The 57,277-nt window shown below is 43.9% G+C and carries 32 protein-coding genes and 1 pseudogene; 24 read left to right on the top strand and 9 right to left on the bottom strand.

What is annotated here, in order from left to right; translation table 11 throughout:
- Positions 1 to 198: 198 nt before the first annotated feature.
- Positions 199 to 687, top strand: coding sequence for a hypothetical protein (locus tag FHW89_RS26940; protein WP_172338146.1), 489 nt, complete (start codon positions 199 to 201; stop codon positions 685 to 687).
- Here FHW89_RS26940 and FHW89_RS26945 read toward each other — a convergent pair.
- From FHW89_RS26945 to FHW89_RS26955, 3 genes are all read right to left on the bottom strand, one after another.
- Positions 678 to 989 (bottom strand): hypothetical protein, encoded by a 312-nt coding sequence (locus tag FHW89_RS26945; protein ID WP_172338147.1) that lies wholly within the window; start codon positions 987 to 989, stop codon positions 678 to 680. The genes FHW89_RS26940 and FHW89_RS26945 overlap by 10 nt on opposite strands.
- A gap of 117 nt (positions 990 to 1,106) precedes the next feature.
- On the bottom strand, positions 1,107 to 1,823 hold the full coding sequence (locus FHW89_RS26950) for a pirin family protein (protein ID WP_172338148.1): 717 nt from the start codon (positions 1,821 to 1,823) through the stop codon (positions 1,107 to 1,109).
- Positions 1,824 to 1,990: 167 nt separating this feature from the next.
- Positions 1,991 to 2,566 carry a Crp/Fnr family transcriptional regulator gene (locus FHW89_RS26955; protein WP_172338149.1) on the bottom strand — a complete coding sequence of 192 codons (576 nt, stop codon included), beginning with the start codon at positions 2,564 to 2,566 and terminating at the stop codon, positions 1,991 to 1,993.
- Positions 2,567 to 2,805: 239 nt separating this feature from the next.
- Between FHW89_RS26955 and FHW89_RS26960 the strand changes: the two genes are divergently transcribed.
- From FHW89_RS26960 to FHW89_RS26980, 5 genes are read left to right on the top strand one after another with little or no spacing between them, the layout of a single operon-like run.
- Positions 2,806 to 3,978, top strand: coding sequence for a glycoside hydrolase family 172 protein (locus FHW89_RS26960; protein WP_253952333.1), 1,173 nt, complete (start codon positions 2,806 to 2,808; stop codon positions 3,976 to 3,978).
- Between the two features lie 21 nt (positions 3,979 to 3,999).
- The gene (locus tag FHW89_RS26965; protein ID WP_172338150.1) at positions 4,000 to 4,857 is read left to right on the top strand and encodes a fumarylacetoacetate hydrolase family protein; all 858 of its coding nucleotides are present in this window, start codon (positions 4,000 to 4,002) and stop codon (positions 4,855 to 4,857) included.
- Positions 4,858 to 4,864: 7 nt separating this feature from the next.
- A complete protein-coding gene (locus FHW89_RS26970; protein ID WP_172338151.1) occupies positions 4,865 to 6,079 on the top strand; it encodes a DUF6786 family protein in 1,215 nt (404 codons plus the stop codon).
- Between the two features lie 46 nt (positions 6,080 to 6,125).
- Positions 6,126 to 7,403, top strand: coding sequence for an L-fucose:H+ symporter permease (gene fucP / locus FHW89_RS26975; RefSeq protein WP_172338152.1), 1,278 nt, complete (start codon positions 6,126 to 6,128; stop codon positions 7,401 to 7,403).
- Between the two features lie 28 nt (positions 7,404 to 7,431).
- Complete coding sequence (locus FHW89_RS26980) at positions 7,432 to 8,223, top strand: SDR family oxidoreductase (RefSeq protein ID WP_172338153.1); 792 nt, start codon at positions 7,432 to 7,434, stop codon at positions 8,221 to 8,223.
- A gap of 126 nt (positions 8,224 to 8,349) precedes the next feature.
- On the opposite strand, the gene FHW89_RS26985 is transcribed toward FHW89_RS26980, so the two are convergent.
- Together FHW89_RS26985 and FHW89_RS26990 are read right to left on the bottom strand one after the other, a co-directional pair.
- Entirely contained in the window at positions 8,350 to 9,126 is a 777-nt protein-coding gene (locus FHW89_RS26985) for a GLPGLI family protein (protein ID WP_172338154.1), read from the bottom strand.
- A 5-nt stretch (positions 9,127 to 9,131) separates the two neighbouring features.
- Complete coding sequence (locus tag FHW89_RS26990) at positions 9,132 to 11,951, bottom strand: outer membrane beta-barrel family protein (RefSeq protein ID WP_172338155.1); 2,820 nt, start codon at positions 11,949 to 11,951, stop codon at positions 9,132 to 9,134.
- 780 nt (positions 11,952 to 12,731) lie between these two features.
- On the opposite strand from FHW89_RS26990, the gene FHW89_RS26995 reads away from it, so the two are divergent.
- From FHW89_RS26995 to FHW89_RS27025, 7 genes are all read left to right on the top strand, one after another.
- Positions 12,732 to 15,233 carry a kelch repeat-containing protein gene (locus FHW89_RS26995; RefSeq protein WP_172338156.1) on the top strand — a complete coding sequence of 834 codons (2,502 nt, stop codon included), beginning with the start codon at positions 12,732 to 12,734 and terminating at the stop codon, positions 15,231 to 15,233.
- A 1,043-nt stretch (positions 15,234 to 16,276) separates the two neighbouring features.
- On the top strand, positions 16,277 to 19,447 hold the full coding sequence (locus FHW89_RS27000) for a TonB-dependent receptor (protein WP_172338157.1): 3,171 nt from the start codon (positions 16,277 to 16,279) through the stop codon (positions 19,445 to 19,447).
- 12 nt (positions 19,448 to 19,459) lie between these two features.
- On the top strand, positions 19,460 to 21,367 hold the full coding sequence (locus FHW89_RS27005; protein ID WP_172338158.1) for a RagB/SusD family nutrient uptake outer membrane protein: 1,908 nt from the start codon (positions 19,460 to 19,462) through the stop codon (positions 21,365 to 21,367).
- An 11-nt stretch (positions 21,368 to 21,378) separates the two neighbouring features.
- A complete protein-coding gene (locus FHW89_RS27010; RefSeq protein WP_172338159.1) occupies positions 21,379 to 22,128 on the top strand; it encodes a DUF3823 domain-containing protein in 750 nt (249 codons plus the stop codon).
- Between the two features lie 73 nt (positions 22,129 to 22,201).
- Positions 22,202 to 24,382 carry a hypothetical protein gene (locus FHW89_RS27015; protein ID WP_216650700.1) on the top strand — a complete coding sequence of 727 codons (2,181 nt, stop codon included), beginning with the start codon at positions 22,202 to 22,204 and terminating at the stop codon, positions 24,380 to 24,382.
- 42 nt (positions 24,383 to 24,424) lie between these two features.
- Complete coding sequence (locus FHW89_RS27020; RefSeq protein ID WP_216650701.1) at positions 24,425 to 25,444, top strand: hypothetical protein; 1,020 nt, start codon at positions 24,425 to 24,427, stop codon at positions 25,442 to 25,444.
- Between the two features lie 230 nt (positions 25,445 to 25,674).
- Positions 25,675 to 27,954 (top strand): GH92 family glycosyl hydrolase, encoded by a 2,280-nt coding sequence (locus FHW89_RS27025; protein ID WP_172338160.1) that lies wholly within the window; start codon positions 25,675 to 25,677, stop codon positions 27,952 to 27,954.
- A gap of 428 nt (positions 27,955 to 28,382) precedes the next feature.
- Here the strand turns inward: FHW89_RS27025 and FHW89_RS27030 are convergent, their stop codons facing one another.
- A complete protein-coding gene (locus tag FHW89_RS27030) occupies positions 28,383 to 29,699 on the bottom strand; it encodes an amino acid permease (protein ID WP_172338161.1) in 1,317 nt (438 codons plus the stop codon).
- Positions 29,700 to 30,035: 336 nt separating this feature from the next.
- Between FHW89_RS27030 and FHW89_RS27035 the strand changes: the two genes are divergently transcribed.
- Both FHW89_RS27035 and FHW89_RS27040 read left to right on the top strand, forming a co-directional pair.
- Positions 30,036 to 30,761 carry a hypothetical protein gene (locus FHW89_RS27035; protein WP_172338162.1) on the top strand — a complete coding sequence of 242 codons (726 nt, stop codon included), beginning with the start codon at positions 30,036 to 30,038 and terminating at the stop codon, positions 30,759 to 30,761.
- Between the two features lie 106 nt (positions 30,762 to 30,867).
- On the top strand, positions 30,868 to 32,616 hold the full coding sequence (locus FHW89_RS27040; RefSeq protein ID WP_172338163.1) for a c-type cytochrome: 1,749 nt from the start codon (positions 30,868 to 30,870) through the stop codon (positions 32,614 to 32,616).
- A gap of 19 nt (positions 32,617 to 32,635) precedes the next feature.
- Here FHW89_RS27040 and FHW89_RS27045 read toward each other — a convergent pair whose 3' ends face one another.
- Positions 32,636 to 35,203 carry a hypothetical protein gene (locus tag FHW89_RS27045; protein WP_172338164.1) on the bottom strand — a complete coding sequence of 856 codons (2,568 nt, stop codon included), beginning with the start codon at positions 35,201 to 35,203 and terminating at the stop codon, positions 32,636 to 32,638.
- A gap of 357 nt (positions 35,204 to 35,560) precedes the next feature.
- Here FHW89_RS27045 and FHW89_RS27050 point away from each other — a divergent pair, with 357 nt between their 5' ends.
- The 4 genes from FHW89_RS27050 (at position 35,561) to FHW89_RS27065 (ending at position 51,049) form a co-directional block, all read left to right on the top strand.
- Complete coding sequence (locus FHW89_RS27050) at positions 35,561 to 47,548, top strand: gliding motility-associated C-terminal domain-containing protein (protein ID WP_172338165.1); 11,988 nt, start codon at positions 35,561 to 35,563, stop codon at positions 47,546 to 47,548.
- Positions 47,549 to 47,625: 77 nt separating this feature from the next.
- Positions 47,626 to 48,627, top strand: a complete 1,002-nt coding sequence (locus tag FHW89_RS27055) for a PorP/SprF family type IX secretion system membrane protein (RefSeq protein WP_172338166.1) — start codon at positions 47,626 to 47,628, stop codon at positions 48,625 to 48,627.
- A gap of 11 nt (positions 48,628 to 48,638) precedes the next feature.
- Positions 48,639 to 50,639 carry an OmpA family protein gene (locus FHW89_RS27060; RefSeq protein WP_172338167.1) on the top strand — a complete coding sequence of 667 codons (2,001 nt, stop codon included), beginning with the start codon at positions 48,639 to 48,641 and terminating at the stop codon, positions 50,637 to 50,639.
- Between the two features lie 71 nt (positions 50,640 to 50,710).
- Complete coding sequence (locus FHW89_RS27065) at positions 50,711 to 51,049, top strand: hypothetical protein (protein ID WP_172338168.1); 339 nt, start codon at positions 50,711 to 50,713, stop codon at positions 51,047 to 51,049.
- Between the two features lie 76 nt (positions 51,050 to 51,125).
- Here the strand turns inward: FHW89_RS27065 and FHW89_RS27070 are convergent, their stop codons facing one another.
- Positions 51,126 to 51,989: an NAD(P)H-binding protein gene (locus tag FHW89_RS27070; RefSeq protein ID WP_216650702.1), complete on the bottom strand. Its 864-nt coding sequence runs from the start codon at positions 51,987 to 51,989 to the stop codon at positions 51,126 to 51,128.
- Between the two features lie 159 nt (positions 51,990 to 52,148).
- On the opposite strand from FHW89_RS27070, the gene FHW89_RS27075 reads away from it, so the two are divergent.
- Positions 52,149 to 53,252, top strand: a complete 1,104-nt coding sequence (locus FHW89_RS27075) for a DNA alkylation repair protein (RefSeq protein WP_172338169.1) — start codon at positions 52,149 to 52,151, stop codon at positions 53,250 to 53,252.
- 19 nt (positions 53,253 to 53,271) lie between these two features.
- On the top strand, positions 53,272 to 53,844 hold the full coding sequence (locus FHW89_RS27080; RefSeq protein WP_172338170.1) for a Crp/Fnr family transcriptional regulator: 573 nt from the start codon (positions 53,272 to 53,274) through the stop codon (positions 53,842 to 53,844).
- 191 nt (positions 53,845 to 54,035) lie between these two features.
- On the opposite strand, the gene FHW89_RS27085 is transcribed toward FHW89_RS27080, so the two are convergent.
- On the bottom strand, positions 54,036 to 54,776 hold the full coding sequence (locus FHW89_RS27085) for an SDR family oxidoreductase (RefSeq protein ID WP_172338171.1): 741 nt from the start codon (positions 54,774 to 54,776) through the stop codon (positions 54,036 to 54,038).
- A gap of 165 nt (positions 54,777 to 54,941) precedes the next feature.
- On the opposite strand from FHW89_RS27085, the gene fabF reads away from it, so the two are divergent.
- The 3 genes and pseudogenes from fabF to FHW89_RS29235 all read left to right on the top strand — a co-directional run bounded on the left by fabF (position 54,942) and on the right by FHW89_RS29235 (position 57,042).
- Positions 54,942 to 56,186: a beta-ketoacyl-ACP synthase II gene (fabF, locus tag FHW89_RS27090; protein ID WP_172338172.1), complete on the top strand. Its 1,245-nt coding sequence runs from the start codon at positions 54,942 to 54,944 to the stop codon at positions 56,184 to 56,186.
- 447 nt (positions 56,187 to 56,633) lie between these two features.
- Positions 56,634 to 56,786 (top strand): annotated as a pseudogene (locus tag FHW89_RS29230) (hypothetical protein); the annotation flags it as partial.
- 88 nt (positions 56,787 to 56,874) lie between these two features.
- Complete coding sequence (locus FHW89_RS29235; RefSeq protein WP_371742495.1) at positions 56,875 to 57,042, top strand: hypothetical protein; 168 nt, start codon at positions 56,875 to 56,877, stop codon at positions 57,040 to 57,042.
- The last annotated feature ends 235 nt before the right edge of the window (positions 57,043 to 57,277 follow it).

Raw genomic sequence — 57,277 nt, forward strand, 5'->3', positions numbered from 1 at the left:
GCGGTAAAACGTGGGAGAGTAGGTCGGTGCCAAATCTTATCATCCAGCAAGGATGTAAAACTTAAAGCCTCAGCATATCGCTGAGGCTTTTTTTGTGCCTTTACTTTTTTCTTGGATACAGGTCCTCGATCTCTTTCAAAAACAGCTTTAAATAAGCGAATAGAATTTATTATTTTCGTTGTGATTAGATAAGCTTATATGGTAAAAAATCAGATCTACACAATTGATGAAAATCAACTTGATAATTTAAAACGTAGATTTTTATTTAGGGGAGTAAGGGTAATTGTTTTGCTTACGTTATTTATTAGTGTATTTCAGTTTCTTCAAGCTAAGAAGGGAGAAACTCTAATTATCATTGGCGTAATGATTTTTTGTATATTGATTTTAAGCATATCAGTTTTTAGGGCCACTAATAAATTGGTAAAATCATATAAAACACTTCAAATTATATTGAATGATAACGGTATTGAGGCTAAGGCCGAAATGATGCCTTATAAGAGTATTCGCTGGGAAAACCTAATGGTTAAAATTAAATCGAAGGGTTCGATTAATTTGTATGACAAAAGTATTTCGCCATTTATGAGAAGTATGTATGGAAAGGGGGTGATTATTATTCAACCGGAAACCCTAAATAAAGAAATGCTGGTAAATGAGTTAGTAAAATACCAGCAACCGCACTATAATTGATTTGATTTTAGCGCCTCGTAAATCTCCGCGCTCAGTAACCCGCTACCGCCACCATAATGCTGCACAATTTTTATATCGGGTTTGCGGGCCTTGAAGTGAGCACATAGGCTGTCCTCCGAAGATTCGTCGATCCCGGCGCCTAATAAAACAAGGTCAAATACTTGCTGATCAAAAACACTAATAGCCTCCTGATCTGTAAGGCATCCCGTGCCCTTCCACTCCGGGTTATTATTTACCAGGCGTACTACGGTTTGTAATATCTCCGGGTGCCTGCCTATCACTAATATTTGTGTTTGATTCATTGTTTTAATTTTTATCAACAGTGAAATGATTCCGTATCACCTTGCCCGGCACCCCTCCATCAGCCAAGGACAGAACGGAGGGGGCGAACAAAGCGCTATCAATCATCATTTAAAAACTTAAAATACCATCGGAACATCTATCAATAAAAACTCAGCATCTGTAAGCGCTGTTATTTTAAATTGATCGGTGTCCCAGATGCCTAATGCGTCGCGGGTATTCAATACTTGTCCATTTATTTCCAGTTGGCCATTCAGTACAAAAGTATAAACGCCGTTACCTTGTTTTTTGATGGTATATTCTGTATCGATGCCTTTATCAAACTTGCCCAAATGAAACCAGGCATCCTGATGTATCCATACACCAGCATCATCAGGATTAGGTGACAATACCTGTTGAAGCTTGTTGTGCCTGTCGGCCAGGTTTAAGGTAAGCTGATCATAGCGGGGTTCCACATTTCTTTTATTGGGGTATATCCAGATCTGTAAAAACTTTACCTGGCTTGCTCTATCATTATTGTATTCACTATGATAAATGCCTGTACCGGCGCTCATGGCCTGTATATCGCCATTTTTAATTACCGCTACATTGTTCATGCTGTCCTTATGTTCCAGGTCGCCTTCCAATGGTATAGAAATGATCTCCATATTATCATGCGGATGTTTGCCAAAGCCCATGCCGGCATCCACCGTATCGTCGTTCAATACGCGTAACGCGCCAAACTGCATCCTTTCGGGATTATAATAGTTAGCAAAACTGAAGGATTGATAACTGCTTAACCAACCATGGTTGGCGTGGCCGCGGGTTTCTGCTTTATGTAAAATGGTTTGTGCCATGATGTTTACCTTTTTGTTTGTATAACAAATTTAAGGCAACAACAATGATGTACACTTGATGTAGATTAAGAAATGAAATGGCACGAATTCCACGAATTATAATAGGTTCTAATTATAAAAATGTATGGTTTGGAGTAATTCGTGCAATTCGTTCTTTATTAGTGGTATTAGTGTCTTTTGTTTCTCATCCGGCTAAAAAATTCAGGGGTGACGCCAATGTATGACGCGATCTGTTTTTGCGGCAAGTGATCTATCAGCGTAGGATAGCGTTTGCAAAAATTGTTGTAGCGCTCTTCGGCGGTTAGGCTCAAGCCGTCGATCAATCTTTGCTGACTGGCCACCAGGGAGTTTTCTGTCAGTATCCTGAAAAAGTGTTCAAACTTAGGTATCTCCAGGTATAGTTTTTCCTGGTTTACCTTTGATAGCAATAACACTTCGGTATCCTCCAACGCCTCTATATTCAAAATGCCGGGTTTTTGTGATAGCAGGCTGTACATATCGGCAATCCACCAATCGGGCGGGGCAAAACTCAATACATGTTCAATTCCGCTCTTATCAACCGTATACCCCCGCAAACAACCCGAAGTAACAAAGGTCGAATACCTGCATATATCGCCATCAGTAAGCAACAACTGTTTCCGCTTTATCTTTTTGGTTTGTAAGTAGGCAGTGAAGGTTTCCTGTTCATCGGTTGTTAAATGAATGTGTTTGGCCAGATTATTTAATATGAGCTGAAATGACATACGCAAAAATGAATTTAATTTTTATAAAATGTAAATTAGCTTTCATCAATCAATAATTTAGTCCAGCCCCTCATGCCAAAATAAAGGTATGTTATGCTGATAAGCCGCATTTATAAATTAAAAATTATTGATAAGATTGTGAATACCTTGAGGTAGTATGTCCCGGGGGAATTTGCAAACAATGTAAACCGATGTGCATTTCCAATTAGTGCATATAGCAATAGTTAATGAATAGCCTTATGATGAAGAATTATGCTTTAGTAGTCTGGATGTTTGTTCTTGTTACATCATCTGCATTTGGTCAGCAAAAATTTAATGGCCTCGATGTAAACCTCGGAAACATTTATCGTTTATCTGATGCCAAAACCCGATCGATAAGTCCGGAAAATTTTAATGGCGAAAAAGGCAAAGGCGGGATGGCCACCACCGGGACCGGTGCCAATGCTTCCCGCGACCTGGGGCAAACCTGGAAAGTGAGCCCAAGCGTCATTATCAAAAAGGGAACCACCTATACCATTGCCGATATTGACGGCCCCGGTGCTATCCAGCATATCTGGATGACACCCACTGGTAACTGGCGCTATTCCATACTCCGTTTTTATTGGGACGGTGAAACTACCCCGTCTGTAGAAGTACCTGTTGGCGATTTCTTTTGCATGGGCTGGGGTAAATACGCGCCCTTGCAATCGCTGGCAGTGGCCGTTAATCCGGGCAGCGCTTTTAATTGCTACTGGCCTATGCCTTTCCGCAAAAAATGCCGCATCACCATGGAAAATATCGACGACCGTGACATGGTGCTTTATTACCAGGTAGATTATACACTCACACAAGTACCCGAGGATGCCGCTTATTTTCATGCACAGTTTCGCAGGATAAACCCATTGCCTTATAAAAAGGATTTTGTGTTGGTGGATAGTATTCAGGGTAAAGGGCAATACGTAGGCACGTACCTGGCCTATGGCTCCAACAAAAATGGCTGGTGGGGGGAGGGTGAGATTAAGTTTTTTATGGATGGCGATACCAAATTCCCAACGATAAATGGCACCGGTACCGAAGATTATTTCTGCGGATCATATGATTTTGATACCCATCATAAAGATGCCAATGGCAAAGAAGAGGATAAAACCGAATACACCGAATTTTGCAGTCCGTACAGCGGCTTACACCAGGTGATCCGTGGTGATGGACACTATAATATAGCACAGCGTTTCGGCCTGTATCGCTGGCATATTGCCGACCCGATCCGGTTTGAGAAAAGTTTAAAGGTTACCATACAAGCCCTGGGTTGGCGACACGATGGGCGGTATATGCCTTTGCAGGACGATATCGCTTCTACGGTTTTCTGGTACCAGAGCGGCCCGCACGGCCCTTTCCCCAAGTTTCCGTCGCGTGATGAATTGGAAGTTAATTAATGTTGCTATCAGATCTACCTCATGAAATTATATAAAATAGGAAAAGGCATCTTATTGGAGCATCACGATTCGGCTTATATTATTGATGACGAGTGGGACAGCCTCATCAACCGCGATGACCTTGCGGGATATCTGCAATCAATATCTGCCGATACTACCCCCATCAGTACCGAAGTAAAAAACGAACACTTAAATGGCAAAATATTACCGCCCATTGGCAGCCAGGAAGTTTGGGCGGCGGGTGTTACTTATCTGAAAAGCAGGGATGCCCGGATGGAAGAGTCCGAAAGCTCTGGCGGAGCCACTTTGTATGATAAGGTTTATGATGCCCCACGCCCCGAGCTGTTTTTTAAAGCGATAGCGCAACGCGTCTCCGGAACAGGCGCCGAGGTTTATATCCGTAAAGATTCTGAATGGAACGTTCCCGAACCGGAGCTTACCCTGTTTATCAATTCCAAAGGAAACATACAGGGGTATACCATCGGTAACGACATGAGCTCGCGAAGTATCGAGGGCGAAAATGCTTTGTACCTGCCGCAGGCAAAAATATATGAAAAGAGCGCCGCGCTTGGCCCTTGTTTGCTGGTAGCAACGGAGCCAATTGCTGCTGAATCGGCCATTCAAATGCTTATTAAACGTAATAACGAAGTAGTTTACAAGGATGCCACCAGCGTATCACGAATGAAACGCTCGTTAACGGAGTTGGTTGGCTATTTATACAGCGAGTGTGATTTTCCCGTGGGCGCATTTTTAATGACCGGTACCTGCCTGGTGCCGCCACCTACTTTTACCCTGCAACCCGGCGACGTAGTTGAAATTTCGATTGATGGTATAGGCACACTGGTAAATACTATCGCATTAAATCCAAAACATAAATGAGCATGGTATGAGAGTAGTTAAAATTTTATTCTTTGCTTTATGGGTAGTTGGTTTAAATGCATGCAACGTACAAACAGCTCCGCCGCCAGCTGCTAAAGGTACTTTTGGTTACGATCTGGAGTTTTTAAAAGCAAAGGATAGTGTTGTTGTTTTAAGCAGCGCTGATGGTAAAGGACAGGTTATTGTTTCTCCTAAATACCAGGCTAAAGTATTTACCTCAACTGCGGATGGTTTGAATGGCAAAAGCTTTGGCTGGATAAAATACGAAACTTTTAACGCCAAACAATTGGATGCCCACATGAATGCCTACGGTGGCGAGGATCGACTTTGGCTTGGCCCCGAAGGTGGCAGATTCTCCCTGTTTTTTAAACCGGGCACCAAAATGGAGTTCGACAACTGGCATACCCCGCCGGCTATTGATAATGAGAGTTGGGACCTGATTTCATCAACCGGTAAAAAAGCCAGCCTCGCAAAAAGTACCAGTATACAAAATTATGCGGGTACAACATTATCCATCAAACTACAACGCGATGTTGAGATATTAGAACCTGCCGCTATCCAGCAACTATTGGGGATTGATGCAGATAGTACGGTAAAATCTGTAGGGTTTGCTACGGTAAACACCATTGCCAATAGCGGCACCGCAGCCTGGGATAAAACTGCCGGTGCACCCTGTTTATGGAGCCTGGATATGTTTACCCCATCACCCCAAACGGTAATTATTGTACCTTACAAAGAAGAGGCTACGGGTAAAGTGGCCACCACTAACTATTTTGGCGAGATATCTAAAGACAGGATCGTGTACAACAACGGCACCCTATTATTTAAAGCCGACGGAAAATCGCGTGGTAAATTAGGTATTCCGCCCAACCGGGCCAAAAATAGGATCGGCAGTTACGATGCCGCAAATCATGTTTTGACGATTGTACTTTTTGACCTTGATACTCAAGGCGATTACCTGAACCAGGAATGGAAACCGGGTACAGCACCTTTTACCGGTGATGCCGTTAACGCCTATAACGACGGGCCATTGGCTAATGGTAGCCAGATGGGCCCTTTTTATGAATTGGAAAGCGTATCGCCCGCGGCATTTTTAAAACCTGGCGAAAAACTATCACACAAGCATAGCGTATTTCACTTTATCGGGAATATAGATGCCCTGGATAAGATAGCATTGAAAACACTTGGCTATTCGCTTCATGATAAAAATCATAATATTTAAATAAACACATTCAAAACCTAATTATTAAACCCATTACAACCACCCAATGACCAAGAACAACAATCTGTTTGCTGTAGCCCTCATCACCTCGCTGTTTTTTATATGGGGTTTCGCGCTAAATCTTAACCCTATCCTTATTCCGCATTTAAAGAAGGCCTGTCAACTGAGCGATTTGCAATCCTCATTGGTTGATTCTGCATCTTACATTGCTTATTTCCTGTTACCCATACCCGCTGCGCAGTTCATGAAACGTTATGGTTATAAAGGGGGAATATTATTGGGGTTGATTTTGTTTTCGGCCGGGGCATTTTTGTTTTATCCAGCCTCTATTGTTCGTAATTACGCGTTTTTCCTGGGTGCCTTATTCATCATATTTTCTGGGGCAGCATTTTTAGAGACTGCAGCAAATCCTTACATCACCGCATTGGGTGATCCCGAAGGCGCTACACAACGCATCAATTTTGCACAAATGTTTAACGGCTTTGCAGCAGTTGCAGCATCGTATATAGGCGGGCATGTTATTTTATCTGGCAAAACGCTGTCGCCGCAACAAGAGGCGGCTATGTCAACGGAGCAACTGAATACTTATCTCAGTAAGGAAGCATCATCTGTACAGTTACCTTTTATTATTATTGGGGGCGTAGTATTAATTGTAGCTATTTTGTTATATCGTACGCACTTGCCTCAGATTGTAGAAGAAGGTGAGGGACAGGAGCATCACGAAAGTTTATCACTCTTTCAGCGTACAGTGGCTTTGTTAAAAGAAAAGCAACTAAGATTTGGTGTATTTGCCCAGTTTTTTTATGTAGGAGCACAGGCTTGTGTAGGTAGTTTTTTTATCCGTTTTTCTGAACGGGTGGCAGGTATGAATGAGACGCTTGCATCTAATTATTTAGCGGTTGCACTTTTTGCTTTTATGGCCGGACGACTTGTAGGCACATTTTTAATGACGTTTATTAATCCGGTAAAATTACTGGCCATTTTTGGTATTACCAATGTGATACTGATTGCGGTTTCTGTTTTTCTGCATGGAAAATTCCCGGTATTTGCATTGATAGGTGTTGAGTTTTTTATGTCGATCATGTTTCCAACCATTTTTTCTTTAAGTATCCGTGGTTTGGGAGCCAAAACAAAGGAAGGGTCTTCACTGGTGATCATGGCTATTGTGGGCGGCGCGGTTTTCCCTCCAATTATGGGGCGTTTATCCGATCTAACTAATATACAAATAGCCTATCTGGTACCGGCAGCCTGCTTTTTGTTTGTGTTTTATTTTGCCATAAAAAACCTGAAAGTAAAAGAGGTGAAAATTTCAGTTTCTCATTAAAGTATTGAATAAGATATAATATATAAAGATGAATTTAGAACTCACAGATAAGGTAATTATAGTAACCGGTGGTGCAAAGGGCATTGGCGAAGGGATTGTAAAAGTATTAGCTGCTGAAGGTGCCATACCGGTTATTGTTGGTAGGGTAGAGGCGGATAACCTTAAGACGGTACATGCGGTAGAGGCAGCAGGAGGAAGGGCTTTCCAGGTAGTGGCAGAACTGACAGACCCTGCAGCAAGTGAGCATGCTATTAAAGCTGTAGTTGCCCGGTTTGGCCGTATTGATGGCCTGGTGAATAATGCTGGTGTAAACGATGGCGTAGGATTGGAGAGCGGCGATTATGAAGGCTTTATGGCATCGTTGCATAAAAATGTGGTGCATTATTACCTGATGGCCCATCATGCTTTACCCGAACTGAAAAAATCAAAGGGGGCTATATTGAATATCACCTCAAAAACGGCAGATACCGGTCAGGGCCATACCTCTGGCTATGCAGCATCAAACGGTGGGCGTAATGCTTTAACCCGCGAATGGGCTGTTGAATTGTTGAAATATGGCATCCGCGTTAACGCCATTGTAGTGGCCGAATGCTGGACACCGCTATATGCCAACTGGATAAAAACATTACCAGATCCGGATGGTAAATTGCGCGAAATTGAAGCCAAGATACCACTAGGCAACCGCATGACTACCGCCGAGGAAATTGCCAATACCACCGCGTTTTTATTGTCGCCATGCTCAAGCCACACCACAGGGCAGCTTATTTATGTAGATGGCGGTTATGTTCATTTAGACAGGGCATTGGCCAACGCTGAGTAGTATAGCATCCGATTAACAGATATTTGAAATTAAAAAGCCATACGTAATTTACGTATGGCTTTGTTTGTTTATCACCAATCGCGATAAACTAATTGTATAATGTTCAGGTTGGTTGCATTTTGTTATTTATAGCATGAAAGCCTTTAAATAGGGTCTGGCATATTCGCCCCAGTCTTTCATTACAGAAGATAATGTGGTATACAATGATTTGTTATTAACCGCTTTGCCTTTTTTAGGTGGGGCCAGGCTCTTCTCGTCAACAGGCATATCGGTTACTTTGGTGGCAAACCAGGTCATGTTTTCATGGGGCAGGGCCACACCCAATATCATCCCCGGTAAACCGTTAAATAATTCAGGACCGCCAGATACAGGTATCTCCTCGGTATAAAAAGCCACAACGTAAATAGAGTCGAGCACCAGGGCATTAGCACGGCGACAGGTATAGCCGGCAATTTCACGGGTTTCGCTGGTGATCTTCCAGTTTATCTTGCGGGTACTATCTTTCACCAGGAAGGTTTCCTCAAATACCTTTTTCTGGTTGATAACACTGCCGGCAGAAAGATCGGTAAAAACCGTATTTACCTGCCCGGCCATGGGGCTGTCGCTAAAAAAGCCACCTGTTGCGGTTTCGGGTTCAATGGGTGTATACAGCGTTTTGTTGTTGCCAAAGGTCATGGTGCTTTTCAAAGCTTTGAATTGCTTTTGTGATTTCTTATAAGAATCGAAGGCCGGGCGCAAATAACTTTCATTATCCTTATTGATCTGTTTTTCAATAAGGGCGTACATATTTATGGTTTTCTCAAACGTAATGGTGCCGTTTTCGGTAAAGTGTTTGTTTTGGGCAAACAGCCTGTTGCTGCCAAGCGCAAAAAATATAGTGATGGTTAATATGATGTATTTCATAGTGATTATTTTTTAGGTGTGCCGCCGCCCATGTGATTAAAATCCCAAACAAGTGAAAGCATAAAGTATCTTTTTATAGCCGTGTACCGTTCCTGGGTTAACTGGTTGGCCGAGCCGGTGCGGTTATAGCCTACGTTCTGGTTCAGGAGGTCATTGCCTGATATCGATAATTTAAGGCTTTCATCTTTCATAAATGCTTTGGTAATACTTGCATTTAAAGTAGTGCGCCTAAAATCTTCGTTGAAGGATTGTGTTGCCGCGTTATACTGATAATTAGCATCGGTACCTATCTGGAACTTAGCTGGCAGATACACATTAAAGCCGCCGTACGCGTTAAAGCCCCGTCCATTATTATTGAGCTGTGTTTGTAACGACTGGGAGTTTACCGTGTAGGTTGGCCCTGCCCCTGCCCAGAAATCATATTTCTTTTGCTTGTATTTTGATAATCGTAAACTGGCAGAGTAGGTGTATTGTTTGGTTTCTACCAGTTGTGTGTTGTTAAGGTTAAAATAATCGCTGCCATTCATGTTTAAGTTAAGGCCGGCATTCATATCGATCTTTGGTATCTTTTGATCATAACCGCCATAAAAATACATATTGGAGGTTTGATGACCTTTAAGATTGGATGATTGATATGTACTTGCTCCGGTTAAAGCATCGGTAGTTACATTACTTACAATAGGATTAATGGTTTGGGAATAGGAGCCCCCAAGCCAGATGTATTGACTGCTTATTATTTTATAGGAATTGTAATTGATACTTATGCGGTTAGTGAACGAGGGCCTTAAATTAGGGTTACCCAGGGTAATATTCAATGGGTCGGTGTTTACGCGTACCGGTTGTATCTGATCAATAGTAGGTTGTGTGGTATTACCATTATAATTTATCCGCAAAGATTGCTGTTGCGAAAACTTGTACTGAAAACTGGCTTGCGGATACCAATTCACAAAATTGCGTGTAAATGTGCTATTGGTAAATTCATTGATCTGTTTGAAGTTTACCGCAGATACTTTAGAACCAAAATTGATAATGACTTTTTTCTTATTATAATTAAAGATAGCTCCAAATTGGTTTGACAATTGATTGAGCTTGAAGTTGTTACTCAGCGAGTCATCTTGTACGGTATAATTACCAGAAGCGTCTTTATCAAATGAGCGTGTATCTGACTTTCCATTGTTGATATTTAAACCATAATTTAATACCAGGGCAAGGGCTTTTGTAAAAGGCTCTGAATAGGTAAAGTTGGTATTGATAATATTACCTTCGCTCAGGCCTGTTTTATACTGATCAATATGCACTGTGCTGTCAATAGGCCCTTTCTTACCATAAAGGTAGTTTATTTCTGAATTTAAAAAACCGTGTGACTTATTTTGATTATAGGCCTCGGTAAAATTTACAGAAAAACTACGGCCTACTTTTTTGAATTTCTTATTATAAAATACATTGGCATTGAATATTTTTTGATCGCCGTTATTGATCACACTTCTGGTGCTTTTATTCAATAAAGTATCATTACGCAGGCTTGTAGTATGATAATCGTTATCGGTCACCGTACTTTTGGTAGTACCATCAACAGATATTTTGAGATTGGATGAAGTATCGATCTTTAATTGGTAGGTAGCATCCAGTTTTTGCCTGAAGATGTGATTGTGGAAGTTTTTATCGCTATTGCTATTTAAAATAATTCCCGGTTGACCGTTGGCCCCCGGAACATTGTTTTGAGTTTGTGTATTGGTGGTTCCATCAACATTTAAAGAACCTACTTTATAATTAGTATTGATAGATTCCTTGTCGCTATTCCATTTGGTATCATAATGTGCGCCGCCCGTGCGCGCCAGCGGTATACCCTGACCGTTGTATTGGCCGTTGAATGAATCCAGGCCGTCATCACCACCGCCTCCATAAAAATAGATCTCGCCTCCATCGCCAAACTCCATACCATTGTTGGAGTTGCCATACTTGGAATTATCTTCCCAGCCCAAACCTGTTTTACCGGTATTACCGATAGTTCCATAGACCGAAAATTTTTGTTTGCCTTTAAAGCGGTTAAACATCAGTTGCTCCTGGTAGTATTTATCAGTACCCCCTTCGGCGTCTATCTTGCCGAAGTAACCATTCTTTTTGTCCTCCTTTAGTTTAATGTTCAGGGTTTTGTTTTTTACACCGTCGTCAATACCGGTAAAGGTGGCCTGGTCGCTCTTTTTATCGTATAGCTGTACTTTATCAACCATATCGGCGCGCAGGTTTTTGGTAACCAAAGTAGGGTCGTCACCAAAAAACTCCTCACCATCAACCAATACTTTACTTACTGTTTGCCCCTGGGCTGTAATTTTACCATCCTTATCTACCTGTATGCCCGGTAATTCCTTGAGCAGGTCCTCTACCTTGGCATTGGGCTGTACGGTAAATGCCGCGGCATTAAATTCGGTAGTATCGCCTTTTATTTTAACAGCAGCGGCTTTTGCCTTAATAATTACTTCGGCAAGCAGCTGGGTTTTCAATATCATTTTAATGCGACCAAAATCATGCGTGGTATGTGCGGAGTCTAAGGTAAAGCGGTCTACATAGTCGGCATAGCCTGGATAAGTAACCAGCAATATCAGTTTCCCCTTTTTGAGATTGTTGATCTCAAAATTACCATCTTTTACCCGGGTAAACTTTTGAAGAATAGAATCTTTGGCATTTAATACGCTGACAGTGGCATTGGTTAATTTGGAACTGGAGGCCGTATCAGCAACCGATCCCTTAATAGAATAGGTATTTTGGGCAAACACCGAAACCGTACTTAAACAAAGAATTAGTAGTGCAGGTATTGTGATTTTCATAAGGTTATTTATGGAAACCAAGGTATAACTAAAACTTTAGTATTCAAAAATATTTAACAAATTAACCTGTGGATTTAACATTTATTAACATTTGTGCTATGAAATCTTACAAAATATTTCGGCAGAACACGGCTTTGATAGTTGATATACTTGGTCGTTGTTTTGCCGGGGTCAAAACTGGTTCGGTCTCCTTAGGTTTTTTTTCGGGTAATCCTGAGTGGGTTTACATGTAAACCCGTTATTTGATGATAAGTTAAGATTAAGTATTTGATTGTCAATTAAATAAAATAATTTTAACCATGAAAAGTGTAAACCATGTAAACCCACTTCGTAAGCAACTGGTATTGAAAGTGTTGATTTACTTGCAGCTAAAGATCTCAATAGGGCCAGGATGAGGAGCTTTGTGCAGGATAAGGCCAGGAAGCTGCTAGTAACCGCACAAGCAATAACCTTAAAGTGTTTGATGTAATGCGTCGGTATGTCGCCAATCATTACTGTTGTTTTTAGTGAATTATATTTCGTGTAACGAAATTTTATTAAGGTGTTTAGACGTCGCAAAGCAGATGTATTTTTGATAGTGGCATGAATTATAAAAAAGCCAGGCAACACCACGGTCTTTAGGCTGTCTGTTACTTAAAAAAACTATATTTTAGCGTTGTTATTTGAACTGGCCGCCCAGGTTGGTTTTTTGTAAACGAATCCCCTGCGATGATAAAAAAAGATAAATTTTTAATACTTCAATTAAAGGTATATAAGATCGTATTTCTTTTTATTTTACTCGTGCCGGCACTTAAAAGCCAGGCACAAGGGTTAATGTTTAATTCAAACGACAGCCTGATGGGCGAACGCACCTCTTATACCGTGTTCAGCTCGGATGTGCCTGCTTTTTATGACCATCTGCGGATGAACTTCGACCTGTCATTATGGGACAATGAGCACCTGGGTTATGTTTTTAATATTATCGACGGCCATAAAAACTCCTACAGTTTAACCTATATATATAATATTGACGGTTCGCCTGCGCTTAATTTTAACATCGATAGTAAAAGCAACAAGATCAAGATACCGCTTCGTTTATCGCAATTAAATAAGCGGATCTGGATAAATGTTAAAGTGGATATCAATCTGAAAGCAAATACCGTAGCATTTTTTGTAAATGGCCAAGTATACAGGGCCAGCGATTTTGGTTTTGAGAGCAAGATAATACCCACCATCACCTTTGGTAAAAACCCGCATTATTCTGATGTGCCCAAAATGGCGGTTAAAAATTTAATAGTAAGTGACGATAATAAAACCTTTACTTTTCCGCTAAATGAATGGTCTGGCAACGAGGTACACGATGGTTCAGGCGAAATTCGGGGACATGTAGATAACCCGGTCTGGCTCATTAACAGCTCTTACTTTTGGGAAAAGAGGATCGCTTTTAGTTTTCGTGAAGTAGCGGGAGCCAATTTCAATCCCAAAGATCAATCATTGCTTATTTTTAAGAGCGACTCACTCATTCATTATGATATGAGGAGCGGAAGGATATCGGCCCAGGCTTTTCAAAACAAAACACCAGTTCCCTTATTTCTGGGTAAAAGTATTCTGAACACCGCGGAGAATAAGTTGTATGCTTACGAGGTATTACGGGCATCTAAACCGGCGCCATGCGTAGCATCGCTTGATTTGGCTACTTTGAAGTGGGACATAGTAGGGAACGCTAATATCAAAGAACAAAGGCACCATCACAACATTTTCTATGATAAGGATCAACATGATCTTTACCTGTTTGGCGGCTACGGCTCGTTTGCCTATCATAATGATTTTTTCAGACTCAATACGCAAACTGATAACTGGGATAAAATAGCATTCACCGGCGATCGCATTACTCCGCGCTTTTTTTCGGCCAGTAGCCAGGCTAATGGAAATAATGAGGTTTACATCTTTGGCGGCTATGGTAACCAGTCGGGTAACCAGATTGTGGGCGGGCGACATTTTTATGACCTGTACCGGGTTAACCTGACTAACCATACGATCAAAAAATGCTGGGAAATAAAACCCAACGAAGAGGATTTTGTACCTACCAATAACCTCATCATGGCTAAAGACGGCAGATACTTTTATGCGCTCTGCTACCCGCATGAACATCCAAAAACCCAATTACGGTTATATAGATTCTCCATCAAAGACGGTTCGTACCAAGCGGTCAGCGGAACTATCCCGGTTACGTCTGAACGGATCGAAAGCGATATTAACCTGTTTTTTAATCCCGTGCAGGACGAATTCTTATGCGCCATTCAGGAGTTTACCGATCCTAACCGGTCGACTATCCGGATCCTGGCGCTGGAGTTCCCGCCGGTGAGCCAGCAGGATTACGAACAATCTCAAAAAGCTATTGCCCCCGCCAGTCCGGTTTTCAAATATGTAATATTTGGGCTGGCAGCTGTTCTGGTTATCGGCCTAACAATCGTGCTCATCAAAAAAAGAAGAGAGGAGCAAGCAGCGCGAGAACCACTCGGAGAAGAAGATACTGGGACAGTAGTTATAAATAAAAAAAACGATGAAAAGCGGGCTAACGCCATTTATCTGCTGGGTGAATTTACCGTTTACGATAAAAGCAGCCGGGATATCACCTACCTGTTTAGTCCTAAAATAAAGCAGCTGTTCATCCTCCTGTTGCTCAACAGCCGGAATGCTACCGGGGTGGTATCCAAAAAAATATCTACCATTTTATGGCCCGATAAGGATGTGGTAAAAACAAAGAACATCAAAGGAGTAACCATTAACCACCTGCGCAACATCATTGCCGATATAGAGGGTATTGAACTTACCTTTTTGAACGATACCTATTGTTTTAAGCTGGATGATAAACTTTTCTGTGATTACTTTACGGTAACCGGAGCCCTGGAGCAGATCAACAACTCTGAGGCAGCTGTCCTTCAGTACTTTGATCTGATTGCCCGTGGTGGCTTGCTGCAATATATTCCCGAAACCTGGCTGGATGACATTAAACTTGGCTACGAAGAAACCCTGATGCCCGTGATATTACCCCAGGTGAAAAAGATATATGAAAGTGGCGATTTCCGCAAGGCGCTGGATATTGCCCGGGTGGTTTTAAATATCGACCCGTTTAATGATACCGCCTTGAAATATAAGCTCAAGGCTCTGCGTCGCATCAAAGGCATTGAATATGCCCGCAAGGTATATGACGAGTTTACCGCCGAGTATGAAAAATCGTTGGGTATCAGTTACCAGGTACCTTTTGATAAGATCTGCTCCAACAAAACCGAGCCGAAGTAAAAGCAATTAGCCATTTGCCAGTCAGAAAACTTTTTAAACCTTAAATTTTAACACTTTTCTGCCCTATTTCGGGCTAAAAATGGGCGAAAAACATTCAAAAAACCTTCATTTTAACACTTTTTAACAAATTTGAACACTGTTTTTTGTGATTTCTGAAACTTTAAAAAGTATTAATTTATTGACTGTCAAATAACTAAATGCAAAGCGGTTGATTTTTGACCTTGTTTCGCTCTTAACAAAACAGCCCGATTCTCTGGTAAAAAAGAGAACCGGGCTGTTTTGTTGATATAAAGATACGAAAAATTTGTGGGATTAGCCAATAGGGCGTTACCTTCGGCCCGGGCTATCCGCTCATACGCCACAAGGCATTAGCCACAGGCCGGTATCCGCTACTAACTAACGCGGGGGGTGTCTGAACCATGATTCTTAGGATTAAAGGATTTTCATGATTTCTTTTCTTTCTTCCCCCGTCAGCAGATAAGCTTCGGGCGAAAGTGGGCAGAACAATGGTGGGTGGTGCAGTTGCAAGGGCATTGCGAACCTTACCTGAAGCGGGGAATAATGAGCGAACGTAAGTGGAGGTAAGGTTTAGCGGCCCGTGGTTCTGTCCGCTTTGCAGGGCAAAGGCTATGAGCGCAAAGAAGCATTTCTGCTGAAAGCCTTTTGGTTACTTTGTGGCTACAAAGTAAAGGCCCTCCCGCGGCCAAGAGCGGGTCTGCGCCATACTTGTTGATGAATAGATCCTTCGCTCCGCTCAGGATGACAAGTATCTTATAAGTAAGGCGTACATCGTAACGGTTAACCTGTCCTGTAGGGATCCTGAAAATAAATTCAGGGTGGTTTGTGATGTTAATCCACTTAATTCGCTATGGTTAATGAAATTTTAGCCGAGTTAACCCGTTTATTAACCCATCTTTTAATACCGCCGGGCATATAATTGTTGCGCCAAATGTGTGCGTAATGCCAATGTGCAGGTTTAACCAGCCTGTTTATACCAAACACCATTTGGGCAAATTATTATAAACCATTTTAATCAATTATTTATGAAGGAAATTTTTACCTATTATGGTGGGTGCCATGGTATCCATTATCCGGCAAAATTTAAAGGTGTGGTACGGCATGGTATCATGGCTCTTTTGTTTTTGCTTGTATGCTCGGCGGCTATGGCTCAAAGCAACCGTACCGGTACCGTTGTGGACGAAACCGGGCAGGGCTTGCCCGGCGTAAGCGTCAAGATCAAGGGCACAACCATTGGTACGGTTACCAATGTGGAGGGCAAGTTCACCATTAATGCCACAAACGAGCAAACGCTGGTATTTACGTTTGTGGGTTACACCACGCAGGAGATTCCTGTAGGGGGCCAAAACAGTATTAAAGTATCGCTGGCATCAAACGCCACCAATGTGAACGAGGTAGTAGTGGTAGGTTATGGCACACAGAAAAAAGCCACCGTTACCGGGTCTATCGCCTCGGTTACCAACAAAGAAATCGTAACTACCAAAAACGAAAACGTGCTGAATATGCTTACCGGTAAAGTAGCCGGTGTACGCATTGTACAAAACTCGGCCGAACCGGGATCATTTGATAACGCTTTTGATATTCGTGGTTTTGGAAATCCGTTGGTGGTTATTGACGGTATCCCCCGCGATAACATCACCCGTTTGGATCCTAATGATATTGAAAGCATATCTGTACTGAAGGATGCTTCGGCGGCTATTTATGGTGTGCGCGCGGCAAACGGTGTGGTGATCGTAACTACCAAAAAAGGCAAAAAGGGTACGGTGGATCTGAATTACTCGGGTACTTATGGCTGGCAGATACCGGCGTATATGCCCAAACCGGTTGGCGCTTTAGATTATATGACCCTGGTTAACGAGCAATTGCTGCATAACGTAAACGGTGGCCAGGTAAAATATACCGATGCCGATTTTGCCGCTTACCGCAACGGTACCAAAACCAGTACCGATTGGTATGGCAATGTTTTTGCCAACAGCGCCCCCCAGCAGCAGCATAACCTGAACGCCAGCGGCGGTACCGACAATAGCAGCTATTTTGTGAGTATGGGTATTACCGATCAGGACGGCTTTTTCAAAAGCGGCGACCTGAACTATAAACGATATAACCTGCGCTCAAACCTCACCACCAAAGTCAATAAGAATCTTACCGTGGATGTGAACCTGAGCGGAACACTGGAACAAAAGAACCAGCCCTACCAGGATGCCTGGTGGATCATCCGTTCATTCTGGCGCCAGGTGCCTACGCAAAGCATTTATGCCAACAACAACCCAAAATATCTGAACAATGGCGAGGTTGACGGATCAAACCCGGTTGCGATGGCTGATGCCGATATTGATGGTTATAAACAGATCAACAATAAGTGGCTGCAATCATCAGTTTCGGCAACGTATAATGTGCCATTTGTACCGGGGCTTAGCGCCAAAGGTTTGTATAACTACGATTATTACATGTCGAGCAATAAGCAATACCAAAAACCATACAACCAGTATACTTATGATGCTAACTCCAATACTTATAACGCTATAGCTAATCAAACACCGGGCTCATTAACCAGGCAGTTTTATGAAAAGCCAACCAGTTTAATGCAATTATCATTAAACTATAACCGCGCGCTTAAGGGTGGGCACAACATTACGGCTTTAGCCCTTTATGAAGAGAGTGAGCGCAAAGGCGATAATTTTAACGCGCAACGTCAATTATCCTTACCGGTAGACCAGTTAAAGGCCGGTAATGCCTTAAACCAAACGGCCACTGTGGATGGCGATTTTCCATATGATATTGTAACCAAATCATTTGTGGGCAGGGTAAATTATGATTATAAAGGCAAGTACCTGGCCGAGTTCAGTTTCAGGGATGACGCCAGTTCGCAAAACTCACCGCTTAAAAGATGGGGCTTTTTCCCGGGCGCATCAGTAGGATGGCGGGTGTCACAGGAAGGTTTCTTTAAAAACTCATCGGCACTATCATTTGTGGATGATCTGAAGATCCGCCTGTCATACGCCAAACTGGGTGATGACGCCGGTTTAAATGCTTACCAATTTCTGAGCGGTTATAATTATCCGGCAAACGGCAGCAATAACCAAACGCCTCCGGGTTCGGTATTTGACGGTACTTTTGTTAATGGCGCGCAAAGCAGGGGCATCCCCAATCCGTATATTTTCTGGTACGTAGCCAAAACTTACAATGCCGGTATCGACCTGCAGGCCTGGCATGGTTTGCTGGGTTTAACGGTTGACGCTTTCAGGCGCGACAGAAGCGGCCTGTTGGATACCCGTGCCGATAATTTACCAGGTGTAGTGGGCGCAGGCTTGCCACAGGAAAACCTGAACAGCGACCGTGCACAGGGTTTTGATATCGAGGTTAATCACCGTAACCATATTGGCAGCTTTAACTATTTTGTAAAAGGAACCTTCGGGTATACCCGTACGCAATGGATCAGCAAGGTGCATTCGGCGTATGGTAATTCACAGCTTAACTGGCACAATAACAACGATAACCGCTATAATAATATCTTCTGGGGATACGGTTCAAACGGACAATACCAAAACTATCAGCAGATTCTGAACAGTCCGCAGTTTGTATCACGTAACGCGGTAGTGGGCGATTATATTTTGCAGGACTGGAATGGCGATGGCGTGATCAATGATCAGGATGTACACCCTATAGCTCAAAACGTAAGTAACAACAACTACAGTGTGCCATCAACAACATTTGGCTTAACACTGGGTGGTTCGTACAAAGGATTTGACATCAGTACCGTATGGCAGGGAGCCGCGGGTATCAATGTATCCTATATCGAACAGCTTAACATACCGCTATGGGGTGGGGGTAGTGCCCTGGGCATGTTCCTGGACAGGTATCACCCAACCGATCCTAAAGCCGATCCTTACGATCCGAACACCGTATGGACACCAGGCACCTTTGCGCTTACCGGTACCACTGCCGATGTAAACTCGCTCTCCAACATCCACAGCGCGGCATACATCAGGCTTAAATCGGCCGAGATAGGTTACAGTATTACCGACGCGGTGGCTAAAAAGATAGGTATCAAAGGAGCCAGGATATTTGTAAATGGTTATAACGTATTAACCATCACCGGCCTGAAATATCTTGATCCGGAACACCCATCGGCCACTTACGGCTATTTATACCCATTAGATAAAATATTCTCCATTGGTGTAAATGTTAAATTATAATCCATACAGATCATGAAAAAATATACATATATCATATTTGCTGTTTTGCTTTGCTGGACGTCGGCATGCAAAAAGCTCGATACGTTGCCGCCAAGTATCGTTAAAGACGATGACGTTTTTAGTAACAGTGCCGGTATACAGGCCTACATGGCCCGTATGTACGCCGAATTGCCTATCGAGGATTTCAGGTATTCACCAACCCGGGGATTAAACTTTTTCTGGATCATCAGTCCATTCAGCTGTATCAGTGGCGAGGGCCTGAGCCGCGACCAGAACAGCGCCACACAGGAAACCTTTGGTTACTGGGGCGACGCCTATACGCTGATTAGGGATGCCAACTATTTTGCTGAAACGCTGCCTAAATATTCGTCGAACTTTACGCCTGCACAGGTAAGCGCATGGCTGGGCGAGGCCCGCTTTTTGCGAGCCGCCACCTATTTTGCCCTGGTGAAACGTTATGGTGGTGTGCCCATTGTAGATAAAGTATTACAATATCCGGCACAAAGCATCGATGAATTAAAAATTCCACGTTCATCAGAAGAAAAGGTTTATGACTTTATATCCACCGATCTGGATTATGCTTATGCCAATTTGGGCGAGAGCAACCAGGTAGGCCGGGCCAATAAATATGTGGCCGCCGGTTTTAAATCGCGTGCCATGTTGTATGCGGGCTCCATCGCCAAATACAATAGTATTAACCTTACCGATGCCAGCGGCAACAGGCTTTGCGGTATACCGGCGGCTAAAGCGGTTACCTATTTTAAAGCTGCTTATGATGCCGCTGCATTGCTTGATGGTAAATACAGTCTGTACAAAAAAGCATGGGCCGCGGGCGATAAGAACGCGCAGTATCAAAATTATGTGAACCTGTTTTTTGATGCCACCAGTCCCGAGAATGTGTTTGTACGCCAGTATCATTACCCCGAGTCGGTACACGGTTATGATGCCTACAATGTGCCCCGCCAGTTGATGGGCGCTAATGGGTACTCTTCGGAAATTAACCCTACACTGAACTTTGTGGAGATGTTTGATGGTATCCCTAAAAATGCCGATGGTACCATTAAAACTACAACCGGTGGTAAATATGATCTGTACACCAATACTATGGATCTGTTTGCCAATGCCGAACCAAGATTGCGGGCTACCGTTATTTTGCCGGGCGATGTATTTAAAGGGGTAAGCATCGAGATCCGCCGTGGTATTTATACCGGCAGTTCAACAGGTGGTATCAGTCCGCTGTTGCCGGCTGGTTCAACCGCGCATTATCCTACCGATCATATGGTACAATCATCAAACGCGAGCCAGACACCCTACACTTTACCAAATGGAACAACCATGAACCCCGCCGGCTTAAGCGGTTATTTTACCGGCGACGGAACTTGCTCCGTATCGGGCTTCTCGATCCGCAAAAACCTGGTACCCGATAAACCAACATCAGAAGTGCTGGAAAACCGGTCTGACCAAACCTGGCTGGAAATGCGTTATGCCGAAGTACTGTTAAACCGGGCCGAAGCCGCAGTGGAGTTGAATGCTTTGGGCCAGAATGATAAGAGCTATTTACAGGACGCGTTTACCGCCATTAACCAGATTCGTGAAAGGGCCGGTGCCAACCTGCTGCTGAGCCCAACCGACCTGAGCGATATTAATGTAGTGCGTACCGAAAGGAAAAAAGAACTTGGCTTTGAAAACAAAACCTGGTGGGACCTGCGCCGCTGGCGTGTGATTGATAAGGAACAAAACAGTACCATTTACCGTACGCTGATGCCATTTTACTCGGCCAACGACGGCAAGTACTTTTTTGATGCCCGTTTAGATGAGCGCAACAGCCGCTATACTTTTGATGTGCGCTGGTACTATGAGCAAATTCCGCAGGGCGAGATACAGAAGAGTCAGAATTTAATTCAAAATCCGGGTTATTAATTTTAAGAGAGATGAAAAAAATATTTTATAGCATAGCGTTAAGTGTATTGGTTGCAGCAGGCAGCTCGTGCAAAAAGGTTGATAATTATGCCGCGCCCGATGTAACCTTAAAAGGGGTGGTATCTGATGCCGTTACCGGTAAAAGCATACAAACCGAACAGGGCTCGGGCACCAGGATAAAACTATTGGAAATAAGCTGGAGCAGTAACCCTACACCTTTTTATATATCCTCGTATCAGGATGGTACCTATAATAATACCAAACTCTTCGCGGGAAAAAATGTGATCTCGGCCGAAGGGCCTTTTGTGCCGATGGTGCAGGTGGATAATAACGGCAAAACCATTGTGGATAAAAGCCAGACGGTGGATGTGAAAGATGTAACTACGGTAAATTTTTCGGTAGAACCATTTTTAAGGATCGATTTTGTTGGCGACCCGGTTGTTAACGCCGATGGTACCATCACCACTAGCTTTAAAATTACCCGCGGTACCAGCGATCCCAATTTTCAGCAGGATATAAGTGATATAGCAGTGTTTATTAATTCAAACAAATACGTGGGAAACAATAATTATGATAACCGGTATACACCAAAACTTAGCGGCTCGGATGCCAGCACGTCGGTAGGTAAAACTTTAAGTGTTACTACCATTGGCGGTCCGCTGCCGGGCAAACGCCAGTACTTTGTGAGGGTAGGTGCCAGGGTATCATACGGGTTAAATTATTATAATTATACCGACGTTAAAACGGTAACCGTTCCTTAAATTTTGTCATATATTAAAACGGAAGGATATTAGGTCCTTCCGTTTATTTTAGAAAGTACTACAAATAATATCTATGAAAAACATTCTGTTTTCCAGTTTCCTCATCGCATTATCGCTCGCTGGTTATGCGCAAAAATCAAACCCGGTTAAACTGCCGGAGAAAACGGCTTTCCAGACAAGCAGCCCCTGGATTCCAGAGATCGATGTACGGTCAGACATCGCCATTGTTTATGGCGCCAATGACCGCCCGGGTTTAACCTTTGAACAGCGCGTGCAATCCTGGCGCGACCATGGCTACCAGGTAAATTTTATGACCGGCATAGCCTGGGGCGACTATAAAGATTATTTTTTAGGAAAATGGGATGGCAAAAACCACCTGGGCGTAGGCCAGGTAACTATTAAGGGCGATACCATCTTTCACGGTAAGGACATGCCCTATGTAGTGCCCGATGCTTCGTTCATCGAATACATGAAAACCGCGGTGGTAAAAAAAGTGATCAACGCGGGTATTACCAACATCTTTTTAGAGGAGCCCGAGTTTTGGGCACGTGCCGGATACAGCGCGGGCTTTAAAGAGCAATGGCAAAAGTATTATGGCTTCCCCTGGAAACCGCAGGATGCATCGGCCGAGAATACTTACTTGTCGAGCAAGTTGAAATATCACCTGTACTTTGAAACCATCAAAGAGGTATCCAACTATGCCAAAGCCTATGGAAAAAGCAAAGGGTTAAATATTAAAGTATTTATAGCTACCCACTCGCTGGTGAACTATTCGTCGTGGCAAATTGTGAGCCCGGAAGCCAGCCTGGCGTCGCTGCCGGGTATTGATGGTTACATTGCGCAGGTATGGACGGGCACTTCGCGCGAGCCGACATTTTTTAATGGACAGCGTAAAGAGCGTGTGTTCGAGAATGCTTTCCTGGAGTATGGCTCGGTAGTTTCGATGACCGCGCCAACCGGTCGTAAAGTATTTTTCCTGACCGACCCTATTGAGGATTGGCCGCGCGACTGGAGCGATTACAAACGTAATTACCAGGCTACCTTCACCGCCAAATTGCTATATCCCATGGTTGCCGATTACGAGGTGATGCCATGGCCCGAGCGTATCTACACCCATCCATACAAAGTTGCAGGCACCGACCAAAAGACGCTGATCCCGCAGTTTTATTCCACCCAGATGCAGATCATGGTGAACGCCTTGAACAGCATGCCGGTATCCACCAACAGAGTATCGGGTGTAAATGGTATTGGTGTGCTGATGAGCAATACATTGATGTTTCAGCGCTTCCCAACGCATAATGGTTTTGAAGATCCGCAGTTTTCCAACTTTTACGGTCAAACGCTGCCCTTGTTGAAACGTGGCGTACCTGTGCAAACTGTGCATATGGAAAACCTGGAATACCCGGCATCGTTAAAAAACATCAAGGTACTGGTGATGAGTTATTCCAACATGAAGCCAGTATCGGCAGCGGTACATACTTATCTTGCCAACTGGGTAAAACAGGGCGGTGTTTTGATCTATTGCGGCAGGGATGATGATCCGTATCAGTCGGTTATGGAATGGTGGGATACCAAGGGTAATAAATTTACCGCGCCATCGCAGCATTTGTTCAAGCTGCTGGGCATCAATCCAACAAAAGATGAGCAGGAGTTTAAAGTAGGCAAAGGCTCGGTTTATGTATTAAGGCAAAATCCTAAAGAGTATGTGCTGGAAGCTGGCAAAGATGATAACTACATCAGCACCGTAAAACAAGCCTACGAGCAAAAGGCCAAAGCCGGTGAGCTGACATTTAAAAATAGCCTGTACCTGGAACGTGGTCCGTATGATGTAGTATCCGTAATGGACGAGAATGCCGACAGCAAGCCTTATACTATCAAAGGTCCGGTGATCGATCTGTTCGATCCGCAATTGCCGGTACTGAATGAAAAAGTAGTGAACCCCGGTGAGCAGTCCTTATTATATGTAGTGAACCGTGTGCCCAATAAAAAGCTACCGCAGGTACTGGCATCGGCATCAAGAATTTATAACGAAAACAGGCAGGGCAGCAGTTATTCGTTTGTAGCTAAAAGTCCGGCAAAAACATTAAATAGTGTACGTGTGCTGTTACCCGCGCAACCTAAGGAAACCAAGGTAACCGATAGCACAGGCCAAAATATCAGCGATGTGAAAACATCATGGGATGCATCGTCAAATACCCTTTACCTGGGTTTTGGCAACAGCCCGGATGGTATTAAGGTTGATTTGAAATGGTAACGGAAAATTAACCAATTATCTATTAACCAAAATTAACCACCTATGAAAACACACACCATGATGATTAAAAGCATGCTTATGCTGCTGGTATTGGCATCCTGTCAAAAGAGCAACAATACCGCGGCCGACAAACAAAAAGACAGCATACAGAAAGTGGCCGCTGCGCCACCATCTGATGCACCCAGGGCTGCCCTGCGCAGCATTGTTGAAAATGTGACCACCGCCGATGGTAAAATTTACAATGCTAAAGACAATACCGGCAAAACCATGGATTGCCTCAAGATCATCGCCAATCCATCGGGCGGGTACATTGGGGTTTATCATACCATGATCAACGGTACCTTTAAAACTAATGTGGCATCATCAACCGATCTGTTGCACTGGACCTGGATCCGCGAGTTGGCAGGCAGTAACAACGGTGGCGCATCGCAGCCTACTATTGCTGCTACCTCAACCGGTGGTTTTGTAATGGTTTGGGAGCAGGAACCCAACAACCACCTAAAATTCAGCTATTTTAACAGCTGGACAGATCTGCAGAACGGCGCAGTAGCCAAAACATTCGAAGCTCCGCATACTTTATCAACTTGTGCGGAGGGTACGCCCAATATTTATTCAGCCAGCAGTACTTCTGTGGATGTAGGTTTCCATTACTGGTCAAACTGCGATGTTGATCGTCAGGCACGTGGTACTACCACCTGGACATCGTGGACTGCCAGTGCCCAGCCCCAAATTGATAATGCCATTTTATACTGGGGTGTGCACGGTAACATCGGCGACCGGGACGGCTACCTGAAATTCCAGAACTTTAATTTTGGATTGATTGAAGGACAGGGCGCTAAAGGCGATTTTGGTACCTGGCGCTGTTACCTGTATGATTATCAAACCGGCAATGCCGATAAGCTCAACATCCATACCGATGGTGGCAGCCAGGCATTTGCCAACCCAACTATTACTGCTTTAACCGTTGGCGGACAAGCCGCGCTGGTGATCACCCAGTTTATCCCTTCACAATTAGCTGCAAATGGCGAAGCTGGGGAGTTGATCTATTATAAAAAGCTGTAAGCCAGTGTTTTTAATAATTGAAATGCATTTAGTATACAGTACTTGCTTTGTGGGTACTGTATACTCATATTCAGCCCATATAAACACATCGTATATGTTTACCTGTAAACCCGTAAGCCCTATCAAAAAATATTACCGTATCACAATAAATTATTGAATTCTGCCGTATATTGCATAGCTTGATTAAACGTTTTAGCAAACTAGCAAAAGCGCCCATCTAAAAATTAATAATGAAAAAATTATTCCCATTGGTGTTTGCCCTTTTACCCATAGCAACTATTGCTCAGCAAACTACTCCACCCATTACTCCTGTTGATTATATTAACCCTTTAATGGGCACCTCATCAAACCCGGCGCTTTCCAACGGGAATACTTATCCCGCTATTGCGCTGCCCTGGGGTATGAATTTCTGGACCCCGCAAACCGGTAAAATGGGCGACGGCTGGCAGTACACCTATGATGCCACTAAAATACGGGGCTTTAAGCAAACGCACCAGCCATCACCATGGATGAATGATTATGGCATGTTTTCCATATTCCCGGAAACAGGCAAGCTTAAACTGAATGATATGCAGCGCGGAAGCTGGTTCTCGCACAAAGCCGAGATCACAAAGCCTTATTATTACAGCGTATACCTGGCCGACTATGATGTAACCACCGAGCTTACACCAACCGAGCGCGCTGCCAGCTTCAGGTTTACTTTCCCGCAAAGCGATAGCTCACACATTGTGATCGATGCTTTTGATAAAGGATCGTACGTGAAAATTATCCCCGGCGAACGCAAGATCATCGGTTACAGTACCAAAAACAGCGGTGCTGTACCAGCCAATTTTAAAAACTATTTTGTTATTTATATTGATAAACCTTTTGAAGTGTCATCAACCTGGCACGATAACCAAAAAGATGGCTCGTTGGAATATACCGGCAATCATGCAGGCGCAGTTATCAGCTTTAAAACTAAAAAAGGCGAGCAGGTACATCTGCGTGTAGCCTCATCCTATATCAGCACCGAACAAGCTGAACTTAACCTGAAGCGCGAGCTGGGTACCGATAGTTTTGATGTTACCTGCCAAAAGGGAAAAGCTGTTTGGAACAAAACCTTAAGCCATTTAACGCCAGAAGGTGGTACGATCGATCAGACCCGTACTTTTTATTCCAGCTTGTACCGTATGCTTTTCTTCCCTAACCGCATGTATGAGGTTGATGCTAAAGGCCAAACCGTGCATTACAGCCCTGTAAATGGCAAAGTATTGCCGGGCTACTATTTTGCAGGTACAGGTTTCTGGGATACTTTTAGGGCGCTGTACCCATTCCTCAACCTGGTTTATCCATCCATGAATAAAGAAATGCAGGAGGGCCTGGTGAATTCTTACAAAGAAGGTGGTTGGCTACCCGAGTGGTCGAGCCCGGGTTATGCCGATTGTATGATTGGTAACAACTCCGCATCGGTAGTAGCCGAAGCGTACCTGAAAGGTCTGCGTGGTTATGATATCAATTCGCTTTACGAAGCGTTAAAACATGGCGCCAACAACGAGGGGCCAAACGCCACGGGCCGTAGGGGCGTGGAATATTACAACACCCTGGGCTATGTACCTTATGATGTAAAGATTAACGAGAACGCCGCCCGCACGCTGGAGTATGCTTATGACGATTTTGCCATCTATAAATTAGGCAAAGCCCTGGGCAAACCGGCATCTGAAACTGATATCTACAAAAAGCGCAGCCAAAACTACCGCAACCTGTTTGACCCATCCACCAAACTGATGCGTGGTAAAAATAAAGATGGTTCGTTCCAAACACCATTCAATCCGTTTAAATGGGGCGATGCCTTTACTGAAGGCAATAGCTGGCACTATACCTGGGGCGTTTTCCATGATATACAAGGCCTGATAAACCTGGTAGGTGGCAAACCACAATTCGTAGCTAAGCTCGATTCTGTATTTTCATTGCCTCCTGTTTTTGACGATAGTTATTATGGTGGCGTGATCCATGAGATCCGCGAAATGCAGATCGCCAACATGGGCCAGTACGCGCATGGTAACCAGCCTATCCAGCACATGATATACCTGTATAACTATGCCGGCGAACCCTGGAAAACCCAATACTGGGCACGCGAAACCATGAATAAGCTGTACAAAGCTACCTCCGATGGTTACTGCGGTGATGAGGATAACGGCCAAACATCGGCGTGGTATATATTTTCGGCCATGGGTTTTTATCCGGTAACGCCTGCCAGCGATCAGTATGTGCTGGGTGCCCCATTGTTTAAAAAGCTCACTATAAAATTGGAGAACGGTAAAACCATTACCATCAACGCACCAAAAAACAATGCCGATAACAAATATGTGAACAGCTTAACCGTGAATGGTAAGCCTTACGATTTTAACTGGCTAAGTCATAAAGCCCTGTTAGGCGGCGCCGAGCTCAATTTTGATATGTCGGCAACGCCCAATAAACAGCGCGGTATCAAAGCCGAAGATGTACCTTACTCGATGTCGAACGAGAAATAGGGGAGGGGGGGCAAGTACTGAGTTTTAAGCACCAAGTCGTGAGTTTTAAGTAATTCCAACCCTCCATGTCATTGCGAGCGCAGCGTGGCAATCTCTTCGCGTTTAAGTATGCGATGAGATTGCTTCGTCGTTCCTCCTCGCAATGACATGTTGTTTATTAAGTAGTAGGCTCAGCGTACCAGCGAAGACTCACCCCGCCACGCTTCGCGGGCGACCCTCTCTCCAGCTTCGCCGCAAAGAGGGTTAAAAAATGTGTTTGTCATGCTGAACTGAGTGAAGCATCTGTTCTGCGATTTGCAAAGTTCACCAATAGATCCTTCGTTCCTCAGGATGACAAAATTGAGTTCCCTCTTTCCGTCGCAGGCGAAGAGTGGGATGGCGAACGCAGCAGTAGACTAACCAATAAGTGCAAACTGCCCACTGCCAACTCAATTCCCGCTATTCTTTTTATAAGCCACCCATACATAAAAAGGTATGCTGGCCATCAGCAATAAAAAACCATAATAAACAGCTTCTTTACCGGTACCGGCAATGGTCCATAAGGCATAGCCAAAAGCCAAAATGGCCAGTATCACCGCGCCGGTTAAGCCGTCAACCTGTTTCTGCTTTACACGGATGATCAGGTATGATGCTGCCGAAAGCAGGTAAGGGATCAGGATAGATAATAAGGACAGCAGTAATAGAAATCGGAATTGCTCTACCAGCCCCTTAGTATAATTCATGCTCATAAAAAGCGATACCATCGCGCTGCTTACCAAAATACCCACATAGGGTACTCCTTTTTTGTTTTTACGGGCAAAAACGGCGGGGAATAGTTTGTCGCTGGCAATGGCAAAGGGCATCTGGCCTTGTAACAAAGTCCAGCCGTTGAGGGAGCCAAAGGCGGCAATGGCTATACCGGCGCTCACCCAATAGCGGGCATTGCTGCCATATATCACTACGGCTGCATCGGCAAAAGGAGTAACCGAATGTTTTAAAGCTGCCGCAGGGATAACGCCGATCACACTAAAACTGCTCAGTACATACACCAATGTGGCGATTAGCAAACCCAGCAAAGTGGCCCGGGGAATGGTTTTCTCGGGATTGGCCACACTGCCTGCAGGTACCGTGGCACTTTCAATACCAATAAAGGCAAACATGGTCATGGTGGCTGTTGCGTTTAAAGCTCCATATATAGTAGTGCTGCTGCCATTAAAAGGCGAAAAGTTTTTGGCCTGGATAAAAAATAAGCCGCCTATAGCTACCAATATCAGCGGTGTTACTTTTAATATAGTAGTAACCAGCTGAACCTTACCGCCGGTTACTACACCACGGGTATTAATATAGGTAAGCAGCCAAATGGTACATAAACCTGTAGCTATGGCAGTAACGGCACTGGATGCCAGCACCGGGAAAAAGGTGCTCAGCGCACTCACAAACGATATGGTAATGGCCGCGTTGGCGCAGGCTACAGCCAGATAATAACCCCAGGCTACCAGGAAACCGGCAAAATCGCCCAAGCCATTGCGGGTATAAGCGTAGGGTCCGCCCGTTGCGTGCGGCAACAACTTGCTCAGGTTACTGAAAACCTTGGCCAAAAAGTAAGATCCCACCGCCGAAAACACCCAACCCAATAGGCCGATACTACCATAGGAGGCCATAGCGGCGGGCATCAGGAATACGCCCGCACCGATCATATTACCAACTACCAGGGAGGTGCTGGTCCATAAACCCAATTTATTTTTTTCGGAGGAGGATGCAGGCATAGCTGTTCGTGATTTTTTACAAAGATAAGATAGCATATTTATTTGCACTATTTGCTAATCTCGATGATTAAGGAAATTAGCCCTGATTGCGGCATGTCATTATGCTAAGCTACTCCGTAGGAGTAAAAGCTTTGTAGCAAACAAGGTATAAGTATTTAGCATGCCGTAGGTATGCAACCTGAGTATAGTACCTACCGCACTGGTTTTGAAACTGTAATTTTTCTACAAAGCTTTAACCTCGATGGGGTTTACGAATCTTCTTAACTTAATGTGAGTTGTTAAAAAGAGTTAAAAATAAGTAATTGCCAGTTAGTTGCGCTAATTTTAGGAGTGCCAATGAATCCTAAAATCCTGATATTTTTGTTCATTATTTATTTAACACCATCTAATGATGTTAAAGCGCAGGCGGCTAAAACGCTACAGGGCCTGGTGCTTAAAAGTGGCGTTACTATAAGATTAGCGGATGTGCAGGTTTTGAATAAGCGCAGCCGTATTACCGCGAGATCAAATACAGAAGGTGTATTTAGTATTGTTGCTTTACTGAATGATACTTTGCAGTTCTCCAATACTAATTACTTAACTCTGGAGTTGGTTGTAAGCGATTTTTCCGATAAAATCATCTACCTGCAGCCTGTTATCGAGCTGGCCGAAGTGGTAATCAAAGAGAACTCGCTCATTAAAGAGTTACGCGAAACCCAGAAGGGGTATCGCAAAAAGAGCGTCTTTTATACCGGCACGCCACATTATTATTACCTGTTTTTAAAACCGATGACCTTTATATATGAAAATTTTAAGAGCGAGGTTAAACAAGCCCGACGGTTTAACCGCTTTGCCAAACGGGAAATAACCGCCTATGAAATTACCCAGCGCTTTAATGATTCATTGATAAAAAATGTTGTCCCTGTTAAGACTAATGAAATTGATGATTTCAGGGTTGATTATGCGCCCACTTTACAACAGCTGAATACCATGAGCGATTATGATCTAATTATATATATCAGAAATAGTTATGAGGATTTTAAAAAGAAAAGCGCTGATAAAAAAGCGCCACATCAATTGTGATATTTAGATTACAGCTATTTATCCATTAACAAAAAACACATCATTAGTTAAACATTTGTAGGATAAAATTCGTTGTAGCTGGTACATCAACCTTTCGACTTATCTAATGAAAAACCGCGCCATTTTATTTTTGACGGCTATTGCCGCGTTTTTTATCATCAGTTTTACCATCGCCGGAAATAAGGACACTTTACCCATTGCCGATAAAAACAACGGAGGGCTGTTTCTGCCCGGCCATTTTAAAGCTGTGGTAGTAGTGGATAGCCTTGCCGGGCGGGCCCGTCATCTGGCGGTGAATGATAATGGTGATGTATATGTAAAACTCCGCTTTCCTGATTCCATAGGCGGCAACGTGGCCATGCGGGATACCAATCATGATGGTAAAGCCGATATCATCAAAAAATTCGCTGATTATGAAGATAAGGGAAGCTATGGCACGGCGATGCGGGTGCATAAAGGATATCTTTATTTCAGTTCCGAGATCAATGTATATCGGATGAAACTCAATCCCAATACTCTGGTGCCCGATGGTAAGCCGGAACTGATCGTTCATGATGTACATCCACCGCAGGAACATGATGCCAAACCACTTGCTTTTGATAACAAAGGGCATATGTATGTGGCTTTTGGCGCGCCCTCAAACGCCTGCCAGGAGCAAAACCGGGTGCCCGGTTCTATGGGGATAACTGGTTGCCCGTTGTTGAATGAGTATGGGGGCATATGGCAGTTTGATGAAGATAAACCTAACCAGCTACAGGCAGATGGCAAACGCTATGCTACCGGACTGCGGAGTGTAGTGGCTATGGATTGGAATACAGCCGATAACTGTTTATATGTAGCGGCACACGGGCGTGATGACTTTCGTTTGCAGTTCCCTAAACAATTTACTCCCTGGCAAAGCGCGGTGCTGCCTGCCGAAGAGTTTTTGAAAATTAAAGAAGGTACGGATGTAGGTTGGCCATACTATTATTATGACCCTATTAAAAAGAAGAAACTCCTGAATCCCGAGTATGGGGGCGATGGTAAAAAAGCAGGTGATGGCGCCAAATATGCCCAACCCTTGATCGGCTTTCCGGCACATTGGGCTCCTAATGATCTGTTGTTTTATACGGGTAACCAATTCCCGACAAGGTATAAGAACGGGGCATTTATCGCTTTTCATGGATCTACCAACAGGTCACCTTATCCGCAGGCAGGGTTCTTTATTTGCTTTGTGCCTTTTAAAGGAGGTAAACCTGCCGGACCGTGGGAGATATTCGCCGATGGTTTTGCCGGGCATAATACTATAGTAAGTGTGAGCGATGCGGTTTGCCGGCCTATGGGTATATCGCAGGGACCCGACGGTTCCTTATATATAAGTGATACCGAGAAGGGGAGGGTATGGCGCATATTTTACCAGGGCGATAAAACCAAGTTCACAATCGCCCAACTGGCTAAAATGGAATTAAGAAAAAAGCTACCGAGTTTTAAAACGCCTGATGAAACACGTAACAACCTGATGAGCGGTATGTTAACGGGTGGGGCCAAACTATATGCTACTTATTGTGCCAACTGTCATCAAAAAAACGGCAAAGGCGATGGTAACCTTTTTCCGCCGCTTAGCGGATCGGAGTGGGTTACCGGAGGTAAATACATGATGAAGGAGCCTGCTATTAAAGTATTGCTTAATGGTTTGCAAGGTCCAGTGAAGGTTAAAAATGTACCTTATAATAGTGTGATGCCCCCGCATAATTTTCTTAGCGACGATCAGATAGCCCAGGTGCTCACCTATATCCGCAATAATTTTGGAAACAACAGCAGCTTGGTTACTGCGTTGGAAGTGAAAAAAGTACGCGAAAGTTTGAAAGTAAAATGATTACTTCAAATGCATAGCTTTAGTTATTAACCTTTACTTTAACCGCCAGAGCTTCGCTTTTAGGCTTTATAAACACATCAGCACTTAAACCACATTCGCGTAACAGGCGGGTATAGTTGTACGATATCTGTTTATACAATTGCGGGTCGAGATTCAGCAGAGCCTCGTTATTCAGAATGCTGGCATATATAAATAGCTTTGATAATTTGTTCCCAGACTCATCAGACACCTGGTTAAGACAATTCAAATAACCATTAATGGTTGAATAATCATTATTCGAAATGGTGTTTTTTATTTTAAGCCCGTAAAATAATGATCTCATAAACGGAGTAAATAAATACTCTTCCCGTTTATAGGATGCAGAAATTTCATTACTGTTTTTTAACAGTTCGGTTTGGTTATCCAGTAAAAAATAAGCGTCAGACTCGGCTATCTTTAAAAAGAAATTATAGGAGAATGATGTTTCGGCACTGCCTTTATCAATGGCATGAAGCGCGTTCACAAATCTTAATGTTTTGTGTGGTTTAAGACAAATGAAAGTGGAGTAAGCCGATAGCAGGAAAATAAGCTCATTAGCTTTTCTGCTATGTATGTTTTCGTTTTGTTTTGGCGGATTAAAATAGAAGCGGGTGATCTCGGCAAAAAAATCTTTCCTGATCATGCCATATTTTAGGTACTGATAAATAGCATTGAGGCAATGTAATGGATTGATTGCGAATTGATGGAAATCATGCTGTGGGAAACTTTTTAGTTTCGCCAGGTAATCCTCCAATTGTTTCATGTCCAACTGAAGTACGGCTATAGTAGCCAGGGCGGTATAAGTAAGTACCTTTTTATGATCAGACAGTTCAAACTTTAATAAAGTTTGCAATGCTTTTTTGTAATCGGTATTAATTAGCTCTAATCCAAAAAAGTAATAAAAAAGCCCGTCGCTGCAATCCTGCTTAAAATAGTTGGCGGTAGCTTCAGCATTGGTTGACCCAAAGCAGACTCGCTGGAGCAAATCGCCTAAAAAAATGATCAACTCCGATTTTTCTTTAGGGTTAAGACTGATTTGTGCTAAAAGTTCAAAGCTTTCCTGCTGCCCGTTTTTAACAGCATGTATCACACACCACTTAATAACAGGTAGCTTATGCTCACTGTCATTAAATGCATTGTTGATTAGTTTGATCAGCTGCAGATCAAAGCGTTGATTGTTATCTAAAAGTAGTTTGCGGGCTATGGTAAATTCCAGGAAGTTATTGTTGCCGAACTGAACCATAGTCTTAAACTGGAAGTCGTTACTGGAGTTCACTTCGCGTAAAAAGCCAATGCTTAACAATTCGTTATAGGCATGGCTGTATTGTTTAAGCAAATCGTTGCATTTAAATTTATCCAGCTCATATATACCGGCCTGAAAATCCATCTCATCAACCAGCCCTTTTAACAGCAGAATCTTTTCTGTAGCATAGTGGCCCAGGTAAACCTTGTTCAGTATAAATATGGAAATGAGCTCATATATACAGATGTGGTCAATGTTATTGAGCGAAAAGTTGTTCTTGTTCTGTTTATAATAGAATTGGAAGTATAGCGGATGGTTGAAATTGTTGGCCACATCAATGGCGATCAGATTCTGAACATCGGGATTTATTTTGCGGCTCAGTTCTTTGATCTCCTGGATATTGAATAAAGGTACATTGGTAGTGAGGTCATGATCTGTTATAAAACCGGTAAACCAGTTTTTAAGCCCAAACTCCATATTGTGTTTGTTATTGATCCAGTTAGCCGAGCGCATGGTTAAAATGAGCTTAAACCATTCGTGCGACTGATAGAAAGAAAATATATCCATCAACTGCGTCAGCACCAGTTCAAACTGGTCATTTTTAAACATATGTTCATCAAAGCCATCAATAATAAGATAAAACTTGCCATCGTTACGTTTATTGATGTCAAATAAGGCTTCAATATCTTCTTCATGTGAGTAGCCCAGCAAAGCCAGCAGCCAGTCGTTCAGGTCGCGGCCGCTTAAAAAAACGTTCATTAAGGCGCTACTGCTAAAAAACAGGATGATATCGTTGCTGTCTGATTCTAATTTTTCGTCTATCCAGTGGCAAAGACCAATAGTTTTTCCATAGCCCGAAGGGGCGGCGAATACGGTTGCAGTGTAATCGCCTCTTAAAAATTCATCAAAATGATCGTCGATGAATTTGCGGCGGATGGTTTGGCCAAAAGGGATACCTGAACGGTTTTTTAAGGCCTGAAGTGTAAAGTGCGTGATCTTGGCGGCATTTTGACCAAGGGTTTTCCAATCAACATGTTCATTTTGTGATCTTTCAGAAGGAACGCTTTCCTGTTCACAAAAATCATCCCAGCCTTCGTAGTCACAAAATTTAGCTAAAACATCAATAGTGAACAGAGATGGCTTGAATTTACTATATGCAAAACCGTAAACCCGTTTTAATGTGGTTTCGCTTACGGTTAATTTTGTTTTTGAATATATTTGAAATGCAAGGGCCTTGCAATCTCCCGGAGTAATGCTTCTGATATTCGCATTGGCCAATACTCGGGATTTCAACGTTTCAAACTGAATTGGTGAAAAGGATATCATAGACTCAAGCAATTAGGTTACTAGGTTTGTATTTTATATTACGCAATTTATCTGAATCGGTTACCGTTATTACATTATTAATGTTACTGCTATTATTATACGGGGGTAATATCAAATAATGTTGCAGTAGTATTTTATCCGGATTATGTGTTTTTATCACATTTTACTGTGTTTACGAGAAATGTAGAGCTGTAGGTTTTAAAATAACATTTAATGAACAAAATGAACAATTGATATCGTTCGTGAATGGATGTTCAATCAGAATTAATAAGTGAATAAGATGTATTAATAATTATCCTCAGGCGGTACGTAGTTTTGACAGGTGTAACTATTTGCACCTACCTTAACTTCATTTGCATGAGAACCTTTACCTTTTATAGCAGGTACATAATAGTGTTATGCCTGTTATTGTGTGCTACAAGTCAAATATTCGGACAACGCCATTTTGCAACTACTCAACAAAGCGGCGCTACAGGTTTACTTTGCTTGGGCTGCGTGGTTAACAATCAAGGCAATGCCATTGATGCAAATCTGCAAACGTATTCTACTTTAAACGTACCGGTTGGCCTTTTAGCATCCACGTATCAGGAATTAATTTTCCCTACTACGGTTCCGGCCAATACGCAACTGACCATTAAACTGGGAACTGGCGATAACCTGCTTGATGTTACACTTCTTGGTGGAGTAACAATTACCCCATATAATGGCAGTGTGGCGGGCACACCGGTTACGGCGCCAACTTTGGCAAGTGTAGCCAGCAGCAATAACCAATTGGAGCTTATTTATGCGCCAACGCAGGCTTATGACAGGGTTAGGGTAACACTTAGCGGTGGTTTGCTGGGAGCGTTAAGCAGTATATACCTGTATGACGCGTTTTATACTACTCCCGGTCCGCCTATTTGCAATACCACTTATGATGAATTACATGGTATATCCTCGGCATTGCTTGGCTTGGGGTTAAACGTAGGAGGTGTAGCGAATCCTCAAAACGCAATTGATGGCAATCCGAATACAGCATCCACCCTTAACGCGGGTGTTGGTGCGTTAGGGGCATTTGCACAACAAACACTCATTTTTCAATCAGCATCAACTGTTGGCGATTCTGTAAAATTGACACTAACCATACCTAAATCTTTGCTGGATGTTGGGCTTCTTTCCAGTATATCGATATCAACTTTTAATGGTAATACCGATAATAATGACACGCAGTTCTTAAGCGCATCATTGCTTAGTATACGCCTGCTCGATTTTTCAAATAACCGGCAGCGGCTAACCGTCTCTTACGTACCAACGAAAGTGTTTGACCGTGTTCAGCTCAGGCTTGGAGGGGTGGCCAATGTGTTGTCAACCCTTGATCTGAATGAGGGCGAGATAGCGATACCGCAACCTATCATAAAAGTTAATAACGTGGCGGTAACTACAGCGCAATTATGTGCCGGTAGTACGGTTACCCTTAATGCTACCGCCAATTTAGCGGGTACAAGCTTTAGCTGGTTTACCCAGCCAACAGGCGGTACTGCGGTATTTACAGGGGCAAGTTTTACCACACCGGCTTTAACTAATAATATCACTTATTATGTATCGGCAACCCGACCAGGTTGTGCTACGGCATCTACCCGCACCCCAGTAACCATTAATGTTAATCAAATTCCGGTAGCGCCAGTTGTTGCTAATGCCAATCTTACGGTATGCCCTGGTTCCACCGCGATATTTGCGGCCACGCCGGTTACCGGCGTTACCGTTAACTGGTATGCAACTGCAACCGGTGGTACTCCATTGTTTACAGGTAATACTTTTACCAGCCCGGCTTTAACCGCTACTACAAGCTATTATGCTGAGGCAGCAAGCGGCGGTACCTGCGTAAGTACTACACGTACCAAAGTAACTGCCACTTTGAGTGCGCTACCTGCAGCACCAACGCTGGCCGCAACAAACGTAGCTATTTGCGAGGGTGATGTAGCCGTATTGGCCATTGCATCACCAGTAGCCGGACAAACTTATAACTGGTATGCTACCGCAACCGGTGGTACGCCATTGTTTACCGGTACCAACTTTACCAGCCCTGCTTTAAGCGCCAATACTACTTATTATGCCGAGGCTGTTAACGCCACCGGTTGTACAAGTGCCACCCGTGTTGCAGCCAATGTAACTGTAGTGCCTAAGCCTGCAGCTCCTACGCTGGCTGTGAATAATGCAACCATTGTAGCTGGACAAACTGCCACTATCAATGTAAGTAACGCGCAAACAGGCATTACTTATAAGTGGTACTCTTCGGCCGCAGCCGCTACCCCTGTATTTACAGGTAATCCTTTTACAACACCGGCTCTTTTCAGCACCACTACTTATTATGTGTCAGCTGCCAATGCTACCGGTTGCGAATCGACAACCCGTACCCCGATAACAATCACTGTTACCATCAATAATAATTCGCCTTGCACATTTGCTAATCAGCAAAGTACTGCTATCAATGGCTTGTGCTTATTATGTTCCATTAACAACGATGTACTCGCAGCTGACGCCGACACAACCACGGCATCAACCATAACTGTACCTGTTGGACTTTTGGGCGGATCGGCTTCACAGACACTGATATTCCCGAACCCAGGTTTTGCAGGTGATACCATTAAACTTGCCTTAGAAACCCCAGGTGGCCTTGCCGATTTAAATTTGCTTGGCGGAATAACCGTTGCCGTTTATAATGGCGGAACATTAGTAGGCAGCTATCCACTTAATAACTCACTGCTAACATTAAGGTTGTTGAGCGGCACTGGTAAGTATGCCGCATACGTTCCTGCTGTTGGGAATTATGACCGTGTGGTAGTAACATTGAATTCAGGGGCAGCAACGTTGCTTACCTCGTTAAAGATATACTACGCGGTACAGCAATATCCTACACCTAAATTTAACCCAACTGCCCCTGAAATTTGTAAAGGCAGTCCGGCTACACTAACCATTACATCTCCGACTCCGGCTAATGGAACTTTTAGCTGGTTCACCACGCCAACCGGTGGTACCGCTGTTCATACCGGAACATCTTATACTACACCAGCCTTAACGGCTAATACAACTTATTATGTTGAATACAGCCGTGGCGGAAGCTGTGTAAGCCCAACACGTGCGCCGGTACAGGTAATAGTGGATGATACTCCGGTGAAACCGGTTGTAACGCCATCAAGTGCTACCATACTGGCTGGACAAACAGCTACTTTTAAAGCTACCGTTGTTAACGGGGCTACTATAAAATGGTATACCGCTCCAACCGGCGGTACACCAGTATTTACCGGCAATACTTTCACTACCCCGGTATTGAATGCCAATACTACTTATTATGCAGAAGCTTCATTAGGCAGCTGCGTATCGCCAGACAGAACTGTTGTGCCTGTAACCGTTACCCCGATAGTAATACCGGATGTATCTGTTAATCCGCCAACACAATCTGTTAACATCGGAACAACCGGCACTATAACCGCGAGTTCAACAACTCCAGGAACTGTATTTAACTGGTACACTACCCCAACCGGAGGTACCCCGATATTTACCGGGCCAACTTTTGTAACACCAGCAGTATTTGCCAATACCACCTATTATGCCGAAGCAGTAGTAACAGCTACCGGTGCCGTATCGGCTACCCGCGCAGCAGGTGTGGTTAATGTTATACCTGTTGGCTCCGACCCTGTAGCTTGTGCTGCGGCTACAGCACAAACCAATTCGGCTAATGGATTATGTTTATTGTGCGGTATTACCAATGCCGGAGGAGCGATTGATAATGATCGTAATACATTCTCTCAAATACATGTACCGATAGGTTTATTGGGCGGTTCGGCTCAGCAAACATTACAATTTGCGCATCCAGGTATTGTAGGCGACAGCGTTATTGTTGAATTAGGTATCCCAGGTTCGCTGGCTGATGTTGGTTTGTTATCACAAATTCAGATAGGTACTTTTAATGGTGGAACTTTCAATAACGATTTCTTTACGGTAAATGGATCTTTATTAAATGTTACCTTATTGAACGGTACAAGCCGTTTCAGAGTAGCCTTTAAAGCAGGTGCGGCATTTGACCGTGTTGAAGTTCAGTTTAACTCGGGTGTGGCCGGCTTACTAAATTCGGTAAATGTTTATGACGCTTACCAGTCAGTAGCCGTACCTACTGTCAGCGCTGCCAACGTAAGCACATGCCAGGGAACAACCGCTACACTTACAGCTACTAACGTGCCGGCCAACGTAACCATAAAATGGTATACTGCCGCCTCTGGTGGTACAGCGGTATTTACTGGTGCCAATTTTGTTACGCCGGTAGTTAATGCTAATATTACTTATTATGCCGAAGCCAGCCGCACAGTTGATGGTTGCGCCCAAACTAAGCGTACACCAGTAACCGTAACTATTGTTCCGGCGCCAGCGTCTCCGATTGTGGATGCTACAACTAAGGCTGTATGTTCTGGCCAACCAGCTACATTTACGGCACAAGCCGTTAGCGGTGTTGTGTTTACCTGGTATGCTACTGCTACAGGTGGTACTCCATTATTTACCGGGGCACAATTTACCAGCCCGGCATTAACTGCTACTACTTCATACTACGTTCAGGCTACTGCAGGTTCATGCGGAAGCTCGGCTCGTACCCAGGTAACAGCTAATGTTGTTACAACACCTTTAGTACCAACCGTAGTTACACCGGTACAGATCTGCTCCGGTTCACCGGCTACATTATCAGCCTCATCAACTCAGGCTGGTGTTATCTTTAACTGGTACACTACCGCTACAGGCGGTACCCCGGTATTTACAGGTGCTCAATATACTACCCCGGCATTAACTGCCAATACATCATATTACGTTGAAGCTGCGTCAACAGGGGGCTGCACCAGCTCAACAAGGGCAAAAGCGGATGTGTCGGTTAATCCGACACCCGTTGCGCCTACTATTAATGCCCCCGGCCAGGTAACATCTGGTCAATCAGTTACACTGACAGTTACCTCATCTGTAGCAGGTGTTACCTATAAATGGTATGCTGCTGCAACTGGTGGTACAGCCCTGGCTACAGGCACTACATTCACTACTCCGGCTTTAACCTCCAATACCACTTATTATGTAGAGGCAAGTACTGCTGCGGGTTGTACAAGTGCAACACGTACTGTAGTAAATATTACAGTTAACCCGATCTTCTCAACCAATTGCGATTTCGCGTCTACTCAAACATTTGATGTGAACGGCGGCCTGCTTTGCGTTGGTTGCGCGGTGAACAATCCTAATAACTCTGTTGACCAGGATACCACCAACTTTAGTCAGTTGAGCGTTCCAATTGGTCTGGTAGGTTCAAACGTATCACAAAAATTAATATTCAGCGATGCCGGTGTTGTAGGCGATACCGTAACGGTTAAAATAGCGGTTCCGGCTAGCCTGGCTACTGTGGGTGTACTGAACCAATTACAAATAGCTTCTTATAACGGCGCTACTTATAACAACGACCGTCTTACTTTAAGCAGTAACCTGCTGAAAATTACCTTGCTGAACGGTAACCAAACCGCATTAGTAAAATTTGCTCCAAAATCGGCGTTTGACCGGGTTGAGATCAGGTTTAACGGCGCTTTGGCATCATTGTTCAATACATTAAATATTTATTATGCTACCAAACAGGTAGAGGCGCCAACTTTGGCTGCTAAAACTGTAAGTATATGCTCTGGTAGTACCGCTACATTTACTGTAAACAATCCTCGTGCCGGTATAACCTATAAATGGTATACATCAGCAACAGGTGGTACATTAGTACATACCGGAGCAACATTTACAACGGCAGCGTTAAATGCAACAACTACTTATTATGTAGAAAGCAGCCGTGCTTCAAGCGGTTGTGCTAATCCTAACAGGGCGTCGGCCACTGCCAATGTTACTCCGGCTCCGGTTAATCCGGTTCTGGCGCAGGCATCGGTACCTGTGTGTTCGGGTTCATCAGCAGTGTTAACTGTTTCACCAACACAAGCAGGTGTGGTATATAACTGGTATGCAGCTGCAACCGGTGGTACACCTTTAGCAACCGGGGCTCAATTTACAACGCCTGTAGTTACCGCAAATACATCATATTATGTAGAAGCATCGGCAAATGGCTGCGTTAGCCCAGCCCGTACTAAGGCCGATGTAATTGTTAATCCTGTACCCGTTGCTCCAACGATAGCTGTAAACCCGGCTAATGGACAAGTTACAACAGGAAGCTCGGCTACATTGACTGCCACTTCAACCACTGCCGGAGCTATCTTTAAATGGTATACAACAGCAACCGGCGGTACACCTGTATTTACGGGAGCAGTATTTATAACTCCGCCTTTAACTGCTACTACAACTTATTATGCAGAAAGCTCACTGGCTTCTGGTTGCGTAAGCGCGCAACGTACAGCGGTGATCATTACTGTTAATCAGCCTATCATCATACCAGATGTGGCCGTTAATCCGCCAACACAAACTGTTAACGCGGGTACTTCGGGCAGCTTAACCGCATCATCAACTACGCCAGGTGCTGTATTTAACTGGTTTACTACGCCAACCGGAGGTACAAGCATATTTACAGGACCAAACTTTGTTAGTCCTGCTGTATTTGGACAAGTTACTTATTATGCAGAATCAAGCATTCCTGCTACCGGAGCAGTGTCGGCTTCAAGAGCATCGGGTATCATTAATGTAAACCCAATTGGGCCTAACCCGGTTCCTTGCGACGCCGCGATCGATCAGACCAGCTCGGTTAACGGTATATGTTTACTGTGCGGTGTGAGCAATGCCGGTGGTTCTGTTGATAACAATAGTGAAACCTTCTCGCAAATACATGTACCGGTAGGTTTACTGGGTGGATCGGCACAACAAACCTTACGTTTTGCCAATACAGGTATTGTAGGTGACAGCGTAACTGTTGACTTAGGTATCCCTGGTTCATTAGCCGATGTAGGCTTACTATCACAGATACAGGTAGCTACCTATAATGGTTCAACCTATAATGGCGATCGCGTTACCGTTGACGGATCATTACTTAAAATAACTTTATTGAACGGAACCTCCCGTTTCAAATATAAATTTAAAGCCGCGCATACATTTGACCGAGTGGAGATCACCTTTAACTCAGGTGTTGCCGGTTTACTTGCCGCTGTGAATGTTTATGATGCTTACCAATCCGTAGCATCACCAACTATCAGTGCGCCAAATGTTACCATTTGCTCTGGCTTGCAGGCTACTCTGACAGCTACCGTACCAGCCAACGTTACTGTAAGATGGTATACTTCAGCAACTGGCGGCACAGCAGTATTTACTGGTGCAACCTTCTTAACACCAGCATTAACTGCTACTACAACTTACTATGCTGAAGCCAGCCGCACAGCCGATGGTTGCGCCCAGGCTATACGCACACCGGCTACTGTAACAGTTACACCGGCACCAGCTAAACCTATTGTTGCTGTGCCAACACAAACGGTATGCTCTGGTCAGCCGGCGTCCTTTACTGCAACAGCGGTTGCGGGTGTTACCTTTAACTGGTATACCGCACCAACGGGTGGCACACCAGTATTTACAGGTGCTACATTCGTGACACCTGCGTTAACTGCTACAACAAATTATTATGTTGAAGCTACAAGCGCTGCATCTTGCGGAAGTTCAAGCCGTACCCAGGTAACCGCGAATGTGACAGCAACACCACTGGTGCCAACTGTATCACAAACACCGGTATCAACCTGCTCTGGTTCATCTGCGGTATTATCGGCTACTTCAACCCAGTCGGGAGTTACCTTTAACTGGTATACTACGCCAACCGGCGGAACGCCAGTTGCAACCGGAGCTACATTTGTTACACCGGCTTTAACTGCCAGCACTTCTTATTATGTTGAAGCAGCAGCGGGTGGTTGCACAAGCTCAACCAGAGCTAAAGCAGATGTGATTGTAAATCCAACACCTGTTGCTCCGGTTATTACTTCAAATGCTCCGGGCGGTCAGATCACGTCTGGTCAAACAGCTACATTAACAGCTACATCTACCACTGCGGGTGCTACCTTTAAATGGTATACCTCGGCAACCGGTGGTACGGCAATATTTACCGGAGCCGTATTTACTACTCCGCCTTTAACATCAAATACTACTTATTATGTTGAGGCTGTATTAACCAGCTCTGGCTGTACCAGCACAACACGTACAGCGGTTACTGTTAAAGTAAATCCAATATTCTCAACCAATTGCGATTTCGCATCAACTCAAACATTTGATGTGAATGGCGGTCTGATTTGCGTTGCCTGCGGTGTAACTGATGAAAATAATTCAGTTGATCAGGATACTACCAATTTCAGTCAATTACATCTGCCAATCAGTGTATTGGGTTCATATGTATCACAAAAACTCATATTTGCGGATCCAGGGCTTGTTGGTGACACGGTGACCTTGAAAATAAGCGTTCCGGGAAGCCTGGCCGATATCAATGTATTGGGCTCTATACAATTAGCCTCATACAACGGCGCTACTTTTAACAACGATCGTATTACACTGAGCAGTAACTTAATAAAAATAGCTATCCTGCCTGGTGGCCAAACTGCCATTATCAAATTCGCACCAAAAGCGGTGTTTGACAGGGTAGAGGTTCGTTTAAACTCAGGTATAGCGACATTGTTAACTACAACTAACATCTATTATGCAAGCAAACAAGTTGAAGCGCCTCGCTTAGCCGTTAATACACAAAATATTTGCGCGGGTGGTACTGCTACATTTACAGTAAGCAACCCACGTGCAGGTGTAACTTACAGATGGTACAGTGCGGCAGTAGGTGGTACACTGTTACATACAGGTACAAGCTATAGCCCAACCAATATACTGGCTACTACTACTTATTATGTAGAAAGCAGCCATACTTCAACGCTATGTCCTAACCCGAACAGGGTAGCGGCAACTGCTAACGTTACACCATCACCGGTTAACCCGGTATTGGCCAGCTTCCCTGCCGAGATCTGCGCGGGTCAGCAAGTAACGCTTACTGTAACTAATGCAAATGGTGCAACCATTAACTGGTATACATCAGCAGCCGGCGGCACTCCGGTGTTTACAGGTACAAGCTTTAATGTAACACCAATTTCAACCATCACTTATTATGTTGAAGCAGTAAATGGCACCTGTACCAGCCCTGCACGTACAACGGCTACAATAAAAGTTAATCAATTGCCATCAAAACCAGGTGTACAATCACCAAATGTGGCGGTTTGCGCTGGCAGTCCTGCTACGTTAGCAGTTACCTCGCCAGAGGCTGGTGTTACCTATAACTGGTATACTGCAGCTACCGGCGGCGCATTGGCGCATACCGGTGCTACATTTACAACCCCGGCAATTACACAGGCGATTACCTACTATATTGAGGCTACTAATTCTTCAAGCTGTATAAATGGCGGTGGACGTACATCGGTTACTGTTACACCAAACAGTTTACCAGCCGCGCCGATATTGAGCAACACATCTACTCCGGTTTGTAATGGTGGAAGCCTTACCGTAAGTATTGTTAACCCTGTTGCAGGCATAACTTATAACTGGTATGCTGCAGCCACAGGCGGTGCTCCAGTATTTACCGGAACATCAAATACGCTTAATAATTTAACAGCAAGTATTACTTTCTACGTTGAGGCGGTTAATACAGCAAGCTCAACCAATTGCAGCAGTGCGACACGTACAAAAGTGGATGTAACGGTATTGCCAATACCTCCAACTCCGGTGATACAGATCCCAACTGGTGGTCTTACCGTTTGCTCGGGCTCATCAGTTACCATCAATATAGCTAACCCGCAAACAGGTGTGGTTTACAGATGGTATGATGCACCAACTAATGGCACGTTATTATATACAGGCGTGCAGTTTGTTAGTCCGGCTTTAACAGCCAATACAACTTACTATGTTGAGGCAGCAACTGCAGGCAATTGTAACGCATCTGCACGTGCCCAGGCATCTGTAACAGTTACACCGCTTCCACCAGATCCGGTAGTTGCGGCGGCCAACCAACAGGTATGTTTAGGCAGTACAGCTACATTGTCTGTACAAGCACCACAAGCCGGTGTTACTTATAAATGGTATGATTCAACTACCAAAAATCACTTACTGTTTACAGGTAACCCTTATACAACAGCCGCTATAACCACCACTACAGATTTCTATGTAGAAGCAACAAATGCTACCGGTTGTAGCAGCAGCGGCTTCGGCTTTGCACAAGTGACTGTGGTGGCAGCGCCAGGGGCACCGGTAATAGCAGGTGGTAACACAGTGCCAACTTGTTCAGGTTCTACAGCCTTAATAACTGTTTCAAATCCAAGTGTATTGCTTACCTATAAATGGTACAGTTCTGCAACAGGCGGTGTTGCATTGGCCAGTGGGGTAACTTTTACCACGCCAGTACTAACAGCTAATGCTACTTATTATGTAGAAGCATCAAACAACATTGGTTGTACTTCGGCAACCCGCACTAAAGTTGATGTGGTTGTTAACACATTGCCAAACGGACCAACAGTAACAACCCAGGCAGGTTCGTCAACACCAACAGTATGTTCAGGTGGTTCGGCTGTGTTGGTTGCAAAAAGCACTACACCTGATGTTACCTTTAAATGGTACAATGTAGCCACCGGAGGCACTCCGATATTTACTGGAGCTACATTCACTACTCCTGTAATTACGGCAGCTACTACTTATTATGTAGAAGCCGTGAGCAATACTACAGGTTGTACATCAAGTTCACCACGTACTTCGGTAACTATTAATATTGATAATACTAAAGCACCAGATCCAACAGTTGATGCTACCAGCTTAACTACTTGTCAAAATAGTACAGCTACTATCAAAATAGTTAACGCGGTACCAGGAACAACTTATACCTGGTATACATCAGCAACAGGCGGAGCCTCAGTACATACAGGTTCAACCTTTACAACACCTGTGTTAACTGCCGATGTAACCTATTATGTTGAAGCTACAAATGCCCAGGCATGTAACGCGTCAACAAGAATAGCCGCGCCGGTTAAAGTAACGCCACAACCACCAACGCCAACCGTTTCGAGTCCGAATGTATCGGTATGTTTGGGTAGTACGGCAACGCTTTCTGTAGCTTCGCCACAGGCGGGTATTACTTACAACTGGTACACCGATGCCGGAAGAACCAACCTGGTATTTACAGGATCAAGCTTCCCGCTTGGGGCTGTTAACGCTAATGCTACCTATTATGTAGAAGCAGCAAGCGGTACATGCTCAAGCCCAGGTGTGGCCACTGTTCAGGTAACCGCGGTTCCGGCGCCTGGAGCACCGGTAATAGCTGGCGGTAATTCAGTAAATAATTGCGCAGGAGGTTCGGTAACATTAACTATCGATAATCCGCAGGCAAACTTTACCTATAACTGGTACAGCACAGCAAGTGGTGGTACTCCATTATATACTGGTACAAGCTTTGTTACACCTACGCTAACTACCAATACCATATACTTTGCAGAGGCGGTAAATAATACAGGTTGCCCATCTGCTTCGCGTACAAGTGTTACCGTTACCGTAACATCAGCGCCAATTGCGCCACAGGCAAGCACTCAAGGTACTTCAATATGTCCTGGATCAAGCACTACCATATCGGCCACAAGTTCTACACCTGGTGCGGTTATCAAATGGTATGCTGCCAATACAGGAGGGGCAGCCTTGTTCACCGGTACCGATTTTACAACACCTGTATTATCAGCTAATACTACTTATTATGCCGAAGCCGAAGTTGCAGGCGGTTGTGTATCAACTACCCGCACGCCGGTAACAGTTACCATACTTAGTCCGCTGGCTGCACCAGTAGTGACCGTAGGCTCAACTACTTCAGAGAGCATTACGTTTACATGGGCTGCTGTTACAGGGGCTACCGGTTACCAGGTAAGCTTAGATAACGGACAACATTTTGTTGCACCAAGTTCAGGTGCCGCAGGCTTAAGCCATACTGTGAGCGGATTACAGCCAGGACAATCGGCTACTATTATTGTACGCGCCACCGGAAATTCTGCTTGCCAGTTGAGTGCTAACTCTGTAGCAGTTACCGGAACTACAAGTAATCCTTTTGGTAATGGATTATTTATACCGAATGCGTTTACTCCTAACGGGGATGGAAATAACGATATACTGTATGTTTATGGAACTACCATCCAGGCCTTAACATTATCAATTTACGACCAATGGGGTGAGCTGCAATTCAAATCAACTAATAAAGCAAGTGGATGGGATGGTACATATAAGGGTACCAAGCAGCCGGTTGGTGTATACGTTTATTATGTTGAAGCTACCATGAATGATGGTCAGGTAATTAAGAGAAAAGGTACAGTTACGCTATTACGATAAGGCCTATATATGTACGGTATCATGTATCATAGCGTGATACCGTACTTCATGACCGCATCACAATTAATAAAACTACTATGAAAAAAAGAGTTATAGTTATCATGGCAATACTGCTTCAGATTGGAGCAATAAGTCAATTAAAGGCGCAGATCGATCCGCACTTTTCGCAATATTACGCCTATCCCTTGTATCTTAACCCGGCATTAACCGGGGTGATCAATGGCGACGTGCGTGTCAATGCAAATTTTAAAAACCAATACGCAACCATCAACAATGCGTATCAAACGGGCGCCTTGTCTGTTGATTTTAGGCCAACTGATAAAGTGGGGGTAGGTTTTAATGTGATCAACCAGGCCGCGGGCGATGTCGGATATAACTATTTTGCGGCTTACGGCTCTTTTGGTTATGCTATTTCCGTTTCAAATGATGGGTACAAAAAAGTAAGCTTTGGCGTACAGGCAGGTATCATTAACCGTAGCTTCGACCCCAACAAGGCGCAGTTCGGCAGCCAGTTTAACCCAAGCAGCGGTTTCGATCCAACGCTACCCAGTAACGAAAACTTTTTAAATACCAATGCTACCATATTTGACGCGGGAGCTGGTGTGTTTTATTATGATGGCGACCCCCTGCATAACGCCAACTTTTTTGGTGGTGTAAGTGTATCCCACCTTGCCCGCTCAAAGGATCCATTTGCGGTTGATGGTTCCAGTCTTAAATTGCCCATACGTTATACTGTACACGCTGGTGTACGTATAAAGGCTTCGGATTATTTTGACATTATTCCGCATGCCATTTATATCAGGCAACAAAAAGCCGAAGAGAAAGCCGTTGGTGCTTATTCAGAATTAAAACTACAGGATGATAAAGGTTTAATATTGGGCGGTATGTATCGTTTTAAGGATGCGGCTATTGCTAACATCGGATACCATGTTAACAGCTTGATCATAGGCGCAAGTTATGATTTCAATACATCATCGCTTACCCGGGCCACATCTGGCAACGGAGGTATTGAGTTATCGGTAAGTTATGTATTTCGCAAACGCATCCAGGAACCGGAAGCAATTTGCCCAAGGCTTTAAACTTTATCAACATGAAGAAAATAATTTTTACATTACTCATACTGCTTGTGTTTAAAGGGGTCAACGCCCAGTATAGCAAGGACAATCCGAGGGTTTATGGCGATAAGGCCTTTAACAATAAGGATTACTATGAGGCTGCTTTTTACTATAAAAGAGCTGCCGAAGGTTTAAGTCTTACCTTACTGCAGGCCATACCTTACCACGCCGGCGAAAAAACCAGCAAAAAGCCTACAAAACAGACTGACCAGGCTTACATATCTTACCAGTTAGCCGAATCATATCGTTTATATGAAAACTATATTGAGGCCCAGGGCTGGTATTATAAAGTGATCAGTGCCAATTATGAAAAAGAATATCCTTTAGCCCGCCTTTGGTATGGTGTGTGTTTAAGGGCTACTCAACACTTTGACGACGCCATAAAACAATTGGAGCAATTCCAGGCAAATTACAATGGTGAAAGCAAGTACAAGGATATAGCTACTAAAGAAATTAAAAACTGTCATTTCGCGAAAGATCAATATCAGTATCCTTTGTTGGTTGAGGCAACTAAGTTGCCAGCGCCTTATGCTTCTGATGGTTCTGATTATTCCCTTGTTCAGCGTGACGGCAATAGTTATTTCACTTCATCACGGTTTGTTAAAGATGATAAAAAACACCTGAACCGGATATATCAACTTGATAAAGCAAAACCGGGCGTACCTATTGTGATCAGTTTAAAAGATCCGGATACTAAAGGAAAAAAAGAATTGGAGTACGGCACCCCTTCATTCAATGAAACCGGCAAGCGGATGTATTTTACCCGCTGGTATAAAGAGGGAGCCAAGACCATACACGCCATTTATTTTACCGAATGGGTAGATAACGATTGGTCGGCCCCAAAGAAAATGAACAGCAACGTAAACGTTGACGGGTTTAACTCTATACAGCCATTTGTTACAGCTGATGGTTTGCGCCTGTTTTTTGCCTCTAACAAACCAGGCGGTCAGGGTGGCGACGATATCTGGGTGGCTTACCTGAACTTTAATGGCGATGCGGTGAGCGCAACTAACTTGGGTAGCGTTATCAATACTGCTTTTGATGAAGAAGCGCCTTATTATGATCTGCCAAACAAAAGATTGGTGTACAGTTCAAAAGGGTTTATAGGCCTGGGTGGTTTTGACTTTTTTGAAAGCCAGAGCACACTGGATAAATGGAGCGAGCCTAAAAATTTGGGCTACCCTATTAACTCCGCAAAAGACGATCTGTATTATTTGCCCGATCATGATGATGCCAAAAAATTCTACATCAGCTCTGATCGTGAATCTGATTGCTGTCTGGCTATTTTCTCGGCAGAAAACAAGAAATATGTGTTATCTGGCCTTGTAACTGATTGCGATACGCATCAGCCATTAGAGGGCGTTAAAGTAAGCTTTATCGATTCGTTGTCAAAAGACACCTTGAAGCAAATGGTAGTTGGCAAAAATGGCCGTTATGCATTTGATGTAACCGATAAACGTCCGCACAGTCTGCGACTTGAAAAAGGTTGCTACTTTGCTAAAAACCTGCCTGCTCCTGCTACAGGTACCATGCGTAATGATACTTTATATAGCGCCGATATCTGCTTGCAAGCCTTTACACCGGAAAAACCTATCGTGATTAAAAATGTATTGTACGACTTTAACAAAGCTACATTAAGGCCGGAATCAAAAGTTGTTTTGGATACATTGGTTGGTGTGCTGAAAGATAACCCGACAATAAAAGTGGAATTAAGTGCGCATACCGATTCCATTGGCTCAAATAAGTATAACGATAAATTATCACAGGCCAGGGCTCAATCATGCGTTACCTATATCATATCAAAAGGTATAGACGCGGCGCGTGTATATGCAAAGGGCTACGGTAAAAGAAAGCCGGTTGCACCTAACTCGCTTCCTAACGGAAAAGATAATCCTGCTGGTCGCCAGTTGAACAGGCGTACCGAGTTTAAGGTGCTAAAGGATCCGAATGATAAAACTTCAAATCCGTGTAAGTAAAGCACAGGTTTAGGTACGATTGAAGTTATTAAGATTGAAAACATAAAGTAAAGATTTAAACACCGGGGTTTATGATTAAGCAGGATAGATTATCAGTAAGCAGACCATTACTCAAAACCAAAGGATTTTCGACTTTACATTTGCAGATATTTGAATATATATTGGTAGGGAAAACCAACCGCGAAATAAACCGGATACTGGGATATACAGAGCGGTCGCACGCGGTAGTTGATCACTCGCGCAAGGTGATGCATAAATTACTGGCGATGGAAGACCTGCATAAGGCCGATTTTAAAGACAGAGTAGTGTATCCGCGTAAATTTCAGTTCTGGTGGAAAAAACTACTGAATAAACATAAAACCGATCTGCTATCCATGGCGATAGCACCTAAGTTTTACGAAGAAAATTAACGCCCAAGACGTATAACTGATCTGGTAAGGAGCAATGAATCATAGTTCATTGCTCCTTTTGCTTTTAAATGCTTGTTTAGTTTACAGCGTTGTTGATATATTCCTGCAGCGTTGTTTTTCCTTTTAAGGCTATAGTTCCCTGATTTTCGGCATGTATCTGGCCGGATATTACCATATCGGTCATTTCGATATAGTTTTTGATGGCATCTTCAGAGAATCCTATTTTTTTGAGGGTCGACGGCCATTGATCACGGGGGATCTGTTTTGCTTTCACCTCTTTATGCAATGCCTTTGAAAATGCCGCCGCGACACCCGCGGAACTCAATGATTCCGGACCCGATGCCTCATAAATTTTATTCCCGGAGTCATCGCTGGTAATAATATCAGTAGCAAATTTGGCTACATCCATAGGCGATATCATCGGGATAGATAGATCAACCGGGAAGAAAGTAGGTAAAATGCCGCTCTCTTTTACTACTGGCAGATAGGCCATCCAATTGCTGTAATAATAGGCAGGCCTGATATAGGACTGTTCGATGTCCAGATCTTTAAAGGCGTGTTCTAAAAAATAGGACATAAGCAGATTGCCTGTCCCCTTATCGTATTGCGCCCCAATTGATGATAGACCAACCACCTTTTTTACAGGCGATTTTTCTATCGCTTTCCGGATATTTTGAAGACTTTTCCTGGTATCACCTAATATATCGTCGCCTTTGCCGGTTTCTGGGGTAATAACAAAAAATGTTGATCCTTTTTTAAGTGCGTCCGTTATAGCCTGCTGGTCAAATACATCGGCAATGGCACTATCAGCGCCCTTTTTTTTAAGCTGTTCTGCTTTTTCTTTACTCCTTACGATACCTTTTACAGGCTCGCCCTTTTTTACAAGATTGGTCACAATAGCCGACCCAACTTGTCCTGATGCTCCCTGAATAATGTTCATAATATTAAGTATTAGATTAACTTTAATAGTTATAGGGAAGCAAAGACCAAACCAAAAGTGGATTTTATGAAAATTACACGCGGTTTGCAGGAGCTTTATGCCGATAGCCAATTGGTAAAACCGACCTGTAATTGATACCTTAGGACCTAAATAAGTTCCATGAGCAGTTTATTAAAAGATATTTACTCTCCCGCGTTTTATAACCGGTTTGCAGATGTGCTTGCGCATGTACTTCCTGATTTTGATAAAAAGCGTTTCCTGTCGCTTATTTTTATTGATGGATACGAGAACAAGGCGCTGAAAGAGCGGATGCGGCACAATTCCATTGTGCTGCATGAGTTTATGCCTGCTGATTTTCCAGTCGCTGCGGAGATGATGGAAAAGATCATTACCCGTTTGCGTGCCGAACATTTTGGCGAGGATAGCCTGGCCATGATGTTTTTGCCCGATTATATAGAAGTTTATGGTCTTGATCATTATGAAGCGTCTGTAAAATCCCTGGAGTTTATTACCCAGTTTGTAAGCTGCGAATTTGCGGTACGGCCATTTCTGCTCAAATACACCGACCGGATGATGATGCAGATGCAGCTATGGTCATTACATGAAAATCATAAAGTGCGTCGTTTTGCCAGCGAAGGCAGCCGGCCCAGACTGCCCTGGGGCTTGGCGATACCCGCATTGAAAAAAGACCCGGCACCGGTACTCGCGGTTTTGGAAAATTTAAAAAACGATCCCTCCGAATGGGTACGTAAAAGCGTAGCCAATAACCTGAACGATATCTCCAAAGATCACCCGGGAGTAATGATGACCATTGCCCGTGAGTGGCATGGCATCAGTAAAGAAACGGATGCTATCATAAAACATGCCAGTCGTACCCTGTTAAAAAGCGGCCATGCCGAAATACTGCAGCATTATGGGCTGGAGAGCAAGAGCTTAACCATGACCGGCTTCCTTATCCTGACACCCGAAGTAAAAATAGGGGATAGCCTGGAATTTACTTTCACAGTAACAAATGACCATACCGAAAAGCAAACCGTACGGCTGGAATATGGTATTTACTACAATAAAGCCAATGGACAACTGAGCAAAAAGGTATTCAAAATAAGCGAACGACCCTACCTGGCCGGAGAGAAAATTGTGGTTAAAAGAAAGCAGCCATTTAAGCCGATCACCACCCGTACTTTTTATCCCGGTAAACATCAGCTCTCTGTTATCATTAATGGGGAGGAGAAGGAACTCCAAAGCTTTGATATATTTGCCTGATCATTTTGCTCAAAAGCTTATGCCCAACCCGCTTATCAGTTATTTTCAACAGTTCCGGCATATTGCTGCTGATGATGCCCGCCTGATCCTGGCTGCTTTTGAATTAAAAAGCTACAAGGAGGGGGAGTATCCGTTTAAGGGGCACCGGGTTTGCTCCGAGATGTATTTTGTTTGCAAAGGCGTGGTGCGTATAGCAACCCATAATGAACGTGGTGTGGATATCACCCACTTTTTCTATCGCGAAAATAACCTCTGCACTATTCTGCAAAGTTTTAATGAAGGCAGTATCACGCCAACGGCTATCCAGGCCTGTTGCGATGCCGAGATCATGGTGATAACTAAAACCAGATTAATGGCGCTGTATGCAGAGCTGTCTTATCTCAGGGACATCATCGATGATATTAACCAGCAGCACCTCATACACAAGGTAAATGTTCGTAACCGTTACATTGGCGAAACCGCCGATGATCAATACCGGTTATTTGTGGAGCAAAACCCCGATATCGCGTTGCGTGTACCTTTAAAAGATATTGCCAGCTATTTAGGTATCACCCCGCAATCGCTTAGCCGCATCCGTAAAAATATACGGTAGCGGCGTGATTTTATTAAAAAAGTGGGTTTACATGGTTTACATAATTTAAGGTTAAAATTGATTTAATTATCTGATAGTCAATAAATTATAAATTTTTTTCGACAAAAAGTGTAAACCCACTTTTTGCATCAATATTTTGTATTCAGACCTACGAAGTTTCAAAAGCTTCGTAGGTCTTTAGCCGCGTTTTATTAAACCAGCACGGTACCGCCATCGGTGATCAGTATCTGGCCGGTTGTAAACTGTTGTTTCATGAGGTAGGTAAATGCCTGGGCAATATCTTCGGCTTCGCCAACACGTTTTACCAGCAGGGCATCGCCAACGGTTTTGTAATAGGCTTCGCGATCGGTTTCAGGGATGCTGTTCCACAAATTGGTTTTCACCACACCTGCCGAAACCGCGTTTACACGCACAGGAGCCAGCTCCACAGCCATAGCACGGGTTAGGCCTTCTACAGCGCCGCAGATGCTTGCACCAAGCAGCCAGCCCGATCCCGGTCGAGGATTGGCAATGCCACTCATTAAGGAGATAGAACCGCCCTTATTAATATGCGGAGCAGCGTATTTTACCGATGCCAGCGCGCCCCAGTAACGCAGGTTAAAATAATCACGGGCCTTGTCCAGCTCCAGATCGTTCACATAAATTAAGCTGATGTTTTCGGCGGCTGTGTATACCAAATGGTCAAAATTACCTATGCCATCAAAAAAATCCTGGATGTTTTGCTCCTTGCTCAGATCAATCGCGTAGCCTTTGGCGCTTTCGGGCAGTTCGGCCAGGGAACTGTCTACCCGTTGCTGACTGCTGGATACCACCACCACATTGGCACCTTCGGCCGCTGCTGCTTTGGCTGTAGCCAGGCCGATGCCCGATGTACCACCCATTAATATAATTCGTTTACCTTGTAATTTGCTGTTTTGATTTGGTGTGTTCATGATATACATATTTAGTACCACAAAGTTCTGCCGGTTTAGGGCGCATCCACTTACCATTTGGTAAAAACGATTAGCCGTTCCATAGAAAATATATTTACATTATCAATATACCATACGGTATTTTTATCATTACTTTTGCCAAATTTTTATTTAAAGTTTACAACCATGTTAAAACGAGTAGTGGTAACCGGCCTGGGGGCATTAACCCCTATGGGCAACCAAGTAAAAGATTTTTGGAAAAACGTAGTAGCAGGTAAAAGTGCTGCCGCACGCATCACCCATTTTGATCCCACTTTGTTCCGCACGCAGTTTGCCTGCGAGCTGAAAGATTTTAACGCGGCCGATTTCCTGGATCGGGCCGATCTTAAACGTACCGACCCTTTTACCCAATACGCGCTGGTGGCATCTGACGAGGCTATCAAAGATTCGGGCTTTGAGCTCGATAAGATGGACCCCTTTGATGTTGGCGTGATCTGGGGATCGGGACAGGGCGGTATGGAAACCTTTGAGGAACAGGTGCGTGAGTACACCCTGGGCGATGGGCATCCGCGTTTCAGTCCGTTTTTTGTGCCTAAACTGATTACCAATATGGCCTCGGGCATGATCTCTATCCGTCATGGTTATATGGGCATTAATTATACCACCGTATCGGCCTGTGCAACCTCAAATACAGCCATTATGGATGCTTTTAACTATATCCGGTTAGGGAAGGCCAAAGTGATCATTACCGGCGGTTCTGAGGCTCCTATTACGCCCGCTTCATTTGGTGGTTTTAGTTCGATGAAGGCCATGTCGACCCGTAACGACGACCCTCAGGGTGCTTCTCGGCCGTTTGATACCCATCGCGATGGTTTTATCATGGGCGAAGGTGCCGGAGCCCTGGTGCTGGAAGAATATGAGCATGCCGTAAAACGCGGCGCCCACATTTATGCTGAAGTACGCGGCGCCGCCATGACTGCCGATGCCTATCATATGACGGCCACTCATCCCGAAGGTTTGGGCGCGGCCAAGGGTATGCAACTGGCCCTGGAAGAAGCCGGTGTATCTATTTTCGACATAGATTATATGAATATGCATGCCACCTCAACCCCGGTTGGTGACCTATCCGAGCTGAAAGCTTTACAGGTATTAACCAAAAATGAAAAGAACAATATAAAAATCAGCGCTACCAAATCCATGACAGGCCATTTGCTGGGCGCGGCGGGAGCTATTGAGGCTATTATCTGCCTGCTATCCATGCGCGACAGCCTGATACCACCCACCATTAACACCACCGAGCTTGACCCCGCGGTACCCGAAAGCATGAACATTGTTTTAGGGGAAACCATCAGTTACCCGGTGAATTTAACCATGAGCAATACCTTTGGTTTTGGCGGGCACAATGGTACCGTAGTATTTGGTAAAGTGTAATAATAAAACTTTTTAAACCCCGGATTTTAACAAATTTTTGTTCAAAAACGCTGTGGAATGAGTTCATAATTAGGTTTTTTAATAGAGTTTTAAGTTTGCCTTAACGCTTTTAACAAATTTTTGATGGTTTTTGAAAATTTAAAAAGTATTAGGTTTTCGATATGCTACATGAATTAAAACCGGTTGATTTTTGACCTTGTTTTGCCTTAACCAAACAGCCCGGTTATCTGCTAAAGATAACCGGGCTATTGTTTTAATACGTTTTGCGAAAATTTGCGGGATAAGCAAGCTGTTTATAGCTTGAAAACAATACATTTAGTGCCTCCTATCAGCTCGTTAATCTAAAAGCGATTTCCCTGATCACCAAAAAAATCAAATCCACCGCCGTTGTTGGTGTTGTCACCAACAACAATCTGCAAGAGTAATTAACCGGAGATGTACAACATGATGGCTAACCTGTTCTATGGGATCCTGAAACAATTCAGGTTGTCTAAATCGCAGATGGTTGATGGTGTTGCCCTGGCCGAAACTACACCCGGGCCGGTCATTATTGTAGTTGGCTTTGTGGGCTTTATGGCCGGCTTTAATCATTTTCATGCTTACATAACTATGGGCAGCGTCACCTTGTTCGCTACCATATTTTATACTTTTTTTGCCTTGTTTCTTATACGTATTTGCGGGTGGGCCGTTGATAAAAAAATCGCACGGCAGCGAAGTGGTGAGCCAGATCCTGAAACTGGTTACCGCCGCTGTGGTAGGCGTGATCCTGAACCTGACCTTGTTTTTGGGTAAGGATGTTGTTTTCCCGGTGGTTTGTCCTGGTATCACCTCAATGTTTTGTCGGCGATATGAATAGGGATATCTCTTATTTTGATGCAAAGGTTTAAGCTTAATGTGGTGTACCTGATCTTGTTGAGCCTTGGGGTAGGATTAGTGCGGTTTGTGTTGAAGGTGTAGGGGAGTGCTTAATAAAAGAACACGTTATTGCGAGCGCAGCGTGGCAATCCCCGATGAGCAGAGCCGCTCTGTATTTTAGGGATTGCCACGCTGCGCTCCTTTAGATTAGCATAATTATTATATTGAATTATTTG

Source organism: Mucilaginibacter sp. SG564 (genome assembly GCF_013149275.1).
In the GTDB taxonomy this organism is placed as follows: domain Bacteria; phylum Bacteroidota; class Bacteroidia; order Sphingobacteriales; family Sphingobacteriaceae; genus Mucilaginibacter.

Excerpts from the sequence above, each read along its gene's own strand:
- FHW89_RS26940 (WP_172338146.1), top strand. The coding sequence starts at position 199 with ATGGTAAAAAATCAGATCTACACAATTGATGAAAATCAACTTGATAAT.
- FHW89_RS26945 (WP_172338147.1), bottom strand. The coding sequence starts at position 989 with ATGAATCAAACACAAATATTAGTGATAGGCAGGCACCCGGAGATATTA.
- FHW89_RS26950 (WP_172338148.1), bottom strand. The coding sequence starts at position 1,823 with ATGGCACAAACCATTTTACATAAAGCAGAAACCCGCGGCCACGCCAAC.
- FHW89_RS26955 (WP_172338149.1), bottom strand. The coding sequence starts at position 2,566 with ATGTCATTTCAGCTCATATTAAATAATCTGGCCAAACACATTCATTTA.
- FHW89_RS26960 (WP_253952333.1), top strand. The coding sequence starts at position 2,806 with ATGATGAAGAATTATGCTTTAGTAGTCTGGATGTTTGTTCTTGTTACA.
- FHW89_RS26965 (WP_172338150.1), top strand. The coding sequence starts at position 4,000 with ATGAAATTATATAAAATAGGAAAAGGCATCTTATTGGAGCATCACGAT.
- FHW89_RS26970 (WP_172338151.1), top strand. The coding sequence starts at position 4,865 with ATGAGAGTAGTTAAAATTTTATTCTTTGCTTTATGGGTAGTTGGTTTA.
- fucP (WP_172338152.1), top strand. The coding sequence starts at position 6,126 with ATGACCAAGAACAACAATCTGTTTGCTGTAGCCCTCATCACCTCGCTG.
- FHW89_RS26980 (WP_172338153.1), top strand. The coding sequence starts at position 7,432 with ATGAATTTAGAACTCACAGATAAGGTAATTATAGTAACCGGTGGTGCA.
- FHW89_RS26985 (WP_172338154.1), bottom strand. The coding sequence starts at position 9,126 with ATGAAATACATCATATTAACCATCACTATATTTTTTGCGCTTGGCAGC.
- FHW89_RS26990 (WP_172338155.1), bottom strand. The coding sequence starts at position 11,951 with ATGAAAATCACAATACCTGCACTACTAATTCTTTGTTTAAGTACGGTT.
- FHW89_RS27000 (WP_172338157.1), top strand. The coding sequence starts at position 16,277 with ATGAAGGAAATTTTTACCTATTATGGTGGGTGCCATGGTATCCATTAT.
- FHW89_RS27005 (WP_172338158.1), top strand. The coding sequence starts at position 19,460 with ATGAAAAAATATACATATATCATATTTGCTGTTTTGCTTTGCTGGACG.
- FHW89_RS27010 (WP_172338159.1), top strand. The coding sequence starts at position 21,379 with ATGAAAAAAATATTTTATAGCATAGCGTTAAGTGTATTGGTTGCAGCA.
- FHW89_RS27015 (WP_216650700.1), top strand. The coding sequence starts at position 22,202 with ATGAAAAACATTCTGTTTTCCAGTTTCCTCATCGCATTATCGCTCGCT.
- FHW89_RS27020 (WP_216650701.1), top strand. The coding sequence starts at position 24,425 with ATGAAAACACACACCATGATGATTAAAAGCATGCTTATGCTGCTGGTA.
- FHW89_RS27025 (WP_172338160.1), top strand. The coding sequence starts at position 25,675 with ATGAAAAAATTATTCCCATTGGTGTTTGCCCTTTTACCCATAGCAACT.
- FHW89_RS27030 (WP_172338161.1), bottom strand. The coding sequence starts at position 29,699 with ATGCCTGCATCCTCCTCCGAAAAAAATAAATTGGGTTTATGGACCAGC.
- FHW89_RS27035 (WP_172338162.1), top strand. The coding sequence starts at position 30,036 with ATGAATCCTAAAATCCTGATATTTTTGTTCATTATTTATTTAACACCA.
- FHW89_RS27040 (WP_172338163.1), top strand. The coding sequence starts at position 30,868 with ATGAAAAACCGCGCCATTTTATTTTTGACGGCTATTGCCGCGTTTTTT.
- FHW89_RS27045 (WP_172338164.1), bottom strand. The coding sequence starts at position 35,203 with ATGATATCCTTTTCACCAATTCAGTTTGAAACGTTGAAATCCCGAGTA.
- FHW89_RS27050 (WP_172338165.1), top strand. The coding sequence starts at position 35,561 with ATGAGAACCTTTACCTTTTATAGCAGGTACATAATAGTGTTATGCCTG.
- FHW89_RS27055 (WP_172338166.1), top strand. The coding sequence starts at position 47,626 with ATGAAAAAAAGAGTTATAGTTATCATGGCAATACTGCTTCAGATTGGA.
- FHW89_RS27060 (WP_172338167.1), top strand. The coding sequence starts at position 48,639 with ATGAAGAAAATAATTTTTACATTACTCATACTGCTTGTGTTTAAAGGG.
- FHW89_RS27065 (WP_172338168.1), top strand. The coding sequence starts at position 50,711 with ATGATTAAGCAGGATAGATTATCAGTAAGCAGACCATTACTCAAAACC.
- FHW89_RS27070 (WP_216650702.1), bottom strand. The coding sequence starts at position 51,989 with ATGAACATTATTCAGGGAGCATCAGGACAAGTTGGGTCGGCTATTGTG.
- FHW89_RS27075 (WP_172338169.1), top strand. The coding sequence starts at position 52,149 with ATGAGCAGTTTATTAAAAGATATTTACTCTCCCGCGTTTTATAACCGG.
- FHW89_RS27080 (WP_172338170.1), top strand. The coding sequence starts at position 53,272 with ATGCCCAACCCGCTTATCAGTTATTTTCAACAGTTCCGGCATATTGCT.
- FHW89_RS27085 (WP_172338171.1), bottom strand. The coding sequence starts at position 54,776 with ATGAACACACCAAATCAAAACAGCAAATTACAAGGTAAACGAATTATA.
- fabF (WP_172338172.1), top strand. The coding sequence starts at position 54,942 with ATGTTAAAACGAGTAGTGGTAACCGGCCTGGGGGCATTAACCCCTATG.